The organism is Ruegeria sp. AM9 (genome assembly GCF_056540565.1).
Map to the genome: position 1 here is coordinate 1 of NZ_JBQFWY010000008.1, position 57,671 is coordinate 57,671.

General features: G+C 60.9%; 50 protein-coding genes and 1 pseudogene (1 of these 51 running past the window's edge). 30 read left to right on the forward strand and 21 right to left on the reverse strand.

Annotated elements, in window-relative coordinates; genetic code table 11:
• The first annotated feature begins 297 nt into the window (after window positions 1-297).
• Complete coding sequence (locus tag ACR0DO_RS13840) at window positions 298-558, forward strand: hypothetical protein (protein WP_170447508.1); 261 nt, start codon at window positions 298-300, stop codon at window positions 556-558.
• 60 nt (window positions 559-618) lie between these two features.
• On the opposite strand, the gene ACR0DO_RS13845 is transcribed toward ACR0DO_RS13840, so the two are convergent.
• Together ACR0DO_RS13845 and ACR0DO_RS13850 are read right to left on the reverse strand one after the other, a co-directional pair.
• A complete protein-coding gene (locus tag ACR0DO_RS13845; RefSeq protein ID WP_480559547.1) occupies window positions 619-2,754 on the reverse strand; it encodes a polysaccharide biosynthesis tyrosine autokinase in 2,136 nt (711 codons plus the stop codon).
• 96 nt (window positions 2,755-2,850) lie between these two features.
• Complete coding sequence (locus ACR0DO_RS13850) at window positions 2,851-3,537, reverse strand: sugar transferase (protein WP_480559549.1); 687 nt, start codon at window positions 3,535-3,537, stop codon at window positions 2,851-2,853.
• A gap of 417 nt (window positions 3,538-3,954) precedes the next feature.
• On the opposite strand from ACR0DO_RS13850, the gene ACR0DO_RS13855 reads away from it, so the two are divergent.
• From ACR0DO_RS13855 to ACR0DO_RS13885, 7 genes are all read left to right on the forward strand, one after another.
• A complete protein-coding gene (locus ACR0DO_RS13855; RefSeq protein WP_170447503.1) occupies window positions 3,955-4,944 on the forward strand; it encodes a BMP family protein in 990 nt (329 codons plus the stop codon).
• A 39-nt stretch (window positions 4,945-4,983) separates the two neighbouring features.
• Complete coding sequence (locus ACR0DO_RS13860) at window positions 4,984-6,495, forward strand: ABC transporter ATP-binding protein (RefSeq protein WP_480559551.1); 1,512 nt, start codon at window positions 4,984-4,986, stop codon at window positions 6,493-6,495.
• Window positions 6,495-7,565 carry an ABC transporter permease gene (locus tag ACR0DO_RS13865; protein WP_480559759.1) on the forward strand — a complete coding sequence of 357 codons (1,071 nt, stop codon included), beginning with the start codon at window positions 6,495-6,497 and terminating at the stop codon, window positions 7,563-7,565. The genes ACR0DO_RS13860 and ACR0DO_RS13865 overlap by 1 nt, the downstream gene beginning before the upstream one ends.
• A complete protein-coding gene (locus ACR0DO_RS13870; protein ID WP_480559761.1) occupies window positions 7,565-8,506 on the forward strand; it encodes an ABC transporter permease in 942 nt (313 codons plus the stop codon). Before ACR0DO_RS13865 ends, ACR0DO_RS13870 begins: the two co-directional genes overlap by 1 nt.
• An 8-nt stretch (window positions 8,507-8,514) precedes the next feature.
• Complete coding sequence (locus ACR0DO_RS13875; RefSeq protein ID WP_480559553.1) at window positions 8,515-9,789, forward strand: amidohydrolase family protein; 1,275 nt, start codon at window positions 8,515-8,517, stop codon at window positions 9,787-9,789.
• A gap of 156 nt (window positions 9,790-9,945) precedes the next feature.
• Complete coding sequence (locus tag ACR0DO_RS13880) at window positions 9,946-13,224, forward strand: adenylate/guanylate cyclase domain-containing protein (protein WP_480559555.1); 3,279 nt, start codon at window positions 9,946-9,948, stop codon at window positions 13,222-13,224.
• Window positions 13,225-14,388, forward strand: coding sequence for a hypothetical protein (locus tag ACR0DO_RS13885; RefSeq protein WP_480559557.1), 1,164 nt, complete (start codon window positions 13,225-13,227; stop codon window positions 14,386-14,388). It begins immediately after the preceding gene.
• Here the strand turns inward: ACR0DO_RS13885 and ACR0DO_RS13890 are convergent.
• Window positions 14,385-17,975, reverse strand: coding sequence for a flavoprotein (locus ACR0DO_RS13890; protein WP_480559558.1), 3,591 nt, complete (start codon window positions 17,973-17,975; stop codon window positions 14,385-14,387). The genes ACR0DO_RS13885 and ACR0DO_RS13890 overlap by 4 nt on opposite strands.
• Before the next feature lie 491 nt (window positions 17,976-18,466).
• Here ACR0DO_RS13890 and ACR0DO_RS13895 point away from each other — a divergent pair, with 491 nt between their 5' ends.
• A complete protein-coding gene (locus ACR0DO_RS13895; protein WP_480559560.1) occupies window positions 18,467-19,573 on the forward strand; it encodes a saccharopine dehydrogenase family protein in 1,107 nt (368 codons plus the stop codon).
• Window positions 19,574-19,576: 3 nt separating this feature from the next.
• Complete coding sequence (amaB, locus tag ACR0DO_RS13900; protein ID WP_480559562.1) at window positions 19,577-21,088, forward strand: L-piperidine-6-carboxylate dehydrogenase; 1,512 nt, start codon at window positions 19,577-19,579, stop codon at window positions 21,086-21,088.
• 35 nt (window positions 21,089-21,123) lie between these two features.
• On the opposite strand, the gene ACR0DO_RS13905 is transcribed toward amaB, so the two are convergent.
• A complete protein-coding gene (locus ACR0DO_RS13905) occupies window positions 21,124-22,701 on the reverse strand; it encodes a DUF5928 domain-containing protein (RefSeq protein ID WP_480559563.1) in 1,578 nt (525 codons plus the stop codon).
• A 141-nt stretch (window positions 22,702-22,842) separates the two neighbouring features.
• Between ACR0DO_RS13905 and ACR0DO_RS13910 the strand changes: the two genes are divergently transcribed.
• On the forward strand, window positions 22,843-23,661 hold the full coding sequence (locus ACR0DO_RS13910) for a sulfotransferase family protein (RefSeq protein ID WP_480559565.1): 819 nt from the start codon (window positions 22,843-22,845) through the stop codon (window positions 23,659-23,661).
• A gap of 198 nt (window positions 23,662-23,859) precedes the next feature.
• On the opposite strand, the gene ilvD is transcribed toward ACR0DO_RS13910, so the two are convergent.
• Window positions 23,860-25,692, reverse strand: a complete 1,833-nt coding sequence (gene ilvD / locus ACR0DO_RS13915) for a dihydroxy-acid dehydratase (protein ID WP_480559567.1) — start codon at window positions 25,690-25,692, stop codon at window positions 23,860-23,862.
• Between the two features lie 107 nt (window positions 25,693-25,799).
• Here ilvD and ACR0DO_RS13920 point away from each other — a divergent pair, with 107 nt between their 5' ends.
• The 4 genes from ACR0DO_RS13920 (at window position 25,800) to ACR0DO_RS13935 (ending at window position 28,782) form a co-directional block, all read left to right on the forward strand.
• Complete coding sequence (locus tag ACR0DO_RS13920) at window positions 25,800-26,363, forward strand: helix-turn-helix domain-containing protein (RefSeq protein ID WP_480559569.1); 564 nt, start codon at window positions 25,800-25,802, stop codon at window positions 26,361-26,363.
• A 29-nt stretch (window positions 26,364-26,392) separates the two neighbouring features.
• Window positions 26,393-26,662, forward strand: a complete 270-nt coding sequence (locus ACR0DO_RS13925; RefSeq protein WP_170327862.1) for a CBU_0592 family membrane protein — start codon at window positions 26,393-26,395, stop codon at window positions 26,660-26,662.
• Between the two features lie 81 nt (window positions 26,663-26,743).
• Window positions 26,744-27,598: a 3-mercaptopyruvate sulfurtransferase gene (gene sseA, locus ACR0DO_RS13930; RefSeq protein WP_480559571.1), complete on the forward strand. Its 855-nt coding sequence runs from the start codon at window positions 26,744-26,746 to the stop codon at window positions 27,596-27,598.
• Window positions 27,598-28,782, forward strand: a complete 1,185-nt coding sequence (locus ACR0DO_RS13935) for an amino acid aminotransferase (RefSeq protein ID WP_480559573.1) — start codon at window positions 27,598-27,600, stop codon at window positions 28,780-28,782. The genes sseA and ACR0DO_RS13935 overlap by 1 nt, the downstream gene beginning before the upstream one ends.
• A 69-nt stretch (window positions 28,783-28,851) precedes the next feature.
• On the opposite strand, the gene ACR0DO_RS13940 is transcribed toward ACR0DO_RS13935, so the two are convergent.
• Both ACR0DO_RS13940 and ACR0DO_RS13945 read right to left on the reverse strand, forming a co-directional pair.
• Window positions 28,852-30,177, reverse strand: coding sequence for an ammonium transporter (locus ACR0DO_RS13940; RefSeq protein ID WP_170447470.1), 1,326 nt, complete (start codon window positions 30,175-30,177; stop codon window positions 28,852-28,854).
• A gap of 34 nt (window positions 30,178-30,211) precedes the next feature.
• Entirely contained in the window at window positions 30,212-30,550 is a 339-nt protein-coding gene (locus ACR0DO_RS13945) for a P-II family nitrogen regulator (protein WP_039525370.1), read from the reverse strand.
• 258 nt (window positions 30,551-30,808) lie between these two features.
• Here ACR0DO_RS13945 and ACR0DO_RS13950 point away from each other — a divergent pair, with 258 nt between their 5' ends.
• Complete coding sequence (locus tag ACR0DO_RS13950; protein WP_480559575.1) at window positions 30,809-32,998, forward strand: transglycosylase domain-containing protein; 2,190 nt, start codon at window positions 30,809-30,811, stop codon at window positions 32,996-32,998.
• Window positions 32,999-33,056: 58 nt separating this feature from the next.
• Here ACR0DO_RS13950 and leuB read toward each other — a convergent pair whose 3' ends face one another.
• Window positions 33,057-34,160, reverse strand: coding sequence for a 3-isopropylmalate dehydrogenase (gene leuB / locus ACR0DO_RS13955; protein WP_170447466.1), 1,104 nt, complete (start codon window positions 34,158-34,160; stop codon window positions 33,057-33,059).
• Window positions 34,161-34,293: 133 nt separating this feature from the next.
• The gene (locus tag ACR0DO_RS13960) at window positions 34,294-35,187 is read right to left on the reverse strand and encodes a LysR family transcriptional regulator (protein WP_170447464.1); all 894 of its coding nucleotides are present in this window, start codon (window positions 35,185-35,187) and stop codon (window positions 34,294-34,296) included.
• 83 nt (window positions 35,188-35,270) lie between these two features.
• Here ACR0DO_RS13960 and ACR0DO_RS13965 point away from each other — a divergent pair, with 83 nt between their 5' ends.
• The gene (locus ACR0DO_RS13965) at window positions 35,271-36,161 is read left to right on the forward strand and encodes a Rossmann-fold NAD(P)-binding domain-containing protein (protein ID WP_480559578.1); all 891 of its coding nucleotides are present in this window, start codon (window positions 35,271-35,273) and stop codon (window positions 36,159-36,161) included.
• A gap of 6 nt (window positions 36,162-36,167) precedes the next feature.
• Here ACR0DO_RS13965 and ACR0DO_RS13970 read toward each other — a convergent pair whose 3' ends face one another.
• From ACR0DO_RS13970 to ACR0DO_RS13995, 6 genes are all read right to left on the reverse strand, one after another.
• Window positions 36,168-37,196, reverse strand: a complete 1,029-nt coding sequence (locus tag ACR0DO_RS13970) for an endonuclease/exonuclease/phosphatase family protein (RefSeq protein WP_480559580.1) — start codon at window positions 37,194-37,196, stop codon at window positions 36,168-36,170.
• On the reverse strand, window positions 37,193-38,023 hold the full coding sequence (locus ACR0DO_RS13975) for a hypothetical protein (protein WP_480559582.1): 831 nt from the start codon (window positions 38,021-38,023) through the stop codon (window positions 37,193-37,195). The genes ACR0DO_RS13970 and ACR0DO_RS13975 overlap by 4 nt, the downstream gene beginning before the upstream one ends.
• Window positions 38,024-38,381: 358 nt before the next feature.
• A complete protein-coding gene (gene leuD / locus ACR0DO_RS13980) occupies window positions 38,382-38,987 on the reverse strand; it encodes a 3-isopropylmalate dehydratase small subunit (RefSeq protein ID WP_170674438.1) in 606 nt (201 codons plus the stop codon).
• Window positions 38,988-39,029: 42 nt separating this feature from the next.
• Window positions 39,030-39,575 (reverse strand): DUF308 domain-containing protein, encoded by a 546-nt coding sequence (locus tag ACR0DO_RS13985; RefSeq protein ID WP_170447455.1) that lies wholly within the window; start codon window positions 39,573-39,575, stop codon window positions 39,030-39,032.
• Window positions 39,576-39,612: 37 nt separating this feature from the next.
• Window positions 39,613-41,016, reverse strand: coding sequence for a 3-isopropylmalate dehydratase large subunit (leuC, locus tag ACR0DO_RS13990; RefSeq protein ID WP_480559584.1), 1,404 nt, complete (start codon window positions 41,014-41,016; stop codon window positions 39,613-39,615).
• A 53-nt stretch (window positions 41,017-41,069) separates the two neighbouring features.
• Window positions 41,070-41,168, reverse strand: coding sequence for an isopropylmalate isomerase (locus ACR0DO_RS13995; protein WP_480559586.1), 99 nt, complete (start codon window positions 41,166-41,168; stop codon window positions 41,070-41,072).
• A gap of 91 nt (window positions 41,169-41,259) precedes the next feature.
• On the opposite strand from ACR0DO_RS13995, the gene ACR0DO_RS14000 reads away from it, so the two are divergent.
• The 4 genes from ACR0DO_RS14000 (at window position 41,260) to ACR0DO_RS14015 (ending at window position 44,138) form a co-directional block, all read left to right on the forward strand.
• Entirely contained in the window at window positions 41,260-42,612 is a 1,353-nt protein-coding gene (locus ACR0DO_RS14000) for a mechanosensitive ion channel family protein (RefSeq protein ID WP_480559587.1), read from the forward strand.
• A gap of 164 nt (window positions 42,613-42,776) precedes the next feature.
• Window positions 42,777-43,136, forward strand: coding sequence for a ribosome silencing factor (rsfS, locus tag ACR0DO_RS14005; protein ID WP_170327847.1), 360 nt, complete (start codon window positions 42,777-42,779; stop codon window positions 43,134-43,136).
• A 44-nt stretch (window positions 43,137-43,180) separates the two neighbouring features.
• Complete coding sequence (rlmH, locus tag ACR0DO_RS14010; RefSeq protein ID WP_480559590.1) at window positions 43,181-43,651, forward strand: 23S rRNA (pseudouridine(1915)-N(3))-methyltransferase RlmH; 471 nt, start codon at window positions 43,181-43,183, stop codon at window positions 43,649-43,651.
• A gap of 1 nt (window position 43,652) precedes the next feature.
• On the forward strand, window positions 43,653-44,138 hold the full coding sequence (locus tag ACR0DO_RS14015) for a flavodoxin family protein (RefSeq protein WP_480559592.1): 486 nt from the start codon (window positions 43,653-43,655) through the stop codon (window positions 44,136-44,138).
• A 3-nt stretch (window positions 44,139-44,141) separates the two neighbouring features.
• Here the strand turns inward: ACR0DO_RS14015 and ACR0DO_RS14020 are convergent, their stop codons facing one another.
• Both ACR0DO_RS14020 and ACR0DO_RS14025 read right to left on the reverse strand, forming a co-directional pair.
• Window positions 44,142-44,489 carry a hypothetical protein gene (locus ACR0DO_RS14020; protein ID WP_480559594.1) on the reverse strand — a complete coding sequence of 116 codons (348 nt, stop codon included), beginning with the start codon at window positions 44,487-44,489 and terminating at the stop codon, window positions 44,142-44,144.
• Window positions 44,490-44,524: 35 nt separating this feature from the next.
• Window positions 44,525-45,235 carry a DUF599 domain-containing protein gene (locus ACR0DO_RS14025; RefSeq protein ID WP_480559596.1) on the reverse strand — a complete coding sequence of 237 codons (711 nt, stop codon included), beginning with the start codon at window positions 45,233-45,235 and terminating at the stop codon, window positions 44,525-44,527.
• Window positions 45,236-45,316: 81 nt separating this feature from the next.
• Between ACR0DO_RS14025 and ACR0DO_RS14030 the strand changes: the two genes are divergently transcribed.
• From ACR0DO_RS14030 to ACR0DO_RS14055, 6 genes are all read left to right on the forward strand, one after another.
• A complete protein-coding gene (locus tag ACR0DO_RS14030) occupies window positions 45,317-46,756 on the forward strand; it encodes an FAD-linked oxidase C-terminal domain-containing protein (RefSeq protein ID WP_480559598.1) in 1,440 nt (479 codons plus the stop codon).
• Between the two features lie 64 nt (window positions 46,757-46,820).
• The gene (gene glcE / locus ACR0DO_RS14035) at window positions 46,821-47,921 is read left to right on the forward strand and encodes a glycolate oxidase subunit GlcE (protein WP_480559600.1); all 1,101 of its coding nucleotides are present in this window, start codon (window positions 46,821-46,823) and stop codon (window positions 47,919-47,921) included.
• A 4-nt stretch (window positions 47,922-47,925) separates the two neighbouring features.
• Complete coding sequence (glcF, locus tag ACR0DO_RS14040) at window positions 47,926-49,242, forward strand: glycolate oxidase subunit GlcF (RefSeq protein ID WP_480559602.1); 1,317 nt, start codon at window positions 47,926-47,928, stop codon at window positions 49,240-49,242.
• Window positions 49,243-49,360: 118 nt separating this feature from the next.
• Window positions 49,361-50,152, forward strand: coding sequence for a trypsin-like serine peptidase (locus ACR0DO_RS14045; protein WP_480559604.1), 792 nt, complete (start codon window positions 49,361-49,363; stop codon window positions 50,150-50,152).
• Complete coding sequence (locus tag ACR0DO_RS14050) at window positions 50,149-50,964, forward strand: trypsin-like serine peptidase (RefSeq protein ID WP_480559606.1); 816 nt, start codon at window positions 50,149-50,151, stop codon at window positions 50,962-50,964. Before ACR0DO_RS14045 ends, ACR0DO_RS14050 begins: the two co-directional genes overlap by 4 nt.
• 122 nt (window positions 50,965-51,086) lie before the next feature.
• A complete protein-coding gene (locus ACR0DO_RS14055) occupies window positions 51,087-51,554 on the forward strand; it encodes an Hsp20 family protein (protein WP_480559608.1) in 468 nt (155 codons plus the stop codon).
• Between the two features lie 158 nt (window positions 51,555-51,712).
• Here the strand turns inward: ACR0DO_RS14055 and ACR0DO_RS14060 are convergent, their stop codons facing one another.
• The 4 genes and pseudogenes from ACR0DO_RS14060 to ACR0DO_RS14075 all read right to left on the reverse strand — a co-directional run bounded on the left by ACR0DO_RS14060 (window position 51,713) and on the right by ACR0DO_RS14075 (window position 54,992).
• Window positions 51,713-52,183, reverse strand: coding sequence for a hypothetical protein (locus ACR0DO_RS14060; protein WP_480559610.1), 471 nt, complete (start codon window positions 52,181-52,183; stop codon window positions 51,713-51,715).
• 152 nt (window positions 52,184-52,335) lie between these two features.
• Window positions 52,336-54,519: an esterase-like activity of phytase family protein gene (locus ACR0DO_RS14065; protein ID WP_480559612.1), complete on the reverse strand. Its 2,184-nt coding sequence runs from the start codon at window positions 54,517-54,519 to the stop codon at window positions 52,336-52,338.
• Window positions 54,520-54,642: 123 nt separating this feature from the next.
• A pseudogene (locus tag ACR0DO_RS14070) lies at window positions 54,643-54,849 on the reverse strand (aldehyde dehydrogenase family protein); the annotation flags it as partial.
• Between the two features lie 11 nt (window positions 54,850-54,860).
• Complete coding sequence (locus ACR0DO_RS14075; RefSeq protein WP_480559775.1) at window positions 54,861-54,992, reverse strand: hypothetical protein; 132 nt, start codon at window positions 54,990-54,992, stop codon at window positions 54,861-54,863.
• A 271-nt stretch (window positions 54,993-55,263) separates the two neighbouring features.
• On the opposite strand from ACR0DO_RS14075, the gene ACR0DO_RS14080 reads away from it, so the two are divergent.
• The 3 genes in view from ACR0DO_RS14080 to ACR0DO_RS14090 are tightly spaced (each overlapping or abutting the next) and all read left to right on the forward strand, a layout consistent with a single transcriptional unit that may run on beyond the window.
• Entirely contained in the window at window positions 55,264-56,343 is a 1,080-nt protein-coding gene (locus ACR0DO_RS14080; protein ID WP_480559614.1) for a hypothetical protein, read from the forward strand.
• Window positions 56,333-56,749, forward strand: coding sequence for a hypothetical protein (locus tag ACR0DO_RS14085; protein ID WP_480559616.1), 417 nt, complete (start codon window positions 56,333-56,335; stop codon window positions 56,747-56,749). The genes ACR0DO_RS14080 and ACR0DO_RS14085 overlap by 11 nt, the downstream gene beginning before the upstream one ends.
• On the forward strand, window positions 56,746-57,671 hold the 5' portion of the coding sequence (locus ACR0DO_RS14090; RefSeq protein WP_480559618.1) for a hypothetical protein. It continues 193 nt past the right edge of the window; the window shows 926 of its 1,119 coding nt (coding positions 1-926); it begins with the start codon at window positions 56,746-56,748; its stop codon lies off the right edge, out of view. Before ACR0DO_RS14085 ends, ACR0DO_RS14090 begins: the two co-directional genes overlap by 4 nt.

Below are 57,671 nucleotides of genomic sequence, written 5' to 3' on the forward strand. Positions count from 1 at the left end.
CACGTCAGTTTATCGCTTTTTTACGGCGCCTGATTAGCGGGTTTTGCCGGTGGCGTCTTGTGGCAATTCGCGGATGCGGGCTTTCCCGGGTGTTTGTGGCTGCGCTGCAATTTAAACGGGAAACTGCGCAGAGGCCCGACACCGTATGGCCACGGCCGCAGCGGCGGTGAACCTTGCCGCAAGCCGCTGAAAAACCGGGCTTTCCCGGCAAATCCGCGCGTTTTTTGCGGATGCGGCATTCTCAGGCCCAGACGGTTGTGTTAGCCTGCGCCCAAGACCCGTTTTAGGAGACTAACGATGATCAGAACAACACTTCTGATTCTGGCGCTTTCGGCCACCGGCGCCTATGCGCAGGACGCCTCCGGCACGACCGGCACAGATCAGAGCGATGAGGCCCGCGCCGCGCGCGACGCCGCCGCCCAGGAGGGCGTGACCGGCTTTGTCCCGCTCGTCGCCCCCGCACTCGGCGTCGCCGCAGCCGCCGCAGGCCTCGCAGCCGCAGGCGGCGGCGGTTCCTCAAACAGCACAACTACAACCAGCACCGTCAGCACAAACTAAAATCACCTAGACACAACGATAAAAACACGCCCCTCACAAAACGGAAAACGGGCGCGTTTTTTAGTTGTTGTAATACGTCTCGGCGTAGCTGCCGTACGAATACCCGTAATGCCGCGCACCGCGCACATTGATTTGACCAAGAATAAGACCGGTCAGGCGCTGATTGTCGGTTTGGAACAGGCGCATCGCTTCGGTCAGGTCCTGTTCGGATGTGTCATTCCATTTGACGGTCAACAGCACCGCATCCGCGTTGCGCGCAATCAGGCGCGCGTCCGACACCAGCAGGGTCGGCGGCGTGTCGATCAGGATGACGTCATATTGCTGGCGCATGTCTTCGAGGAACTGCCGGAACCGTTCCGACGCAAACAGGTCTGCCGCATTGGCCGAGGTCTTCTCGCCAGCCAGAATGTCACAGCCTAGCAGCGGGTCCTGAAAAATGGCCTCCTGCGCCGTTGCGTCCCCGGCCAGAACTGAAACAATCCCGTTCTGGGGCGCACCCAGTAATTGTGCCGTCATGGTCAGGCGCCGAATATCTCCCTCGACCAGCAGGACCTTTTTGCCGATCCCGACAAAATTCTGCGCCAGCGCCAGCGCGTTTGTCGTCTTGCCTTCGCCCGGCAAAGAAGAGGTGATCACCACAACCTGCGGCGGGCGGTCCACATTGGACAACATCAGCGAGGTGCGCAGGTTGCGCACCGCCTCGGCCGTGGCGGATGAGGGCTTTTCGGCGAGATACTCCAGCACCTTGCGGCGTCCGCGGGCGGGAAAGACGGGAATCTGACCCAGAACGCTGTATCCGGTCTTGCGCTCCAGCTCCTGCGCCGAGCGATAGCCTTTGCGTCGGGCCTCGGCCAGCAACACGATACCAGCCCCTAGCATCAGGCCCAAAATGGCCGAAAGGGCAAGGATCAGGGACTTTTTTGGCTCGGAAGGCTCGCCGGGTATCACGGCGCGCGACAATTGCCGGCTGTCCGCTTTCTGGATGCCTTCTTGCGCCGACGTCTCTTTCAGCCGGGCCAGGAAATATTCGTAGAGTAGCCGAACGGCTTCGGCCTCGCGGACCAGCTGCTGCAGCGTGATCAAATCCGCATTTTGCTGCGCGATCTTCTGGCCCAGTTCTTCGGCTGACAGCGTCAGCGCCTGAACCTGTTGCGTCGCCCGTTGGGCTTCGAGCGCGGTTCGCGCAACCAAGCGCTGGAAAGCGGTGTCAAAGGCGGCCTCACCGGTGTCGGAGCTGTCGATCTGGCCAAGCAGACGTTGCAGTTGCGGGTCCTGGCTGACCTCGGCCCGGGCCGCGCGGCTGTCGGCGGCGATCAAGGCCGCATACCGGGTTTGTGCCGCGGCGCGGGTCGCCTCGGCCGAGATGCTGCGTTCGCGCAGATCCTTTAGCTGCACTTCCTGCAATTGCAGCGCTTCGGGAGAGATCAGCGCGGTTGTCGAATTGAAGTCGTTGACCTTCGCTTCGGCGGTTTCCAGATCGATCTGCAACTCGGCCACACGATCGGTCAGCCAGGCGGTCGCCTGTTCGGTGGCCTCGAATTTCACTTCGATCTGGTTCAGGACGTAAAGCTCGACAATGGTGTCCGCGATCAGGGCCGATTTGCGCGCCGATTCCGTCTCGGCGGTCACTTCGAACACCAGGCTTTGCGGCACGTTGCGCACCGATACATTTTCGAGCAGCGCGGTAATCACATCGTCTCGGGTCTGCTGCTTGGCCAGATCCTCGGGGACCAGCCCCGCGTCGGGATTGGCGCCAAACAGGGATTGGATAAACTGCTTGACCCCTTCCAGCGCCGAGACGGGCACGAGCTCTTCGTTGAACTCCGGGTCCGAGACGAGGTCCAGCTTGTCGACAACCTTGCCCATCAGGCCGCGGGACCGCAGCACTTCAAGCTCGGAATTGACCTCGACGGTGTCACCGGCCAGGCCGCCCACGACGCTTTGCAGGTCGATCACGCTGGCCTGCTCGGTTTCCAGCATGACCACGGCAGAGGATTTGTAGATCGGGACGGCAGCGACAAAGGCATAGAAGGCTCCGACCAGAATGGCGAGGGTGGTGGTCAGGCCAATGATCCACTTGCCGCGCCACAGCGTTGCCACCAAGGCGCTCAGGTCGATGACGTCATCTTGCGGCGCGTCATTTGCCTGGGACCGGTTCGTTTTGAACTGCGCGTCCTGTATCGGAGACTGCTTCATATCAAATATACGATCCCAAATGCCAGACACACGCCAAACGCGTGTGCCGCTGCTCTCTACACGGTCACAAAGCAAGAATAAAGGTCCGTCGCCCGGTTACCGCCCGGTTCTGAGAAACACCGCCGAAGCGGTCAGAAAGATGATCCTGACGTCGCTGAGAAAGCTGCAGCGGGTCAGGTAGGCGGCATCCAGCGACACCCGCTCGGCGTAGCTGATATCGTTGCGCCCCGAGATCTGCCAAAGCCCGGTGATCCCCGGTTTCTGCGCCAGATAGGCCGAAGCGGAACTGCCGTATTTGACCAGTTCGATGGCCACAACAGGGCGCGGGCCGACAAAGCTCATCTCGCCTTTCAGCACGTTCCAGACTTGCGGCAGCTCGTCCAGGCTGGTCTTACGCAGGATGTGCCCCAGCCGGTTGATGCGCGGATCGTCGGTCAGTTTATGGTCGCGTTCCCACTCGGCCGCGGCGTCGGGATTGGCGCCCAGATAGGCATGCAGGCGCGTTTCGGCATCCACCACCATGCTGCGAATCTTCCAGCATTTGAACGGCTTGGCATTTTTTCCCACGCGGGTATGACCGAAAAATCCCGGACCGCCGTCAAGGCGTACGATGCACCAAAGCAGCGCAATGACCGGCGCAACGACCGGTAGAAGCAGCAAGGCAAACATGATGTCAAAGACCCGCTTGCCCAGACCCGGGTACAGGCCTGATGGTGCCGCATCCGGAGCTGGCTGATCCGCAGGCCTGTTTTGTGAAGCCGTGGAAGAGGCAAAATCCAACATCGCAAAATTACCCTGAGATCTGAGCGCAGCTGTTACCGCTTAAACAAGCAATCAAACGGCGTCCCGGATAAACCCGCGATGTAAAAAACTTAAGATGGAAAATATATCCTTGGGTGGATTTATTCTGCATCTGCACAATTGTTGCCCGGGTGCCGCAGTTTTCCGGCAAAAGTAAAACTCGCACTCCACCGAAATACAATCATTGGTTGAGTGATGCAAACCTAATTTGGACTTTCCGGCCCGGTGCCCAATGGCAAGGCTGTGACACGCGATCCCACGCCGTTGACGGTCGCAGGACGGGAGTGTCCAAAAATCGGTCAAAGGTGCTGCGACGTGATCGAACTTCCTGTGGAAGCGCATGAAAAAATTGACTGAACAGTAAAAAAATGCTGCCATCCCGCCACACAGGAGAGAGATATGACCAAAAGAACATTAACGCGCAGAGTGCTGCTGGCCGCGGTCGCAGCGGCATCAACATTGTATTCCGCCGGGCTGGCGGCAGCAGAAACAGTCAAGGTGGCGGCGATTTACACGTTGCCGGTGGAACAGCAATGGATCAGCCGCATCCACAAGGCCCTGAATACGGCGGCCGAGCGGGGCGACATTGAATATGTGTTCTCGGAAAACGTGGCCAACACAGACTATGAGCGCGTGATGCGCGAATATGCCGAGCAGGGCGCGCAGCTGATCGTGGGCGAGGTGTTCGGTCTGGAACGCGCCGCCCGCAAGGTGGCGAAGGACTATCCCGATACGGCGTTTCTGATGGGATCGTCCTTTGGCCCGGTGGCGCCCAATTTCTCGGTTTTCGACAACTGGATTCATGAACCGTCCTACCTGACCGGCATGGTGGCCGGCGCCGCGACGGAATCAAACGTGATCGGCATGGTCGGCGGTTACGCCATCCCCGAGGTCAACCGGTTGATGAACGCCTTCATGGACGGCGCACGCGAGGTGAACCCGGACGTCACCTTCCTCGTGACCTTTATCGACAGCTGGTATGACCCGCCCAAGGCCAAGGAAAGCGCCATCGCGATGATGGATGCGGGGGCGGACATCATGTATGCGGAACGCTTTGGCGTATCGGATGCGGCGGTTGAACGCGGCGTCAAGGCTGTGGGCAACGTCATCGACACGTCGGGCGACTATCCCGGCACGATCATGGCCTCGGCCCTGTGGCATATGGAGCCGACCATCGACAAGGCGATCGCCAATGTCGCCGGTGGTTCGTTCGAGGCCGCAGATTACGGCCAGTACAGTTTTATGGGCTATGGCGGCGGCTCGATGGTTCTGGATGAGGAACTGGTTCCGGCTGATGTGCTCGAAGCGGTGAACGCGCGCCAGGCAGAGATTCTGGACGGTCTGTTCCGCGTGAATGTCAACGATGACCGGCCGGTCTCGGACAATTGATGGCACTCGGGCCGGTCCCTGCGCCGGCCCGCTTTCCCCATGACCACAGTTCTCAAGCTCAACGGGCTGAGCAAGCATTTCGGCCCGGTCATCGCCAATGACGATGTCAGCCTGACCCTGAACAAGGGTGAGGTCCTAGCATTACTGGGTGAAAACGGCGCGGGAAAGACCACGCTGATGAATATGCTGTTTGGGCACTATTTGCCCGATTCAGGGTCTATTGAAGTCGCTGACGAGACGGGTGTTTTGCGACCGCTGCCGCTGGGCCATCCGCAGGTGGCACTGGCCGCAGGGGTCGGCATGGTGCACCAGCATTTCACACTGGCCGAGAATATCTCGGCTTTGGACAATATCACCCTGGGGGCCGAACCCCTGTTCGCCCTGCGCCGCAACCGGCGTGCAGCGCGGCGCAAGGTTGAACAGATCATCGCCCAAAGCGGCCTGACTGCGCCGCTGGATGCGCCGGTCGGACGGCTGTCGGTGGGGGAACGGCAGCGGGTCGAGATCCTCAAGGCGCTCTATCGGCAGGCGCGGATACTGGTGTTGGACGAACCCACCGCTGTACTGACCCCGCAAGAGGCCGACACCTTGTTCGAAAATATCCGCATGATGACGGCCGAGGGGCTGTCGGTCATCTTCATCAGCCACAAGCTGCGCGAGGTTCTTGCCTTTTCCGACCGCATTGCTGTTCTGCGCCATGGCCGGAAAGTGGGTGAGATGGCGACCTCGGAGGCGGATGAGAAATCCATCGCCCGGATGATGGTCGGGGCGGATACGCCGGACCTGGCAGGTGCCGCGATGACGCCAGGTGCACCGGTGCTGGCCCTGTCGGGCGTGTCGGTCGCAGGCCGATCCAACCGCGACACGCTTAACGGGGTTGATCTGACGGTGCACGCGCATGAAATCCTCGGGATTGCCGGGGTGTCGGGTAACGGGCAGAGCGGTTTGGCCAATGTAATTTCGGGCCTGGTGCGGCCAACAAAGGGTCTAATACAGGTGAATGGCGTCGAAATCGGCACCCCCAGCCCTGCTGCGATGGTGCGAGCGGGCGTTGGCCGTATTCCCGAAGATCGCCACCACGAAGGTATCGTCGGCGCAATGAGTGTGGCCGAGAACATGATCGTCGAGCGGCTGGATAATGGCGACGTGCAATCGCGGGGCCTGCTGCGACGCGAGGCAATTTCCGAAAACGCCGAACGACTGGCCAAGGCTTACGATGTGCGCGGGCCGGGTGTTGAGGCCCCCGCGCGGCTGTTGTCCGGGGGCAATATCCAAAAGCTCATTCTCGCGCGCGTGTTTGACCAGTCACCTGACCTGATCCTGGCCAACCAACCAACCCGCGGTCTGGACATGGGGGCCGCGGCCGAGGTCGGGCGGCGTTTGCTGGAGGCCCGCGAACGGGGTGCGGGGGTGGTGTTGATTTCTGAAGACCTCGACGAAATTCTGGGCCTTGCCGACCGGATCGTGGTCATCCGCGACGGAGAGTTGCACGAGGCCCCCAGCCGCGACCGGGAACAGATCGGTCTGATGATGGCGGGAGAACCGGCATGATCCGTATTGAGCCTCGCCAAACCCAGTCGCGCGCCTTTACCCTGGGCGTACCAATCCTGTCCGCCGTAATTGCTCTGGGCTTTGCTGCCATTCCCCTGCTGGCCGCCGGGGCCAACCCGATTACAGCCTATGTCGAGATGTTTCGCGGCGTGTTTGGCTCTGTTTTTGCCTTTTCCGAAGTGCTCACCCGCGCCACGCCGCTGATCTTCACCGGCCTTGCAGCGGCTTTGGCCTTTCGCGCCAAGCTGTGGAATATCGGGGCCGAGGGGCAGTTGTATCTCGGCGCTATGGCCGCTGTGGCGATCGGGTCCGGCGTGCTGGATGTGTCCGGTGTCCTGCTGTTGCCGCTGATTGTTATGCTGGGCGCGGTGGCGGGGGCTGCGGGGATGGTTGCGCCGACCTATCTGAAAACGCGATTTGGCGCGGATGAGGTGGTGACCACGCTGCTGCTGAACTTCATCATTCTGATCTTTGTGCAGATGATGCTTGAAGGGCCGTTGCAGGACCCGATGAGCCTGGGCTGGCCGCAATCGGCGCCGGTCCTGGATCAGGGGATGCTGCCGCCGTTGATGGATCGGATGCGGGTGCATTCGGGGCTGATTGTGGCCCTGATACTGGCCGGATTGGCCCAATTCATGCTGGCGCGCTCGGTCTGGGGGTTCCGGTTGCGGGCGGTGGGAGAGAACGCCGCCGCCGCGCGTCATGCGGGGATCAACGTGAACCGCTCGTTGTTTGGCGTGGCCATCCTGTCGGGCGGGCTGGCCGGTCTGGCGGGGGTCAGCGAGGTTGCGGGGCTCAAGGGCTATCTGACCGCCGACCTGTCGCCCGGCTTCGGCTATACCGGCATTGTCGTGGCGATGCTCGCGGGGTTGTCACCGGCGGGCGTGGTCATTGCGGCACTGTTCATCGCGTCCGTGTTTGTGGGCGCCGACAGTATGAGCCGCGCCATGGGCGTATCCTCGTTTCTGGCTGATCTGGTGGTTTCCGTTTCCCTGCTCTGCGTGTTGGTCGGCGGTTTTTTTGCCCGCTATCGCATCGTCCGTGCCAGCACCTCGAGGGTGGCGTCATGATGGACATTCTCAACATTCTGGTCAGCGAAAGCTTTTGGGCGGCCTCCCTGCGTATCGCAACACCTTTGATCTTTGGCGTGCTGGGCGCGCTGATCTGCGAACGGGCAGGGGTGCTGAACCTCGGCATCGAGGGGATTTTCGTCGTCGGTGCCATGTGTGGCTGGATGGCGGTCTGGCTGGGTGCGGGTCTGTGGGGCGGAGTGCTGGTTGCCGCGCTTGCCGGGGCGTTCTTCGGCCTGCTGCACGCGATCCTGACGGTGCCGCTGGGGCTGTCGCAACATGTCTCAGGATTGGGGATCACGCTGTTTGCCACCTCGGTCAGTTACTACACCTATCGTACCGCGCTGCCGAACGTATCCTCGCCGCCCCGGATCGAACCTTTCCAGCCGTTGGACTTGCCGGTTCTGTCCGAGTTGCCTTTTTTAGGGTCTGTATTGTTCCAGCAAACCGCCCTGACATGGCTGGCGCTGCTTCTGGTCGCGGTGGTCTGGTATGTGATGAACCGCACCGCGCTGGGTGTGGCGATCAAGGCCGTGGGCGACAACCCGGACAGTGTCGATGCGCAAGGATTATCGGTCTATGGGTTGCGGATCGGAGCGATCGTTGCGGGCTCGGCCCTGATGGCACTGGGTGGAGCTTTCCTGACCATGAGCGCCTTTGACGCCTTTTTCTTTGGCATGGTCAACGGGCGCGGCTGGGTCTGCATCGCGCTGGTGATCTTTGCCAGCTGGCGCCCCGGCAAGGCGTTGCTGGGGGCGCTGCTGTTTGGCGCCTTCGATGCGCTGCAGGTGCGGTTGCAGACCGAGATGGGGGCGCTGGTTCCCGGACAGGTGTTCCTGATGGCGCCCTATATCCTGTCGATCATCGCGCTTGTCGTTGCGGCGCGGTCGGCGGATTATCCGCGCGCATTGCTTACCCCCTGGTTCAAAGGCCAACGATAGGAGCCGCCATGTTCGATCTGATCGTCAAGAATGCCACCCTGCCCGATGGCCAGACCGGCGTGGACATCGCCTGCGCAGATGGCAGGATCGCCGCCATCGAGCCCGGGATCACCGCCGCAGCGGGTGAGGTGATCGACGCCGAGGGGCAGTTGGTTTCCCCTCCTTTTGTCGACCCGCATTTTCATATGGATGCGACTCTATCACTGGGTAATCCGCGGATGAATGTCTCGGGCACCTTGCTGGAAGGGATTGCCCTGTGGGGTGAGCTGAAGCCGATCCAGACGGTCGAGGATATCGTCGCCCGCGCCCTTCGCTATTGCGAACTGGCGGTGGCCAAGGGCATCGGCGCGATCCGCAGCCATGTGGATACCTGCGATGATGAACTCAAGGGCGTACAGGCGCTGTTGCAGGTGCGCGAGCAGGTGAAGGAGTATCTGGACCTGCAACTGGTCGCCTTCCCGCAGGACGGCGTATTGCGCGACCCGACCGCGATGCAGAACACCCTCCGCGCGCTGGATATGGGTGTGGATGTGGTGGGCGGCATCCCGCATTTCGAACGCACCATGGCCGACGGGGCGGAATCCGTGCGCCTGCTGTGTGAAATCGCGGCCGAGCGTGGGCTGATGGTCGATATGCATTGCGACGAAAGCGATGATCCACTCAGCCGCCATATCGAGACTCTGGCCTATGAAACCCAACGTTTGGGTCTGAATGGCCGGGTTGCGGGGTCGCATCTGACCTCAATGCATTCGATGGACAATTATTATGTCTCGAAGCTGATCCCGCTGATGGTCGAGGCCGGGGTGCACGCGATCCCGAACCCGTTGATCAACATCATGCTGCAGGGCCGTCACGACACCTATCCCAAACGTCGCGGCCAGACCCGTGTGCGCGAGCTGCGCGATGCCGGGATCACGGTTGGGTTCGGCTCGGATTGCATGATGGATCCGTGGTATTCGCTGGGCAAGGCCGACATGCTGGACGTGGCTTTCATGGGGTTGCATGTGGGGCAGCTGTCCAGCCGCGCCGATATGGCGTGGTGTTTCGATGCGGTCACCGAAAACTCGGCCCGGATCATGGGCTTGCAGGGGTATGGCGTCGCCAAGGGCTGTGCCGCCAATTTCGTGTTGATGCAGGCCACCGACCGGATCGAGGCGATCCGGCTGCGCGCCCACCGGTTGGCCGTGGTGCGCAAAGGTCGTGTGATCGCGCGGTCCAACCCGATGAGTTACGAGCTGACCCTGTCCGGGGAACGAAGTGTTCTGGACGAGACACGCAAGTGAAGTTTTCGGGCGCTTAGCCCGAAGGCCAAAAGGTCGAGTGCCCCGATCTCAGGCATATGGGCGGACATAAACATTAATTTCGTTAACTATTGCAGACTCAAAGGGGTCTGCTGTGCTAGGTCTGACTCTGAAGTAAGGGGGCTTCAGAGGGGCGACATGTCTCAGGACCTTAGGGACTGGCTGGGCGCGCTTGGACTTTCTGAATACGCGCAAGCCTTTTTGGATAACAAAATTGATTTCGCAATTCTGCCCGACCTGACGGGTGAAGACCTGATCGAAATCGGAGTGACCGCTGTCGGAGACCGCCGCAGGCTGCTGCGCGCGATTGCCGAGCTTGAGGCGGTCGAAGCCGTGCAGCCCTATGAACCTGACACCCCGCCCGAGCCCGCCAGGCGGCAGGTCACGGTAATGTTTGCCGATCTCACCGGCTTTACCCGCCTGACCAGCGAGTTGGACGCCGAGGACATGCACGCGCTGCTGAACGCGTTTTTTGCCAAGGTGGATCACGTGGTCGAGAAATTTGGCGGTCGGATCGACAAGCATATCGGTGACGCGGTCATGGCGGTGTTCGGCGCGCCGATTTCCCACACCAACGACACCGAACGCGCGGCCCGCGCGGCGCTGGAGATTCACGCGGTTCTGCCTAGCCTGAACCCGCCGGTGTCGTGCCATATCGGCATCGCCTCGGGGCAGGTGATCGCCAGCACAACCGGCAGTCAGGCGCATACGGAATACACGGTGACCGGCGATGGTGTGAATCTGGCTTCGCGCATCACCGACATGGCTGTGCCCGGCGAGACCTTTGTCTCACATGACATTCAGCGCGCGTTAGGGCCGCTTTTTGTCGGTGAGAGCATGGGCAAGAAGGACATCAAGGGCCTGAATGAACCGGTCGAGCTGTGGCGGCTGGACCGATTGGCACGCAACATCCGGTCGCGCCGGCACCGCTTTGTCGGGCGCGAGCGCGAGTTGTCGCTGTTCTCGGCCACATTCGACCGCTGCCAGCAGCATGGCAAGGGCGAGGTCCATATCGTTCTGGGGGAACCGGGGATCGGCAAGACCCACCTGTCCGAACAAGTGGCCGAGATGGCCGGTGGACTGAATTACTCGATCCACAATGGCGTGGTGATGGATTTTGGTGCGCGTGAGGGGCACTCGGCCATTCAATCCGTTGCCCGCAGTATTCTGGGCCTTGAGGCCGCCGATGACGCGGCGACCTGTGCCGCGATGGCGCAGGAGGCGGTGGCCAAGGGCTGGGTTTCGCCGTCGAACGCCACTCATCTGAACGCGCTGCTGGAACTGGAGCAAGACCCCGGACTGGCCGAGGTCTATGCGGTGATGGACAATGCCACCCGTCAGCGCGGACGGCGGCAGGTGATTGATGAGCTGATCGCCGCGCGCAGCCGTGATGCGCCCATGTTGATCCAGATCGAGGATATCCACTGGGCCGCACCGGATATCCTGACCGCCTGCGCCCATATCGCTGCGACCACGCGCGATCTGCCCTGCGTGCTGCTGATGACCAGCCGGGTCGAGGGTGATCCGATCAACCGCGACTGGCAGATGAGCACGGATGGTGCGCTGATCTCGAAACTGGAACTGGCGCCAATGGGCGAGGATCAGGCCCTGCAACTGGTCGAGGAGTTTACCGGCATCGACCCCGAGCTTTTGGACGCCTGTGTGCAGCGCGCCGGGGGTAATCCGCTGTTTCTGGAACAGCTCTTGCGCAATATCGATGTACTGAAACGCGAGTCCGTTCCCGGCAGCATACAGGGTATCGTGCAGTCACGGCTGGATGCGCTGGACCGGTCCAGCCGGGCGGCGATTCAGGCGGCTTCGGTATTGGGCCAGCGGTTCTCGCCCGAGGTGTTGAACTTTATTCTGGGCGAGGGGCATCTGGATGTATCTACCCTGATCCGCTCGGCCCTGATCCGTGAGGCCGGGACCGATCTGATGTTTGCTCATGCGCTGATCCGCGACGGATCTTACGCGACGCTGGTCAAATCCGAACGCGCGCGGCTGCATCGTCAGGCCGCGAAATGGTTCGAGGATCGTGATGCCACCCTGCGGGCGCAGCATCTGGACCGGGCAGGCGCGACGAACGCCGCCCAAGCCTATCTGGACGCCGCCGAAAACCTGATCCAGGCCTTCCAATTCGACGATGCCAGCCCGTTGATCGAACGGGCGCTGGAACTGCCCGCCCCGTCCGGGGTGCGGTTCGATCTGTTCTGTGCGCGGGGCGAAACACATCGCCTGCAGGGGTTGTCGGACGATGCCCTGCGCGAGTTCAAAGAGGCTGCCGATCTGGCCGAGACCGATGAACAGGTCAGCCGGGCCCATATCGGGCTGGCGCAGGCGGCGCGGCAGGCCAGCTTGTACAAGGACGCGCTGCAAAGCCTCGACACCGCCGAGGTTGCGGCCGAGCGGTGCGGGTCCGAGCGCGACATTGCCCAGATCAACTATGTGCGCGGCAATGTCTATTTCCCGTTGGGCCGGGTCGAGGATGCGCTGCAAAGCAACGAAAAGGCTCTAACACTGGCCAGAAAGCTGGAATCGGCCCGGTTGGAGGTTGGGGCACTCAGCGGGTTTGGCGATGCCAATTTCATGAACGCGACGATGCAGACCGCCACCGGGTTCTATACGCAAGCGGTCGAGCGGGCGCGCGAAAAGGGGCTGGTGCGCGATCTGGCGGCGAACCTGCACAACCTCAGCGTGGCGCGCAGCTATACCGGTGATGTGGCGCAGGGAAAGCGCGACGCGCAGGAGGCGATCGAGGTTTCGCAGAAGTACTTTGCCTTTGTGCCGGAATGTGTGGCGCAGACCTGTCTGGGTGTGGCGCACACCTTTTTGGGCGAACTGGATCAGGCGCTGGAGACCTTCACCGTTTCCGCCGAGATCGCCAACCGCGTGGGCGCCAAGCGGCTGGAGGCGCAGGCGCTGGAGCATCTGGCCCGCACGCAGGTCTATGCAGGGCAGTTGGAACAGGCGCGTGCGACCGGTGAGCACGCTGTTGAGATTGCGTTGGAACACGGTCGCAATTTTGTGGGGCCAAAGGCGCTGTCGGCGCTGGCCATGGCCGAAACAGACCCTAACAAACAGGATCAGCACCTGAAACTGGGTGCTCAGATCATTGCCGAGGGCTGCGTGGGCCATAGCCATCTGCATTTCTATCCCGATGCCAGCGCCGTCATGCTGGCGCGGCAGGAATGGGACAGGGCCACGGAATACGCGGATGCGCTGGCCAAGTTCACCGCTGATGAACCCCTGCCGATGGTCGATCTGTCGATTCAGCACGCAAAGGTTCTGGCCGCGTGCGGCGGCTGGGGCATTCCCATGTCCGCGCATGAAGACTTTGACGCACTGGGCGCGCGGTTCGCCGAGATGGGCGTCACGCAGTCCCTCGTCGGCAGCTGGACCACGCATGAGAGGGGCTGAATGAGCATCGAAAAGAAGGTTTGGTGGATTTCCGGCGCCCTGACCTTTGGTCTGGCAGTGCTGCTCTTCAGGCTTCTGGTCGCGCTGAACCATTTCGAAGGTGACCCGACGCAGCTGCCGGATCAGGCTTCGGTCGATGAGTATCTGCAAAAGCTGGGAAATGTGCCGGAATACCGGGTGAAGACCGGCATTTTCATCAAATCCTTCAGCTTTGTCGGCGCCAGCGACGTGCATGTCAGCGGCTATATCTGGCAGCATTACGAAGATGGCATTCATGATGCCATCAAACCCGCCGAGGGCGAGGTGGGGTTCATCCTGCCCGAGGCCACCGATGCAGCGAATGGCCTGATCGAAGAGGTCTATCGCATGGACCAGGACGGGTCTGAGCTGATCGGCTGGTATTTCGAACAGACCCTGCGGCAGAGCTTTGACTACACCAGCTATCCGTTCGACCACAAAACCGTCTGGGTGCGGTTCTGGCCCGGTGAGTTTGACGTGAATGTGGCTCTAATACCGGACTTTTCGGCCTATCCCGCCACCGGCCCCGAGGATATCTTTGGCATTGACCCCCGTATCGTCATGGGCACATGGGAGCGCGAAAACACCTATTTCGACTATCGCCAGTCCGATCTGGATACCACGCTGGGCATCGGAGAAAACGAGTTCCAGACCAACCAACCGGAACTGCACTACAACTTCGTCATCAAGCGGAACTTCGGGAATGCCTTCATCGTCCACATGATCCCGCTGATCGTGGTGACGATGCTGCTGTTCGGTGCCGTGATGACCGTCACCCGCCGTCCCAATCTGGTCGAACGGCATGATTTCAGCACCTCCAGCGTGATCGGCACCTGCTCGGTCCTGTTCTTCGTGATCCTGCTGGCCCATGTGCAACTGCGTGAAGGCTTTGCCGGATCGCCGGTGATCTACATGGAGTCGTTCTTTTTCCTGATGTATTTCCTGCTGCTGGCGGTCTCGATCAACACCTATCTGTTCGCGTCCGAGGCGGTGCCCTCGCTGCGGTTCATCCATTACAAGGACAACCTGTACCCCAAGGCCGCGTTCTGGCCCTTTGTCCTGCTGTGCATGGTGGCGATCACGGCTTACAACCTCAGCCTCAAGGCCGGGTCCGAGGATGAGGTCGTGATCGAAATCCAGAACTAGGCCGGTGGCTGATAGCCCGGCTTGGGCGTACCCGTGGCCATGTCCAGCGTGTATTCGGCAAAGACGTCAGACGTGCCCTGCTCCCATTGATCCAGGTATTTGGTCGGATGCGCGATCACATAGGTATAGGCAGGCTTTTTCACGCCGTTGATCAGCACGTTGATCCGTTTGCGCACATAGACGTTATCGGGCGCGTTGGGGCCGTGATAACCTTCCAGCTTGTCCAACTCTTTCATCCCCGAGGACGAGACGCGATAGACCTCGCCTTTCACCGCCTTGCCGCGGCCTTTCTGGTCGACCAGCGTAGCCATACGGTGCAGGAAGCCGCAATTGGGGTTGTCGCAATGCGGCTCGTGCGGGACGATCAGGGGCATTCGCTGGCGGGTTATGGCCTCGCCCACGAAATCGTCCAGCACCTCGGTATGGGCATCATGGTTGGGGAACCCTTTCTTGAGTGAGCCGTAGGTGAAATAGAGATAGGTTTTTTCCCGATCCTCGATCAGATCGCTTTCGTCCTCTTCCGCCAGCTCGGTCAGGGTGTGGGTGTTGGCCCAGTCGTCCAGCATCCCGACGATCTCTTCCGAGAGCTTGTGATCCCTGGTGTTGTTCGGGTTCTGCAGGAAGTGAATGCAGGAACTGGCGTCGATCCCGGCGGCCCCAAGCAGGATTTCCACCATCTCGACCGAGTTGTTCATCACCGCCACATGCAGGCTGGTAAAGCCGTGATCGTTGGTGGCGTTGACGTTGATGCCCCGGTCGATCAGCGCCTGCGCGGCCTCAAGGTCGGGCTTGCCCAGATCCATCCCATCGTCGTTCATCTCGCCTTCGCCACCGGCCGCGTAGTGCAGCAGCGTGTCGCCATTGCTGTCATCGACGATGTCGATCCCGGCCATGCCGGTGTCGATGGCCTGAAACACCCGGCCCCATTGCGCGATATCATCCGAGGCGGCGGCCTCTTGCGCCCATCTGCAGATATTGTGCTCCTGATCGGCCAGTTCTTCGAAGGCTTCGTCCAGCACCTCCATGATCTGGTCCGGGGTCGCCATCATGCCGATTCCCATCATGCCGTTCGACAGCCGCCCCTTGCGCGGGCCGACCAGATCGATGCCCAGATCACGCAGCTTTTCCACATTCCGCTGAGTGGTGACGTTGTTCCACATGTTGGTGTTGCAGGCGGGGCAGAGGATCGCCGGTTTGTTCCGGTATTGCCACGCCACAAAGACCGAGGTCAGCAGGTTGTCGGCAATCCCGTTGGCGATCTTGCCCATCGAGTTGCACGTCACCGGCGCCACGATCACGCAATCGGCCCAGTCGCACAGCGCCAGATGCGAGGCGCGCAGGGGCATTCCGAATTCGATATAGCGGAAGTTCCATTCGTCATCGTCACGGTAATAGTCATTGTGGGTGATGCATTTCTCGATCCGCTCGGTGCCGAAATCACGAAAGAATTTCTCGGCCGAAACCGAGGGGATCAGTTTCACGTTGTGACCGGCCGCGGTGATCCGCTCCACCAGTTCCGGCACCTTGTCCGCTGCCGAGGATCCGCAGGCACACAGCAGCACGTTGCGCTTTTCGGTGGGCGCATCGGTCAGCCCGCCCTTGGGATAGCCAAAGATGTTCTTGTCCAGGCTGGGGGATTCATGGCGCAGCAGAACCGGCAGCCCGGCCTCGCGCACGCGTTCCTGCAGATGCCCTTTCAGGATCATGTCGACAATATCGGTGCGTCGGCCCAGACATTCACCCTGAAAGAACAGGTAGGGTGCCTTTTCCTTGCCCGTCAGCACGTTCAGCTGCCGCCGCATCTTCATCACATTGGCGCCGTGGCCTTCGATGTCGATCAGCTTGACGCTGGTGATGCCGATATTGGCCAGAATACTGCGCAGCATGTAGGACCACGGGTCCTCATCCGCATAGAACATGACAATCGGGTGGCGCGCCACGATGCGGGCAACGTCGGTCGGGTCTTCGGGTGGCTCGTGTTCCTCGATCACCAGCATCGCCGGGTTCTTGAGGTCGCGCAGGCCGCGGAAGATATGCCCGCGCGGCGCCTGCCAGACCTGCGAGGTGGCGGGGCTCATATCCACCACCGTCACCAGATCATTTTCCTCGTCATAGGCGATGCAAAGGCACCAGAACTCTTCCAGCAGGGCGGTCTCGCGATACACGTTCTCGGGCGGGCGGATGACCTCGAACCCCAGAACCCTGTTGAAGTCGATATTGATCATCAGGTGCCGGTCCTGATCTTCGTTCAGGCTGCGCAGCTTGTCGCGGAACCAATCCTCGGGCGCTTTGTCCTCGGCGCCCCTGCGGGTGGAATAGCCGTGGAAGGTGCTGCCCAGATGCACGTCGGGCGACTGGCTGAGATAGCGCTGCGCCAGCGCGTGCATCTCTTTTGCGGTGGACACCCGGCTGAGCGCGTCGGTGAAATTGGTTTGCGTCGCAATCAGCAGCTTGTCTTCATCGACCTGCGCATCGCCCAGAATCGCAAGGCTTTCGGCCAGCACCCCCAGCGAGTTCATATTCGGGCTGGCCCGCCGGAACAGGTTGCGCCGTTTCTTGGGGTCCTTGGCCAAGTACTGCGTGCTGTCGACATAGTTGCAGTCCTGCTGCAGCGTCTGCAGGTTGGTCTTCACCGCCTCGCGCGCCGAGAACCGCAGGATACCCCGCGACCGCATCGAGGTTCCGTCGCGGTCCGACATCCCGGCCCAGATACGATCCACCGTAGTCACCCACAGCTTGCCGTATTTCTCGGGGTGCACATCCATCATATGCACCAGCCCGGTGCTGGGATTGCATTTGGCGATGATGGCGAAATGCCCTCCCGGCATATTCGGTTTGCCATGAGCCACGCCGACCTGGAAATTCGCCACCAGAATGTCGTTGTCGCCGCCCAGACGGTTGGATTCGTCAATCGCTTCCAACAGCAGCTCGACCGAGGTGGTGGCCTCATCCATGAAATAGGCCTGAACCTGTACCCGGTCGCGCAGACCCTGCGATTGGATAAAGGTACAGGCAACATCGTACAGCTCGCCCAGCGAAATACCGTCGTTGACGACAAATGAGGTCGGCAAGGCGCATTCGCGGAAGATGTCGTTCACCTCGCAACTGAACCCCAGCGCCGACATGCTCAGCGCCGCTGCCGTGACGCTGCAGCAATTGATCGGTTGCTGGAAGTTCTGCAGATGCACGCTGACCAGATCGCCGAACAGGGTGGCATAACAGGCCTCACGCACCTTGGTCGGAATTTCGAACCAGTGGTTGGAGGACAGATAAGCCAGTTTGGTGCCGGGCGTGGCCAGCGCCTCGAGGCTGACGGGGATGTCAAAAATCTCCAGATGTTCTTCATAGAAATAATCGCCGGTATCGGCAGTGGCCAGAACCGCACCGTCCTGCCGCAGCTGAACCTCGCCGCCTAGCACAACATACATGCCCTGCGAGGGCAGAACCGTTTCCTCGGCCACTTCGAAACATTCGAAATGCGGCCGGATGGCGGCCGGATCATCCGCAGGCAGGATGTCCTGTATCAACGCCCATTCGGGTTCGGTTGGAGTAAAGGAAATGGTGTTTTCAATCGGGTCCTTAGGCACGTCTGTTCCCCCCTGAACTTAGCCGTGAAACGCTTGAAAGAACCAACGCTGTGTCTTGTGCCCAAGTCAGGCCGCAGCGGTCACACGGAATTTCATGACCGGCCCGACGGGGCGTTCTGCGCTGGCCGGGCCGCGCGGACGCAGGAAATTGTGCGAACAAATAGGCCCAATTGGCTGTACCGTAGCTTATTTGGACACAAAAATCACGGATGTTGTTGATTTGACTATGCGAGTTTCCAAGGGTCTGGCCGTAAGCCAAACCACATGTCATGTCCTCCTTTCCCCGCCCCGAAGTCGCTGAGCCTTACGTGCTGGTTCCAGCGCCGCGTCGGCTCTGAGATGGCCGTATCTGGCATGGCGCGGATCGCCTGAGTCATTATGACGAAAGTATCGTCATAATGACGTAACTTTCGACGTTTTCGTCAAGATGCCCCCTGCGGATCGAACAACCCGCGCCCCATACTTTCAATAGACGAAAGAGGAGGCGCGTTTTGAGCTGGAATATTTGTGTCATAGGGGCAGGCAAGATCGGTCAAATGATTGCCAGCCTGCTGCAATCATCCCCCAATTACTCGGTCACCGTGGCGGACCGCGATCTGGCCGCATTGTCGGTGCTCAACAAGCAGGGCATTGCGACCCGGCAGATTGATGTGGGGGATGAGGCGCAGCTGGCGCAGGGGCTGGCCGGGTTCGATGCCGTCATCTCGGCGGCGCCGTTCTTTCTAACACCCAAAATAGCCAAAGCCGCCAAGACAGCGGGCGCGCATTACTTTGACCTGACCGAAGACGTCGCCGCCACCAACGCGGTGCGTGAGCTGGCCGAGGACAGCAAAACCGCCTTCATGCCGCAATGCGGTCTGGCGCCGGGTTTTGTTGGCATCGCCGGGGCGGCGCTGGCCTCGGAATTCGACGAGTTGGACAGCCTGCATATGCGCGTCGGCGCTCTGCCGCTCTATCCGACCAACGCACTGAAATACAATCTGACATGGTCCACCGACGGGTTGATCAACGAATACTGCAACCCGTGCGATGCCATCGTGAACGGCGAGCGCGTCAAGACCGCGCCGCTGGAAGATTATGAGGTGCTGGGCCATGACGGGGTGGAGTACGAATGCTTCAATACCTCGGGCGGGTTGGGCACGTTGCCGGAAACGCTTGAGGGCAAGGCACGGGCGGTCTCCTATCGCTCGATCCGTTATCCCGGCCATTGCGATATCCTGAAGCTGCTGCTCAAGGATCTGGGGCTGGAACGCCGCCGCGATCTGCTCAAGGACATTTTCGAGACCGCTCTGCCGCGCACCGATCAGGATGTGGTGCTGGTCTATTGCACTGCCAAGGGTATGATCGACGGTTCCCTGCGTGAGAAATCGCTGATCAACAAGAGCTTTGCCCGCACCATCAACGGCCAGGTCTGGAGCGCCATTCAGGTCACCACCGCCGCGGGCGTTCTGGGCGTGGTCGATCTGATGCGCACGGGATCTCTGCCCAGCACAGGGTTTGTCCGGCAGGAGCAGGTGGACCTGTCCGATTTCCTCAACACAGAATTTGGTCGGCTCTATCGCGCCGGTGACGTCACCCAACAGAACAAGGCGGCCTGAGATATGAAAGACATCGTTATGACTGCGCAAACCACACTGGCAAATCTGGACCTGACCGAGGCTGAGCTGACCGGCGGCACTCTGGCCGTGCGGTCCCCCATTGACGGCAGCCTGCTGGCCGAGGTGCACGAAACGCCTGCCGATGACATGGATGCGATCTTTGCCCGTTCCAAAGCGGCGTTCAAGGCATGGCGTACGGTCCCGGCCCCGCGCCGGGGTGAGTTGATCCGCCTGCTGGGCGAAGAACTGCGCGCCGCCAAGGACGATCTGGGCGCGCTGGTCAGCTGGGAGGCGGGCAAGATCACGTCCGAAGGTCTGGGCGAAGTGCAGGAGATGATCGATATCTGCGACTTTGCCGTGGGTCTGTCACGCCAGCTTTATGGTCTGACCATCGCCTCGGAACGCCCCGGTCACCGGATGATGGAGACTTGGCACCCTGCCGGTCCGGTGGGCGTAATCTCGGCCTTCAACTTCCCGGTTGCGGTCTGGTCGTGGAACGCTGCACTGGCGCTGGTCTGTGGCGACACGGTGATCTGGAAACCGTCCGAGAAAACCCCGCTGACCGCGATGGCCTGTCAGAAGATTTTCGAACGTGCGCTGGCCCGGTTTGGTGATGCGCCTGACCACCTGCTGCAAACCCTGATCGGCGGTGCCGCGCTGGGCGAGGCGCTGGTGGCCAGCGAGGACGTTCCGGTGATCTCGGCCACGGGCTCGACCCGCATGGGCCGCGCGGTGGCACCCATCGTGGCGCAGCGGTTCGGCAAGTGCATTCTTGAGCTGGGCGGCAACAATGCGATGATCGTTGGCCCCTCGGCCGATCTGGAAATGGCGGTGCGGGCGATTGTGTTCTCGGCCGTGGGCACCGCCGGTCAGCGCTGCACCACGCTGCGCCGTCTGATCGTGCACAAATCGATCCGCGCGGAACTGGTGAGCCGTCTGAAGAAAGCCTATGCCGGTCTGCCCATCGGCAACCCGCTGGTTGAGGGTACGTTGATCGGCCCGCTGGTGGACGAAGCCTCGGGTGCGGCCATGACGGCAGCGTTGAAAGCGGCGGAAGCTGAAGGTGGCACCGTATTTGGCGGCGACCGGGTGACTGAAGGCGTGCCCGAGGGTGTTTACATGCAGCCCGCCATCGTCGAGATGCCCAGCCAGACCGCCACTGTGAAGACCGAGACCTTTGCCCCGATCCTCTACGTGATGGAGTACGGTGATTTCGACGAGGCGATCGAGATTCAGAATGATGTGCCTCAGGGCTTGTCGTCCTGCGTGTTCACCCTGAATATGCGCGAGGCCGAGCAGTTCCTGACCGCAGCCGGGTCCGATTGTGGCATCGCAAACGTCAATATCGGCCCCTCGGGCGCTGAAATCGGTGGCGCTTTTGGCGGTGAAAAAGAAACCGGCGGCGGGCGAGAAAGCGGCTCGGACGCATGGAAGGCGTATATGCGGCGCCAGACCAACACCGTGAACTATTCACCCGAACTGCCGCTGGCACAAGGCGTCAAGTTCGATATCTGATCATACGGCCCGGCGGCAGCTACAGCGCCGCCGGGTCAGTCCGCAAACAGGTAGTCCAGCCGCATCACGGCTTGTGCGGTGTCTTTTGATACGCCCAGAAACTCGGCCACGGCAGCCTCGTTTTCGGCGCGCGGGCTAGTTTCCCGGATACGTAAATACCCGTCAAACCCGGCCGCCCGGATCAGCTCGGATTCATAGGCCATAGAATTTCGCAGCGTCGGCACCAGACGCGCGACCGTTTCGGTGGGGCTGTTTTCTCCGGCCAGACCCACCCGGCGGGCGTGACCGATCAGGTAGTCGTCGGAATATTCGCACTCGATCTCCAGAACATGGGTCCTGGCCTGATCGGCACAGAAATCCTCAATGATATCCAGATTGGCCGGATCGACGCAGATCACCAGCTTGTCAGTGCCGAAATGGTCGAACAACATCCGCACCACCGCGCGCCGGTGACGGGACCGTTTCAGCAGCGTCGTCTCGATCCCGCCGAGATCGGGCAGGGGAGTTTCTTCTTCGTTGAACAGGTATTCGACGCAGGGGATATCCGTCTCGGATATGATCTGATCGACCAACCGTTTGGCCACGTGCCATTTCTTGCAGGCGATCAGAAAAATCTCGCGCTCGGGGCCCAGCGTGTTGCCCGCCTCCCAGAACCGCTGCCCGAACCGGCGGCCAACGCGGCCCCGCCCGGTCAGGAAACCATAAAGGTTGCGGCCCTCATCCGAGATTTTGAATTCGACCCCTTCGCTGGCGTAAAGCGCACCCAGCCGCTCTTTCAGCTCATGCGCCTCGGGGCTGATCTTGCGGGCGAACAGGTAATCCTGCCCCAGCAGCATGTCATAGTGGTCGTTGTAGAAGGTCACCGGCATCCCGTAATCCGAGAACATCAGGAAGGTCGGGGTGCGGTTTTCGATCTCTTCCTTCGGGATCAGGTGGCGGACGAGGGTTTGGAAAAAGGTCTCATCCGGAATCCAGGTGGTCGCAAAAAAGCGCCTCACATCGGGGCGCTGTTGCAGAAAATCGAGGATCATCTCGACCGTGCGGCGGCGCAGGCACCACCACTGGCTGCCGATCATGACCTGAATATCCGCCGGGATGTCGCGGGTCAGGCCAAAGCGTTTCTGCAGATCATATGAGGTATAGAATCGTTTGCTCTGGGTGCGTTCGTTGAAGAAATGGCGATAGATCAGCCGGTCTTCCTTCATGCCGGTCTTGATCCAGTTGCTGGCAAAGAAATCGTGGCTTTCGACGAAATCCTTGTCGTTCTCGTCCAGAAACCAATGAGCGTATTCAGCAGTTTTGATCGCCATGCAATCGCCGGACAGCATGTAGAAATGCGTGGCGCGGGGAAAGGCATCGACGGCGGCCTGCAGCGCATTCAGCGTTGCCTGCACCAAAGACCATTCGCCCCAGCCGCATTTGATGCGCTTGGCGGCGAAAGCAACATTCGGATTGTCCTTCAGCGCGGTGCGAATGCGATCATAGGCCGCCGCACTGGCGCGCGCGTCAAAGTGAATGGCCATGCAATCGCCGGCGGCGGTCAGCTGCCCAGCCTGGGCAATGATCGCTTCGGGGTCTTTGTGGCACAAGAGAATATAGGCAATCCTTGCCATATCGTATCAGTGATGTCCGTTTTAGCCTGTTTGATCCGTGATACTGAGGATGAGCGATTGAATAAACAGAATATTTTTGATTGTTTGAGAACCAAAGCGGGCGCGTAGGGCAAATCTTGACCCGTTGAGGAGGCACTGCAGATGGGTTTTCCCGGTACATGGATGACCGAAAGTGAAAGCATGGTTTACCGTGTTGTGCCGAAATGTGCCTGCTCGACCATTGGGCAGATCATGTATTACTCGGATCACGGCCGGTTCTTTGATGGCGATATCCACGACGCAAAGGACGGGATGCACAAATGGGCGTTTGACCATAGCCAGGATCGCATCACCGGTAATATCCGCAGCCATGCCTCCTATTCCTTTACCTGCGTGCGCAATCCCTACACGCGGATTCTAAGCTCGTTCTTCGACAAGATCTGCGGCATTCAGCGGAATGGCAAACGCTATCGCGGCAATCTGGTTCCGACGCTGATCTACAATTACGGGATCGAGGTGGGCGGCGATGACGGCAAGGGTGAGTTCGACCAGATCGCCAGCTTCCGCCGCTTTCTTCTGTTCGCACGGGATACGATCCGCTGGCGCAGGCCAATGGATCCCGACATCCACTGGTCGGCAATGTCCGGTCATGTGTCGACCTTCATCGCAAATGGTGGACGGTATGACAGGGTTTTCTGGACCGAGAAGTTCAACGACGGGATGCAGGGTGTTCTGGACAATCTCGAAACACCGCACGCGGTAAATCTGGCAGACATCCCCCGGTTCAACGAATCCGAAGGTCACGGCCCCAAACGGGCATATCCGGTCGAGGATTATTTCGACGACCTGTCGATGCATCTGGTCTATGAAATCTACAAACAGGATTTCGAGCTGTTCAAATACGATTTCGAGAATCCGGCGAACAAGATGCCAATCGGGGAAATTGATCTGAATGAGGTTCACGCCAAACTCGGCGACTGACCGTGCTTCAGAACGCTCCCGCCCATCGTCAATGTCTCTGACGAGACATCTCCTCTGGTTGGGCCCGGCGCCGCGCTTTGCGCGGCGCCGGGCCCAAGACCGAACGTGGCATCGGCGCAGCCGATGGTGCGTTTCGGGCGCGGGAGCCTTTTGAGGTTGGAAGGAATCGGTTCCCGTTCAGGAACCGATTCTTATCGATCAGACCTGACGCACAGCACCTTTGGCGGCGCTGGTGGTCAGCTTGGCATAGGCCTTGAGCGCCGTGGACACCTTGCGTTTGCGCGGCTCAGCAGGTTCCCAGCCTATTTCGTCCTGTTCTTCCCGGCGCGCGGCCAGTTCTTCGTCAGACACGGCCAGATGGATCGTGCGGCTGGGGATATCGATCTCGATCTTGTCGCCTTGGCGCACCAGGCCGATCTCGCCGCCTTCCGCAGCCTCTGGCGAAACGTGGCCGATCGACAGGCCCGAGGTGCCGCCTGAGAAGCGACCGTCGGTCAGCAGCGCACACGCTTTGCCCAGACCTTTGGATTTCAGATACGAGGTCGGGTACAGCATCTCTTGCATCCCCGGACCGCCGCGCGGCCCTTCATAGCGGATCACCACCACGTCGCCTGCGGTCACCTTGCCGGTCAGGATGTCGTTGACCGCCTGATCCTGGCTTTCGCAGACATAGGCCGTGCCGGTGAAGGTCAGGCTGGCCGGATCGACGCCTGCGGTTTTCACGATACAGCCGTCGCGGGCGATATTGCCGAACAGAACCGCCAGACCGCCATCCTGGCTGAAAGCGTGTTCCTTGTTGCGGATCACGCCGTTTTCACGGTCGGTATCCAGCTCTTTATAGCGGTTCGACTGGCTGAACGCCTGTGTCGTACGAACACCGCCCGGCGCGGCCTTGAACAACTCCTGCGCCTTTGGGTTGTTGGCGACCTTAATGTCCCAATTGGCAATCGCCTCGCCCATGGTGCCGGAATGAACCGTGCTGCAATCTTCGTGCAGCAGGCCTGCACGACCAAGCTCGCCGAGGATCGAGAAGATGCCACCGGCGCGGTGGACGTCTTCCATGTGGACGTTCTCAGTGTTGGGCGCGACCTTGCACAGGCAGGGCACCTTGCGGCTGAGGCGATCCATGTCGGACATGGTGAAGTGCACCTCGCCCTCATGCGCGATGGCCAGCAGGTGCAGGACGGTGTTGGTCGATCCACCCATGGCGATATCCAGGCTCATGGCGTTTTCGAAGGCCTCGAACGTGGCAATCTCGCGCGGCAGGAAGCCTTTTTCGTTCAGGTCATAGTGGCGCTTGGTGATCTCGACGATACGGCGGCCGGCTTCAAGGAACAGCTCTTTGCGGTCGGCGTGGGTGGCCAGGGTCGAACCGTTGCCCGGCAGTGCCAGACCCAGCGCCTCGGCCAGACAGTTCATCGAGTTTGCCGTGAACATGCCCGAGCACGACCCGCAGGTGGGGCAGGCATTTTCCTCGATGTGCTTTACCTGCTCATCGGTGTAGTGATCATCGGCGGCGGCAACCATCGCGTCGACGAGGTCGATTTTCTTGACGTCCAGATCCTCGATGTCGATCTTGCCGGCCTCCATCGGACCACCCGAGACAAAAATCGCCGGGATGTTCAGGCGCATGGCGGCCATCAGCATGCCCGGAGTGATCTTGTCACAGTTCGAGATGCAGACCATCGCATCCGCACAGTGCGCGTTGACCATGTATTCCACCGAATCCGCGATCACTTCGCGCGAGGGCAGCGAATAAAGCATCCCGTCATGGCCCATGGCGATGCCGTCATCCACCGCGATGGTGTTGAATTCCTTGGCCACACCGCCTGCGGCCTCAACTTCGCGGGCAACCATCTGGCCCAGGTCCTTCAGGTGGACGTGGCCAGGAACGAACTGTGTGAACGAGTTGACGATGGCGATGATCGGCTTGCCGAAATCGCTCTCGGTCATGCCGGTGGCGCGCCACAGGCCACGGGCACCGGCCATGTTGCGGCCATGGGTGGAGGTTCTGGATCGGTACATTGGCATGATGCTGTTTCCCTTTTGCCCCGGTTGCGATATGCGGGATATGTGCGTTATAGCGCACGTACCACATGTGCGCTATAACGCACAAGGGGATTCGAAAGACGATTGATATGGCACCGGAAGACATAACGCTGAAACTACGGGATGTACGGGCGGCCTCGGGGCTGAGCCTGTCCAAGGTGGCCGAGATGACCGGCGTCAGCAAAGCCATGCTGGGCCAGATCGAGCGCGGCGAATCCAGCCCGACCATCGCGACGCTGTGGAAGATCGCCAAAGGGTTCCAGCTGCCCCTCAGTGCATTGATCGGACCGGCGGCGCTGCGCGACACGGCTACGCCGGACGTGTTCCGCACCGTGACGTTCCCCGGCAGTATCGAGGTCAAGATCGTCTTTCCCTTTGACCCGGCCCTGCGGGCCGAGACCTTTCATGTCGATCTTGCGCCGAACCAGAGCCACGAATCCGCTGCCCATGCTACCGGCGTGACCGAAGAGGTCTTTGTTCTGAACGGCTCGCTCGAGATTCTGCGCGATGGCGAATGGGTGCCGCTGCAGGCCGGACAGGGGCTGCGGTTTGCGGCGGACCTGCCGCATGGCTACCGCGCCGGTGATCAAGGGGCCGCTTTTTTGAACATGCACCATTATGCACAACTGGATGCGCTGGCCGCGATCGGCTGAACGCGAAACCAATACGCCCGAGGAACGACATGGCCGCTTTTCTTGAAACTCTGACGCTGGCGGATGCTGTTGGCTCGTTCGGTGCGCTGGTTGTTGTGGCTGCGTATTTCGCCACCCAGATGCGAATGATGAATTCGGACGATCTGGCGTTTCCGGTGCTGAACTTGGCGGGGTCCATCCTGATCGTCTATTCATTGCTTCAGAATTTCAATCTGGCCTCGATGTTGATCGAATCCTTCTGGATTCTGATCAGCATGATCGGGATTGTTCAGTTTTTCCGCCTCAGGCGCGCGCGTTAGGCGGACAACGCCCCATCCAGCCTTGAACCCTAATGCGAGCACGTATAGGGACAAAACAAGCTCGCTTTTGGGGAGGCTTTGATGCAGGAAGATCCGAAAACCCTCGTTTCAACCGAATGGCTTGCAGCCCACATCAAGGACCCGGATCTGCGGATTCTGGACGGGTCTTGGTATTTGCCGCAGCAAGGGCGGAACGCCAAGGCGGAATACGACGAGGCGCATATTCCCGGCGCGCGGTTCTTCGACATTGATGAGATTTCCGACCGGCGGTCGGACCTGCCGCACATGGCGCCCCCGGTCGAAAAGTTCATGTCGCGCCTGCGGGCGATGGGTGTGGGCGATGGCCATCAGGTTGTGGTTTATGACGGTGCCGGTCTGATGTCGGCCGCGCGGGTCTGGTGGCTGTTCCGCCTGATGGGGCAGGAAAACGTCGCCGTTCTGGACGGGGGTTTCCCGAAATGGCAGGCCGAGGGCCGCGAGATCGAGGATCTGCCCCCGGTGATCCGCGACCGACACATGACCGTGCGCGTGCAGAACCATCTGGTGCGCGACGTGACACAGGTGTCGGCGGCAACCAAACTGGCCGATCATGAGATCATCGATGCCCGCTCGGCCGCTCGCTTCGCCGGAGCCGAAGCAGAACCGCGCGAAGGATTGCGTTCGGGCCATATTCCGGGGTCGCGCAACGTACCTTTTGGCAACCTTCTGAACAAGAACGGCACCATGAAGTCGCCCGACGAATGCCGCGCCGTGTTCGAGGCCGCAGGCGTGGACCTGTCGAAACCGGCCATCACCTCTTGTGGGTCGGGCGTGACCGCCGCGATCCTCAGCCTCGCGCTCGAGCGCCTGGGCAAGAAAGATCACTCGCTTTATGACGGCTCCTGGGCTGAATGGGGTGCCTTCCCGACCCTGCCCGTCGCAACCGGAGAGACCTGATGTTCGAAAACCTCAAACCGCAGCCCGCCGACAAGATTCTGGCGCTGATGCAGATGTACCGCGAAGACCCGCGCGATCAGAAGATCGACCTGGGTGTGGGTGTCTACAAGAATGCCGAGGGCGTGACGCCCGTGATGCGCGCGGTCAAGGCGGCCGAAAAACGCATTCTCGAAGAGCAGGAAAGCAAGGCCTATACCGGTCTGGCTGGTGATCCGGCCTATGCCGATGCGATGATCGGTCTGATCCTCGGCAGCGCGGTCCCGCGCGGCAATATCGCGGCCGTGGCGACGCCGGGCGGCACCGGCGCGTGCCGGCAAGCGTTCGAGATGATCCGCATGGCCAACCCCTCGGCGCGCGTGTTCGTGTCGAACCCGACCTGGCCGAACCACCTGTCGATCCTCAGCTATCTGGGCATGGAGACGGTCCAGTACCGCTATTTTGACGGCGAAACCCGTGGCGTCGATTTCGACGGCATGGTCGAAGACCTGAAAACCACCAAAGCGGGCGACGTGGTGTTGCTGCACGGCTGCTGCCACAACCCCACCGGCGCCAACCTGAACATGGTGCAGTGGCAAGAGGTCGTGAACATCATCAACGAGCTTGGTCTCGTGGCGATGATCGACATTGCCTATCAGGGCTTTGGCGACGGTCTGGAAGAAGACGCGCAGGCGACCCGTCTGGTGGCCTCGTCGGTCAAGCGCTGCCTGATCGCGGCGTCGTGTTCCAAGAACTTCGGCGTTTACCGCGAACGTACCGGCCTGTTGATGGCGATCAGCGATGACGCGGCGCAGACGGCTCTGAATCAGGCCACTCTGGCCTTTCTGAACCGCCAGAACTACTCCTTCCCGCCGGACCACGGTGCGCGGGTTGTGACCACGATCCTGAACGACGACGCCCTGCGCGCCGACTGGGCGGCTGAGCTGGAAGAGGTCCGCCTGTCCATGCTGGGTCTGCGTCAGCAGCTGTCGGACGAGTTGCAGCGCCTGAGCGGGTCTGACCGTTTCGGGTTCATCGCCCAGCACCGCGGCATGTTCTCGCGTCTGGGTGCGGCACCGGAGCTGGTCGAAACGCTGCGCGCCGATCACGGCATCTATATGGTCGGCGACAGCCGCCTGAACATCGCCGGGCTGAATGCCGATACGGTGCCGATCCTGGCCAAGGCGATTGTAGACGTGGGCGTCTGACATATCGCTAAACCCAAAAAAGAAACCCGGGCGCAACCGCCCGGGTTTTTTGCTTTTATGCCCTTGGGCTTAGCCTTTGGAGAACTCGGGATACGCTTCCATACCCAGTTCGCCCATATCCAGGCCGTTGATCTCTTCTTCCTCACCAACCCGCAGGCCAACGGTGGCCTTGAGGATCGAGAACAGGATGAAGCTGACCACGAAGACGAAGATACCGATGGCAGCGAAGCCGATGATCTGAGTCACGAAGTTCGCGTCACCATTGGTCCAGGCCACGATGAAGGTGCCCCAGAAGCCTGCGATCAGGTGAACCGGGATGGCGCCGACCACGTCGTCGATCTTCATGCGGTCCAGCATCGGAACGGTCAGGACAACGATCACGCCACCAACTGCACCGATGATCAGCGCCTGGAACAGCGACGGGGCCAGCGGTTCGGCGGTGATCGAGACCAGACCGGCCAGCGCGCCGTTCAGCACCATGGTCAGGTCGACCTTGCCATACATCACCTGCGTCAGGATCAGCGCGGCAACGGCACCGGCAGCAGCGGCCATGTTGGTGTTGGCGAAGATGCGGCTGATGTCTGCGATGTCACCAATGGTGCCCATGGCCAGCTGCGAACCGCCGTTGAAGCCGAACCAACCCAGCCACAGGATGAAGGTACCCAAGGTTGCCAGCGCCAGGTTTGAGCCGGGGATCGGAACCACTTTGCCGTCTTTGTTGTATTTGCCGATACGCGGGCCCAGCACGATGGCACCGGCCAGTGCTGCGAAACCACCAGCGGCGTGCACCAGGGTCGAGCCGGCGAAGTCGCTGAAGCCCATCTCGGACAGCCAACCGCCGCCCCACTGCCAGGACGCTTCGATCGGGTAGATGATGCCGGTCAGGACGATCACGAAGGCGAAGAACGGCCACAGCTTGATCCGCTCGGCCACGGTGCCCGACACGATCGAGGCGGTGGTGGCGCAGAACATCAGCTGGAAGAAGAAGTCCGAGCCGACAGTTGCATAGGACAGATCGGCATTCACGCCGTCCAGACCCACTGCCTCAAGCGATGCAGGGGCGATTGCGCCCAGCACACCGGGGATCATCCAGCCATCGCCGGGATACATCAGGCCATAGCCGACCAGCCAGTACATGATGGCGGCGAACGAAAACAGGCCCATGTTCTTGACCAGCTGCATGGCGACGTTCTTGGAACGCACCAGGCCGGCTTCGAGCATGGCAAAGCCCGCGGCCATCCAGAACACCAGGAAACCGCCAACCAGGAACAGCAGCGAGGTCAGGATAAATTGCGTGTGCTGCGCGGTCTCGCCACTGGCGGCCTCTTGCGCAAGACCCATCTGCGGCAGCGCGACGATCGCGGCGGCAGGGATGAGAGATTTCATCAGGTTCATTGTCAGTCCTCGAATGTTTGTGAATGGAGGCGCCTTACAGCGCCTCTTCGTTCGTTTCCCCGGTCCGCACGCGCAGGGCCTGCTCGACATCGAGGACAAAAATCTTGCCGTCACCGATCTTGCCGGTCTTGGCGGTGTTGGTGATGGTTTCGACGATCTGGTCGGCCATCGTGGCGGGCACCACGATCTCGAGCTTGATCTTGGGTACGAAATTCACGGCGTATTCGGCGCCGCGATAAATCTCCGTGTGACCGGATTGCGAGCCGAAGCCCTTGATTTCGGTCACCATCATGCCGCGCACGCCCGCCTCGGTCAGTGCCTCGCGCACCTCCTCGAGCTTGAACGGCTTGATTGTCGCAATGATCAGTTTCACGTTCTTCCCCTCTGCTTCCCCGGTCTGTCCGGCTTGTTTGCACTTGCAGAAAAAAGCGCGCCTATGCCGTGTAAGGAACGGTTTGAGTGGCGAAAGGTTGGGGAAAACAGGGGTGAGGTGCACAATTTTTGCACAAATATCATCAAGTGATTAAAAATTGGGCACCCTGATGAGGGCCGCTTCCGGAAATTCAGACCTCTACTTCAACGGTCTGTCAGGGTATGGTGCCTCAAAATGATAACCGGGCAGAGTTTGAGCATGACTGAGTCCAGGCGCCGAAAGGCACCGCTTGTCGCGGACAAGAGATACCCGTCGAAAGGGCGCAAGCCCACGGCGACCAAGCGGGCTGCGAAGCCCGCGGGAAAGAAGGCGACCGCGCGCAAGACGACGACCCGCAAGACCGCTCGGAAGACGACACGCCGGAAATCCGGTGGCGGCGGAGGCGGTGGGTTTTTCCGTCGGCTGTTCCGCTGGATTTGGCGGTTGATCTGGGGGGTTACGTGGCGCGTGGGCGCCGTGGCCGCGTTGCTGCTGGCGCTGGCGGTGGGGGTTGTCTACACCTCGTTGCCCGATGTGGATGCGCTGCTGGATGGCCGGGCGCGGGGCTCGGTCACGTTGCTGGACCGCGATGGCAAGGTTTTTGCCTGGCGTGGCGATCAGTTCGGCGGGGTGATCACCGCCGATACCGTCTCATCGCATCTGAAGAACGCCGTGGTCGCCACCGAGGACAAGCGATTCTATCGCCATTTCGGCGTCAGTCCCCGGGGCGTCGCCAGTGCGGTCCGTATCAACCTCAGCGAAGGGCGCGGGCCGCTTTCGGGCCATGGCGGGTCGACCATTACGCAACAAACCGCCAAGCTGCTGTGCCTGGGCGTGCCGTATGTGCCCAGCGAGTGGGACTCCGAGGCCGCCTATGAGGCGGATTGCCGTCAGGGCTCGCTGTGGCGCAAGGCCAAGGAAGCGGTCTATTCGATGGCGATGGAGGTGAAATACTCCAAGGACGAAATCCTCACCATCTATCTGAACCGCGCCTTTCTGGGCGCAGGTGCCCGTGGGTTCGAGGCCGCAAGCCAGCGTTACTTTGGCATCTCTGCCGCCGAGGTGAACCCGGCGCAAGCGGCAATGCTGGCCGGTCTGCTGGTGGCGCCCACACGTTATGCGCCCACGAACAACCTGCAGCGCTCGCAGGATCGGGCGCAACTGGTGATCGGGTTGATGGAGGCGCAGGGCTATCTGACCACCGCACAGGCCAGCAGCGCCCGCAGCAACCCGGCGCAACTGTCCGAGGCCGCGGCGGCGCGGGCGGGCGGCTATTTTGCCGATTGGGTGATCACCGAGCTGCCCAGCTATTTCGGCACTGACACCACGGATGATGTGGTGATCCGCACCACGTTGGATCAAAGGCTGCAGAAATCGGCGGAAGAGGCGCTGAAATACATCTTCCAGGAAAAGGTGCGCGAAGGCTCCAAGGCACAGGCCGCGATTGTGGTGATGTCGGCGGATGGGGCTGTGCGGGCCATGGTCGGCGGGCGCAAGACACGGGTGTCGGGGGCGTTCAACCGCGCCACACAGGCGTTGCGCCAGACCGGATCGTCCTTCAAGCCCTTCGTCTATGCCACCGCGCTGGAGCTGGGTCATTCGCCGCTAGATACGGTGGTGGATGAACCCTATTGCGTCAACATCCCCGGGTCGGGTCAGTGGTGTCCCAAGAATTATACCCACAAGTTCTATGGCCGGGTGACGCTGGCGGATGCGCTGAAGAACTCGTTGAACATCCCGGCGGTGAAAGTGGCCGAATTTGTCGGGCTGGACAATGTGCGCACGGTGGCCAGTGAGTTCGGCATCGAAAGCAATCTGGCCGAAGGCCCGGCGCTGGCGCTGGGTGCATCGGAAAGCACGCTGATCGAGATGACCGGGGCCTATGCGGGTATCCTGAACGGTGGTTCGGCTGTGGAACCTTATGGCCTGTCCGAACTGAAACTGCTGGGTGACAACACGCCCCTGATCCAGACCAGCACGGGCATTGGTGAGCGTGTGATCAACGACAAGGCCGCCAAGCAGCTGACATGGATGATGGAACGCGTGGTGTCCGAAGGCACCGGCGGGCGCGCCAAGCTGCCCGGGTGGCAGGTGGCGGGCAAGACCGGCACCACGCAGGCCGCGCGGGATGCGTGGTTCATCGGCTTCACCGCCGATTACGTCGCGGGTGTCTGGATGGGCTATGACGACAACACGCCGCTGTCCGGCGTGACCGGCGGCGGCCTGCCTGCGGAGATCTGGAAAGAGACCATGCTGCGCGTGACCGAGGGGATGACGCCCACGCCGTTGCCGATGCTGGCCCCCGATCCGCCGGTGCAGACCGCGCAGCCGCGGCAACAGCGCAGCAGACAACAGACCGGTCTGGACAGGGCCATCAACAACCTGCTGAATAATATCTTCGGCAACTGAACCCACAAAAAAAGGCGGTGCACGGGCACCGCCTTTCCTTTTGGAATGTCGAGCCCGATCAGAGGCTTTCGTCCAGAGCTGCCAGAATTGCGTCGCCCATTTCGGTGGTCGAGACCGGCTCAACGCCTTCTTCGGCCAGCAGATCGCCGGTGCGGACGCCATCAGCCAGAACCTTCTCGATCGCGGCTTCCAGACGGTCGGCCTCAGCCCCCTGATCAAAGCTGTAGCGCAGCGCCATGGCAAAGCTGAGGATACAGGCAATCGGGTTGGCCTTGCCTTCGCCGGCGATGTCCGGGGCCGATCCGTGGACCGGTTCGTACATCGCCTTGGGGCGGCCATTGGCCATCGGGGCACCAAGGGACGCCGATGGCAGCATCCCCAGCGAGCCGGTCAGCATCGCGGCACAGTCAGACAGGATGTCGCCGAACAGGTTGTCGGTGACGATGACGTCGAACTGCTTGGGCGCGCGCACCAGCTGCATCGCGCCGTTGTCGGCATACATATGGGTCACTTCGACCTCGGGGTAGTCCTGCGCGACGCGATCCACGACCTCGCGCCAGAGGATACCGGCCTCCATCACGTTGGCCTTTTCCATCGAGCACAGTTTCTTGTTCCGGCGCATCGCCAGTTCAAAGGCCGAGCGCGCGGCGCGTTCGATCTCGGACTCGGTGTAACGCTGGGTGTTGACGCCCACGCGCTCGTTGCCTTCCTCAAAGATGCCGCGCGGCTCGCCGAAATAGACGCCCGAGGTCAGCTCACGCACGATCATGATGTCCAGACCGGCAACGATGTCTTTTTTCAGGGACGAGAAATCGGCCAGCGCGTCAAAGCACTGCGCCGGGCGCAGGTTCGAATACAGGTCCATTTCCTTGCGCAGGCGCAGCAAGCCGCGCTCGGGCTTTACGCTGAAATCCAGATCGTCGTATTTCGGGCCGCCCACGGCGCCCAGCAGAACCGCGTCGACCTCTAGCGCCTTGGCCATGGTTTCGTCCGACAGCGGCTTGCCATGCGCGTCATAGGCGGCACCGCCGACTAGATCCTCGCTCACGTCGAATTCCAGGCCACGGTTCGCACCGAACCAGTCGATCACGCGGCGCACTTCGGCCATGACTTCGGGGCCAATTCCGTCTCCGGGCAGGATGAGGAGCGAGGGGTTGGACATGAAGGATCTCCTTGCGTTTCGTCGCAATGGCCCTAGCGTCTGCGCCGCATCGGGTCAATGAGACGAACCGGCCTTTATGGGCCGGAAATCCGGTTTCCGGGCCGAAACCACCGCCCGGCCTGCGTTTTTCCGGTCAAAGACTGGCTTTCAACCCCTCGGCCAGCAGGTCCCAGACACGCCGGATTCGGGGTGTCTGGCGCATCGCCTGCGGCGCAGCCAGCCAGACCGGAAGCGGCGCAATCTCGATATTCAGGTCCAGCACTTCGACATCCGGGTCGGCCTCGGCCACCTGAACCTGTGAAAAGCCGATCCCGCACCCGGCCCGGACCAACTGCCAATAGGCGCTTTGCAGATCGCATCTGGTGCCAAAGCTGTCCTTGCTGACCGGCCAGCCGCGATCCCGCATCCGGGTGATGATATATTCGTTGGCATCAAAGCCGACCAGTTCATGGTCGAACAGATCCTCGGGGCGTTGCGGGTGCCCGGCGCGGTCCAGATAGGACCGGGCGGCACAGAGACACAGCTGCACGTCGCCCAGATAGCGCGAGATGATGTCCATCTGCTCGGGGCGGTACATGCGCACTGCGATATCGGCCTCGCGATACAGCAGGTTCTCGATGGCGTCCGTGGCGACCAGTTCCAGTTGAATGGCCGGTTCCTGTTGCCGGATCTGCGCCAGAATCGGGGGCAGCAGGTGGTGCGACGCAAAGACCGAAGCGGTAATGCGCACCGACCCTTCCAACTGCTGCGACTGCCCCGCCGCCGCCAAGCTGAACGATGTCATCGCCTTGTGCATCTGCTGCGCCATCGGCAACAACTGCGTGCCCACCTCGCTGAGTTTCAGGCCGCGCGCGTGGCGGTCGAACAGGGACACGCCCAGCTCATCCTCAAGCGCGTGGATCTGGCGGCCCAGCGTGGGCTGGCTGCGGTCCAGCTGCCGCGCCGCCGCCGACAACGAGCCGGTTTCGGCCACCGCCAGAAAGCTTTGAATCAGGGACCAGTCGGCGTGGGTGAGTGATTTATCCATTCATAAATGAATACACGTTCTGCATTTCCCGGCAATTGCTCGATTGATTTGAATTGGTAGTTTCGATTTGAAAGGAGTTTCCCATGACCCAATCCGTTCTCATCCTGGGTGCAACTGGCCGATTTGGACGAAACGCCATGGCTGCGTTTCGAAACGCGGGCTGGACCGTTCGCATCTTTGACCGCAGTACCGACAGCTTGGCGCAGGCTGCGCGGGGCGCGGATGTGATCGTCAACGCCTGGAATCCGCTTTATCCGGATTGGCAGGCACAGGTGCCGGAACTGAACCGGCGGGTCATTTCGGTCGCGCTGGACACCGGGGCAACGGTCCTCCTTCCGGGCAATGTCTATGTCTTCGGGGCCGACCTGCCGGGTCCGTGGTCTGCGGCTACGCCACATCTGGCCCAGAACCCTCTGGGTCGAGTTCGGGTCGAGATGGAGGAAGCTTACCGCGCCTCATCCGTGCGCACGATCATCCTGCGGGCCGGAGATTTTCTTGACACATGCGCGTCGGGGAACTGGTTTGACCGGGTGATGATCAAACCGCTGGCGCGGGGGCGTTTCGTCTATCCAGGCAATCCCGACATCGCCCATGCCTGGGCCTATTTGCCCGACCTTGCCCGCGCGGCGGTGGTCCTTGCCGAGATGCGCGAGAGGTTGCCCCGTTTTTGCGACGTGCCTTACGAGGGGTACACAGTGACCGGCGCTGAAATGGCGCAGGCGCTGTCGCGGGTCACCGGTCGGCACGTGTCTGTTCACCGGATGAACTGGCTGCCGATTCAGCTGGCTCGTCCCGTCTGGCGGTTGGCGCCTCATCTGCTTGAGATGCGGTACCTGTGGAATACGCCGCACAGTCTCGAAGATACGTTTTTCCAAGAACTGGTCGGGGATTTCAAGCGAACTGATCTGGACACCGCGCTGAAACGGGCGATCCCCGGTGCACTGCGACCGGATGGGGTTCTGGCCCCGGCCTGATCGCCGCTAGGGCGCGGTCACGTCCACCCAGACCAGCCGGTGCCTGCTGGCCTGTTCGGCGGCAGCGCGCAGGGGGGATTCCGATGCGGGCCAGAACACGCCCGCGTCTGTCACCCGCAGATCGGTTGACGGCAGCACGTAATCCACCCGCATCTCTCCCACCGCTTTCCATTCCACGGTAGTCAGCGCGCCCGACATGTCGGCGGGGTGCGGGTCTTGCAGACGGGGGTCCGCCAACAGTGCCCGGATCGCTTCCCGGCGCCCGTCGCCCCGTTCGGGGTCCTGATTGGCGTCCCCGGCGATCACAAACGGGCCTTCGGGCCTGCGCCCCAACTGGCCGTCCAGAACCGCGGACCAGAGGCGGATTTCATCGCGGTTGCGCAGCCCGTTGCGGTCTTCGGGGCCGTCAAACACCGGCGGGGCGGCGTGAAAGGTCAACAGATCCAGCGCTCCGATGGGGGTGTCCAGCGGCACGATCCAATGGGCCACGGCGGACAGGCGCTGGATGTTCTGCGCCTCTTCCGAGGGGAAACGGCCATCGTCCGTGACCGGCATCTGCGCACCGGGCAGATCGCGCCACAGCAGATCGGTAAACGCCTGCACGCCATCTACGTGGATCGGATAGCGCGACAACACCGCGAGCCCGCCCTGGCCGGTGAACCGGCCCCAGCCCTGCGCGTCCGCCGGGCCATGTGTCCGCCCATCTCCGTTCAGGTCCAAAGACGTTTCCAGCCCGGCATTGGGCCGTGCGGCGAAGTGGTGGGGATAGTCCAACCCCGCGGCGCGCAGCTGTTCCAGCAGTGCGGTCAGGGCCTCGGCGTTCAGATCCCAGTCGATGCCTTGCAAGGCGAGGATGTCCGGCTGCGTGGCCACCAACACCTCGACCACCGCCTGCACCTGTGAATCACCGCGCCGTATGTCACGCAGCAGCAGGCCCGGCCCGTCGCGGCTGAGTTCCGTGTTGTATGAGGCGATGCGGACTGTCTGCGCCTGAGCCATCACCGGCAACAGCAGCAACAGAAGGATGCGGATCATGCAGCCTGCGTGGACTCGGCGGTGGAGTAGGCGCGGCGCTTTTCGACGATCAGATTGGCGATGCGCAAGGTCGCCATGCCGCGCATGATCATGCTGGCGGGCAGGAAGGCCCAGGCGCTCATGGTCCAGATCAGGGTCTGAGGGTTGCTCAGCGAGATCGGGCTGGCATAGTCGGTCATCATCTTGATCAGAGCCGGGATCAGAAACGGCAGCAGCACCCCGATCGAGATGTTCAGCCGTCCGTCCCGTTGCAGGCGGGTGACAACGTCTCCGCCCTTGGTCGGGTCGAACAGGGGCAGGTTGGTCCAGACATTGAAGGCGCCGTTGCCCGTGGGCCAGCCGCGCAGCTTCACCACGTAGGCAAAGCTGGCAATGGTCACCAGCGCTGCGACATAGGCCACACTGGCGGCGATGCGCACCAGTTCGATCAGCGGTGCACTGGCATCTGGGGGCAGCATCAGCACCACCAGCCGGACCGGAGAATACGGGAAGTCGACCACATTGGCGACGCCCAGACCCATCGCATAGAAAATCGTGGTCAAACTGCTGGGCGCATAGGCGTTCTTGCAGATCAGTGTCAGGAACATGATCATCGACATCAGCCCGACAAAGCGCAAGCGGTTCATCGGCGGCGCGTCGCGGAATTCGATAAAGCTGGGAAAGGCCGAATTGTATTCGGCAAAGGTCAGAAAGAATGCGAGAATGGCGAGAAAGACGACAATCTCGGTCCCATTCGTTGACGATACGGGCAGGTACAACGCGGGGGTCAACACCATCAGTGCAACCAATAGTCCCCGAATCGCCGCCCCAGTTGTGCGCGCAATCACTATCCGAACCCTTTCAAACTGGATTAGTCGGTTCTTCGCCGACTTCACTTCCAACTTGTGCCCACCACTTGAAGTTGTGGCGGATGTCATAAGTCACCAATGTTCTTTTGGTGGGTGCCTGTCCCCGCCACATTGGCGATAAGCGACATTTCGCTCAAGCCAAGGCGCAGAAAACACGTGATTTCGGGCAAAATGATGGCGCAACTGGTGCGGGATTGCATCATTTTTGACGCAAATCCGACGTGTGTATCAACTTGATACCTAGATGTTGTGGTTTCCTGAATTTCAACCCCAAGAATGCGAACGGGGCCGCCTTGGCGACCCCGTTAGGTTGAGTATCCACAGATTCGTTACAGAATCATACCCAGGGGCGGGCCTGGCTTGCGTGATCCTCGAACTTGTCGATGTGATGGTCTTTTTCCATCGTCAGGCCGATATCGTCCAGACCGTTCAGCAGGCAGTGCTTGCGGTGCGGGTCAATGTCGAATTCGATCACGACACCATCCGAAGTGGTGATCTGCTGATCTTCCAGATGCACGGTCATGCGGGCGTTTTCGCCCTTATGCGCGTCCTCCATCAGGATCGCGTGATGCTCTTCTTCGACCACGATGGGCAGGATGCCGTTCTTGAAGCAGTTGTTGAAGAAGATGTCGGCAAAGCTGGTCGAGATCACCACCTTGATGCCGAAATCCTTGATCGCCCAAGGCGCGTGTTCGCGCGATGAACCGCAACCGAAATTGTCGCCCGCGACCAGAATCTCGGTCTGGCGATAGGCGGGTTTGTTCAGAACGAAATCCTCGTTCTCACCGCCATGGTCGTGATAGCGCATCTCGTCAAACAGCACGACACCAAGGCCGGACCGTTTGATGGTTTTCAGGTGCACTTTCGGAATGATCATATCGGTATCGATATTGATCAGCGGCATCGGGGCGGCCACCCCGTGGACTTTTTCGAACTTTTCCATCTCTACACTCCTGCGGGAGAGGGCCGCGCCCGTGCCCCGCGTTTAAGCTTCTTTCGTTTCGCCTTTGGGTGCGTTCTTGACGAAGAACGCCATGAAGATCAGGCCGAACCCGTTGAACAGCATCTCGATGCCCAGCAGGATACCCAGCAGGCTCAGCAAAGCTGCCGGTTCTGCCGCCGCATATGACCAGATGATACCGGCCAGCACGATCGACAGGATGCCCGAAATCAGCGTGGGCCAGAAAAACTGCGTTCCTTTCATCTGGAACGACAGAAAGACCCGCGCGATGCCGCCCGCCATGAACAGGATCAGCATCACGGTCGCCAGCGTCAGCGTGCCCTGCAGCGGGTGATCCAGAAAGGACCAGCCCAGAAACAGCATGACCGCACCCATGATGAGCGACAGGATCTTGTTGCCGGTGCCTTCAACGGTGAAGCCACCCACAAGCTGCAACGCGCCCGAGATCAGCAGCAACACTCCGGTTACCACCGTCACGGCGACAGACGCCACAACCGGCGCGCCCAGTACGAAGATACCGAACGCGATGGACAGAAGCCCCAGCAGGAGCCATTTGACCCAGTCACTCATGTTTTCAATCCCTCAAATATCTAGATATGAGGGGACCTTACATCAATTCACGGACGTCTGTCAGCCGTCCTGTGATTGCCGCTGCGGCAGCCATTGCCGGGCTCAGCAGGTGGGTGCGTCCACCCCGCCCCTGACGGCCTTCGAAGTTGCGGTTCGAGGTCGCGGCACAGCGTTCCCCCGGTTGCAACTGGTCGGGGTTCATCGCCAGACACATCGAGCATCCCGCCAGACGCCATTCGAAACCGGCCTCTTTGAAGATGTCGGCCAGACCTTCCTCTTCGGCCTGAGCCCGCACCAGACCCGAGCCCGGCACGACCATGGCGCGCAGACCGTCCTTGATCTTTTTGCCCTTCAGAATCTCAGCCGCGGCGCGCAGGTCTTCGATGCGGCCATTGGTGCAGGACCCGATAAAGACGGTGTCGATTTCCACATCGCTCAGCTTTTGGCCTGCCTCCAGACCCATGTATTCGATCGAGCGGCGGGCCGCGTCGACCTTGCCGCCTTCGAAATCCGAAGGATGCGGCACGGTTGCGGTGATCGGCAGAACGTCCTCGGGGCTGGTGCCCCATGTGACGACCGGCGCGATGTCTTCGCCGCGCAGGGTGATGACCTTGTCGAAATGCGCGTCTTCGTCAGTAAACAGCGTTTTCCACCACGCCAGAGCCGCTTCCCACTGGGCACCTTTCGGCGCGTGCGGGCGGCCTTTGACATAGTCATAGGTGGTTTCGTCCGGCGCGATCAGGCCCGCGCGGGCGCCGCCTTCGATGGCCATGTTGCAGACGGTCATGCGGCCTTCCATCGACAGATCGCGGATCGCTTCACCGCAATATTCGATGACGTAGCCGGTGCCGCCGGCGGTGCCGGTCTCACCGATCACGGCCAGAGTGATATCCTTGGCGGTCACGCCCGGCTGCAGTTTGCCGGTGATTTCCACCTTCATGTTCTTGGATTTCTTCTGGATCAGGGTCTGGGTGGCCAGAACGTGCTCGACCTCGGACGTGCCGATGCCGTGCGCCAAAGCGCCAAACGCGCCGTGGGTGGCGGTGTGGCTGTCGCCGCAGACAACGGTCATGCCGGGCAGGGTCCAGCCCTGTTCGGGGCCAACGATGTGCACGATGCCCTGACGAACGTCATGCACAGGATAGTAGTGAATGCCGAAATCCTTGGCGTTCTTGTCCAGTGCTTCGACCTGAATGCGCGATTCCGGGTTTTCGATCCCGTTCACGCGGTCCGGCGTGGTGGGCACGTTGTGATCCGGTACCGCAATGGTTTTTTCCGGTGCGCGCACTTTGCGGCCCGCCATGCGCAGGCCTTCGAACGCCTGCGGGCTGGTGACTTCGTGCACCAGATGGCGGTCGATATACAGCAGGCAGGTGCCATCATCGGCCTCGTGGGCGACATGGGCATCCCAGATCTTGTCATAGAGTGTTTTGGGGGACATCGGTCCTCTCCCGTTTTTAAATGAGAAATAGCTGGCGAGTGGCTGGGCGCCGCTTATAGGCGGGCCAGAACCGTGCGGGCGGCCCCAAAGAACCGTTCACGCAGGCGCGTGCGGTCTTGCAGGTTTGGTGCTGGGGCCAGGGTGAGTCTCATGCGGACCAGATATATCGCGTCTGGCCGTCAATCAAGGTTCAATCCCCCCGACAGGCTTGCATCGTGCGGAAACGCTGTCCAAGCTGGGGTCATGAATCAGGACCTGATCCCCAGCTCGCTGTCGGACCTCTATGAAAACATGGTCGCGGGCTTTTCCGTGCAATTCGAAAACCTTGTCGAGCTGGTCGTCACGCCCGGCTGGCGTCAGCACCAGCTGGTCATCATTCTGGGCCTGTGGGCGCTGTCCTATATTCTGAAACTTGCGACACAAGGCCGATGGGAGGCCTGGGCCCGCGCCCGCGAAGGGTGGCCGAAATGGCGTTTGCGGGTTCTGATCCAGCTGATGCAGCGCCTGACGCTGGTTTATTTCGTGCTGCTGTCCTGGGTGCTGTACCTGTTGATGCAGCAGATCACATGGCCCTCGCGCAGTTACATCATCGGGGTTGTGGCAACCTTGGCGCTGGCATGGCTGGCAATTGCGCTGGTGGCGCGGCTGGTGCGCAACCGGACCCTGCGGCGCATCTTCAAATGGGCAATGTGGGTCTATGCAACGCTTGTGGCCCTGAATCTGACCGATGACGTGGCCGAGTTTCTGGACGGCGTGGCGATTTCCATCGGCGATCTGCACATCTCGGCGCTGGGTATTCTCAAGGCGACGTTGCTGATCGGTATCCTGCTGACGCTGGCCCGCGTCGGCACCCGCGCCGCCGAGCGGGGGCTGATGAGCAATGACGACATCACCCCGTCGATGCAGGTGCTGCTGGCCAAGGGCATTCAGGTGCTGTTGTATGGCGCGGTCTTTTTGGCCGCCATCCGCACGCTGGGGTTCGATCTGACCGGTATTGCGCTGCTGTCAGGTGCAATCGGTGTGGGGATCGGTTTCGGGCTGCAAAAGGTGGTGTCGAACCTGATTTCGGGGATCATCATCCTGATGGACCGGTCGATCAAACCGGGCGATGTGATCTCGTTGGGGGATACGTTCGGGTGGATCAACGCGCTGGGCGCGCGCTATGTCTCGGTGGTTACGCGGGACGGGCGGGAATACCTGATCCCGAACGAGGATCTGATTACCAATCAGGTGGTGAACTGGTCGCATTCCGACAAGTTCGTACGGTTGGATCTGGAATTTGGCACCAGCTATGACGACGACCCGCATCTTGTCCGCGCAACGGCCATAAAAGCGGTCAAAACCGTGACGCGGGTGCTGAGCGGCGGGTCCCATGAGCCGGTCTGCCATATCACCGGATTCGGCGACAGCAGTGTCGATTACGTCCTGCGGTTCTGGATCAGCGATCCGACCAAGGGGCTGACCAACATTCGCGGCAATGTTTACCTTGCCCTGTGGGATGCCTTTAAGGCCGAAAACATCTCGATCCCCTTCCCGCAGCGCGAGGTTCGGCTGTTGCCCGACAGCGCAGACGCGCAACAGGTCGCCAAAGAGTGACCGCCCGTGCGCCCCGCCCGGCGGCCTTTCATTGAAATGTTGCATTCCCCTTGTTACCTTATTAGTACCCCTGCGCCGGGGTTTGGCGGCGCGCAGCAAAGGAGGACTATGTCCTGTCTCTACATACCCAGGCGGGTTTGCCCGCCGATGACGGAGCCGGTGTAATGGCTCACTCTCAGTCAATCAGCGACAAGCTGCTTGAACGCATCCTTTCCTCACTTTCCGATGACAAGGCCGAAGACGTCGTGCAGATCAACCTGCAAGGTAAGTCTTCTGTTGCGGATCACATGGTGATTGCCTCGGGTCGGTCGACCCGTCAGGTCGCTGCCATGGCGGAAAAGCTGACGGATCGCATCAAGCAGGAATTCGGTTTCACCTCGAAGGTCGAAGGCAAGGATGCCGGTGACTGGGTGCTGATCGATACGGGCGACGTGATCGTCCATATCTTCCGCCCCGAAGTGCGTGAATTCTACCAGCTGGAAAAGATGTGGCTGCCTCAGGGCGGCAGCGCCTCAGCCAACTGAGGCGCCATCCCGACCTGTATTGAGAGGTCGGAGGCGAGAGAAATATGCGTATCAGCATAGTTGCGGTCGGGCGATTGCGTGCCGGACCGGAGAAAACCCTGCTTGACGATTACATGACCCGTTTCGACCGGACCGGCCGCGCGCTGGGCCTTGGTCCTGCACGGGTGATCGAGGTCGAAGACAAGAAAAACGCCGGCATGGGCGCAGAAGCTGCGCTGCTGCGCAAGGCCCTGCCCAAGGGCGCTGTGATTTGCACATTGGACGAGCGCGGACGGGTGATGTCGTCGCCGGATTTTGCCAAGAAGCTGGGCGGCTGGCGCGATGCCGGACGTCAGGATCTGGCGCTGATCATTGGCGGGGCTGACGGAATAGACCCTGATCTGCGCGCCGAGGCCGATTTTTCCATCTCATTCGGGTCGATGGTCTGGCCCCATATGCTGGTCCGTGTGATGCTGTCCGAGCAACTTTACCGGGCCGCAACCATCCTGTCGGGCGGCCCCTATCACCGGGTCTGACATGGCGCAGCTTCTGATCGTTTACCATTCCCGCACCGGCGGAGCCCGGCAGATGGCCGAAACAGCGGCTGAGGCCGCACGCGATGAAGCCGAGACTATTCTGAAACCCGCCGATCAGGCCGGGCCGGACGATCTGCTGCGCGCTGACGGCTATATCTTCTGCGCGCCCGAGAATCTGGCTGCAATTTCGGGTCTGATGAAGGAGTTTTTTGACCGCAGCTACTATCCGGTGCTGGGTCAGATCGAAGGGCGCCCCTATGCGCAGATGGTCTGCGCCGGGTCAGACGGTGAAAACGCAGCCCGCCAGATGGCCCGGATTGCCACCGGCTGGCGCCTGAAAGAGGTGCAGCCACCGCTGATCATCTGCACCAACGCGCAGACGCCCGAGGCGATCTTGGCAGAAAAGACCATCCCCGACGATCAGCTGGAAAAATGCCGCGAAATCGGCGCCGCCCTAGCTGCAGGTCTGAGCCTGGGCGTGTTCTGAGCCTCAGTTCAGATCGACTACCGTGGTGCCGTCGTTCCAGCCATCCACATTGCACCGCGCCTGAACCTGCACTTGCGTAGCACCCTCGGGGATCACGACACCACTGAGTGAGCGGGTAAAGGGCTGCTCGGTCTCATGCGGATGGTGCAGCACGCGCATCCCCAGCTCATTGCCGTCCATGTCCAATACGCGCCACCCGTCGGCGTAATGATCCCAGCCGGTATCCGGATGGCGGATCGTTACGTCGAATCGCCATGTATCGCCGCTCTGACGGGCCGAGACAGTCTCGATCACGGCGGGATCGGCAAAGGCGGGTGCGGCCAGAACGGCGCTGAGAATCAGATGTCGCATTAGGTGACCATACGGGGCGATGCGCGGCGGCGTCATCACGACTCTGTGTTGGGTGGCAGGGTCAACAGCACCGACCGGGAATGGGATGCGAATTCGCGCCGGTACAAAACGCCCAGAGTGATGACCGTGCCGAGTATCAGGGCGAGCGGGCCCAAAATCCACGCCAACGAAGCCAGCGCAAAATAGGTGACACGCAGGCCGCGATTGAAACTGCGCGCAGCGGTGACGCAAATCTCGGCCGCTTGCGCGGCACGGGGATAGGCTCGCGGGTCTTCGGGGTCGTTCGGGACTGCAGCCATCAGCACCGCGCAATAACCAAACAGCCGATGCGCCCAGACATATTTCAGGAACGCGTTGGCCAGAAACAGGATCACCACGAGAATCTTGATCTCCCACACCAGCGCCGGGGCGCTGCCGATGGCGAGATCGCTGGCGACCCCGGCCAGCCGTTCGGTATTTCCCAACAGCGCCAGCCCACCCCCGATGGCGATCATCGTGGTTGACGCAAAGAAAGTGCTGCCCTGCCGCATCGCCGCCACGACCTGCGCGTCAAACATCCGGGGCTGCCGCGTGACCATCTCGTGCATCCAGCTGCGCCGGAAGTCGTCCATCATCATCGCGACCGATTGCCGGTTTGGCGCGGGATGCTCGATCCGCCAGCCGATCCATTGCCACGTGCCCAGCAAGAGCAGCACGGCGGCATAATCCAGTGTTGAGAACAAAAGGGCGCGGTCGATCCAGGTCATGGCGGCGACAGTAGGGCCAGAGATCGGAACTTGCCAGACGAGTAAATTGGTAATATTATTTTACCAAACGGAGGATCAGCGATGGAAATGCCCCGGCCAAACCCCGAAATCCTGGCGCGCAAGCAGGCGGTGCTGTCGCGGCTGTTGCAGGTGCTGCCTGCGGACGCGGTGATTCATGACCCGGCTGAGACCCGCGCCTATGAATGTGACGCGCTGACCGCCTATCGCTGCCCGCCGATGCTGGCGGTGTTGCCGTCGACTACGCAAGAGGTCTCGGACGTGCTGCGCATCTGCCATGACGAGGGCGTGCCGGTGGTGCCGCGCGGCTCGGGCACATCGTTGGCGGGCGGGGCGCTGCCCACCGCGGATTGTGTCATTCTGGGCGTTGCCCGCATGAATGAGGTGCTGGAGACCGACTATGACAACCGCTTTATCCGCGTTCAGACCGGCCGCACCAACCTGAGCGTGACCGGCGCGGTGGAAGAAGGGGATTTTTTCTACGCGCCCGACCCGTCCTCGCAACTGGCCTGCGCGATTGCAGGGAATATCGCGATGAACTCGGGTGGGGCGCATTGCCTGAAATACGGCGTGACCACCAACAACCTGCTGGGCGTGAAAATGGTGATGATGGACGGTAGCGTGGTCGAGATCGGCGGCGCATATCTGGACGCGAGCGGGCTGGACCTGCTGGGCGTCATCTGTGGGTCCGAAGGGCAGTTGGGTGTGGTGACCGAGGCGACGCTGCGCATCCTGCGCAAGCCCGAGGGGGCGCGGCCGGTGCTGATGGGCTTCGATGACAACGAGGTCGCGGGGCAATGCGTGTCCGACATCATCAAGTCCGGCATCCTGCCGGTTGCGATTGAGTTCATGGACACGCTCTGCATTAGGGCTTGCGAGAACTTTGCCCATGCGGGCTATCCGGATTGCCACGCGCTGTTGATTGTCGAAGTCGAAGGGTCGGAAGCCGAGATCGACGATCAACTGTCGAAAATCATCGAGATCGCCAGGCGCCATAATCCGGTGGAGTTGCGCGAAAGCCAGTCGGCCGAGGAAAGCGCTAAGATCTGGCTGGGGCGCAAATCGGCGTTTGGTGCGATGGGTCAGATGAATGATTACATGTGCCTGGACGGAACGATCCCGGTGTCTTCGCTGCCTGAAGTCCTGCGTCGAATTGGAGAGTTGAGCGCGGAATACGGCCTGCCCGTAGGTAACGTATTCCATGCCGGCGACGGTAATATGCACCCGCTGATCCTGTTCGATGCGAACAAACCCGGCGATCTGGAGAAATGCGAGGCGTTTGGCGCCGATATCTTGAAGCTCTGTGTCGATGTGGGCGGTTGCCTGACCGGTGAGCACGGCGTGGGCATCGAAAAACGGGACCTGATGTCCCATCAATATGCGCCTGCGGACCTTGAGGCGCAGATGGCCGTCAAGGATGTGTTCGATCCCAAATGGCTGCTGAACCCCGCCAAGGTGTTTCCGCTGGAGGTATCCGATGCGCGGCGGATGGCTGCGGAGTGAGGGGCGCTGCCCCCGACGCGCGCTGCGCGTCTCCCCCGGAGTATTTTTAAAAAGATGAAGAGATATGAGAGCTGAGACAGAGGCCGAACTGGCCGAGATGGTGGCCGGGCTGACGGAACCGGTGCGAATTGTCGGCGGTGGCACGCGTGGGGTTGGTGGGCCGGAGGCCACGCTTGAGACCTCGGGGCTGAGCGGGATTACCCTCTATGAGCCGGGTGCGCTGACCCTTGTGGCCAAGGCAGGCACGCCCGTGGCCGAGATTGAGGCCGCCCTAGAGGCGGAAGGGCAGCAGCTGGCGTTTGAGCCGATGGATCATCGCGGGCTGCTGGACACCAATGGGGCGCCGACCATTGGCGGTGTGGTGGCCGCCAATATCTCGGGTCCGCGCCGCATTCAGGCCGGGGCCTGCCGCGATTTCCTGTTGGGCGTCCGCTATGTCGATGGCATGGGGCAGGTGATCAAGAATGGCGGTCGGGTGATGAAGAACGTGACCGGCTACGATCTGGTCAAGCTGATGGCAGGGTCGTGGGGCACGCTTGGGATTCTGACTGAGGTGTCGCTGAAGGTGCTGCCCAAGCCCGAGGCCGTTGCGACCCTTGCCGTGCATGTCGCGAATGCCGGCGATGCGGTTCAGGTCCTGTCTGCGGCGTTGAAATCCCCGTTCGAGGTCAGTGGGGCCGCCTACGACCCGCAAGACGGACAGGCGCTGTTGCGGGTTGAGGGGTTTTCGGATTCGGTGACCTACCGGACAGAACGCTTGAATTCCACGCTGTCGGTATTCGGTGAGATCACCGAGGCCTCGGACGCTGCCGATCTATGGCGAAATCTGCGCGATGTCGGGCCGTTTCACGGGCGCGAGGGCGACGTCTGGCGGATGTCGGTCAAACCAACCGATGCGCCCGATATCGTGACTCGGCTTGAGGCGGATCAAACCCTGCTGGATTGGGGCGGAGGCCTGATCTGGGCGCGTGCGCCCAAAGGCAGTGACCTGCGCGCACGGCTGGGCGGGTTCAGCGGCCATGCGACGCTGGTGCGCGCAGATGCCGAGACCGCTGGCGCGCTGGGCCAGTTTCAGCCTGAACCTGCTGATATTCAGGCTCTAACACAGGGTTTGAGGGCGCGTTTTGATCCACGCGGTGTCTTTAATCCGGGGCTGATGGGGTAGGCGGATGCAGACGACGTTCACCGAAAAACAACTGCAAGATCCCGCGATCCAGCGCTCGAACGAGATCCTGCGCAGCTGCGTGCATTGCGGGTTCTGCACGGCCACCTGTCCGACCTATCAGGTGCTGGGGGATGAGCTCGACAGCCCGCGCGGGCGCATCTACCTGATCAAGGACATGCTGGAAAACCAGCGTGTGCCGGACGAAAAGACCGTCAAGCACATCGACCGCTGCTTGTCCTGTCTGGCCTGCATGACGACCTGCCCTTCGGGTGTGCACTACATGCATCTGGTCGACCACGCACGGGAATATATCGAGGCCAATTACAAACGCCCTTTCACCGATCGCGCGCTGCGCTGGGTGCTGGCGCAGATTCTGCCCTATCCGATGCGGTTCCGCTGGGCGCTGATCGGGGCCAAGCTGGGCCGGCCGTTCCGGTTCCTGATGCCCGACGCCCGGCTGCGGGCGATGCTGGACATGGCGCCGAAACACATCCCTCCGGTCAGTCGCAATGACGACCCGCAGAGTTTTGCGCCCAAGGGGCCGCGTATCAAACGGGTGGCGCTGATGACGGGATGCGCGCAAAAGGCGCTGAACACCGATATCAACGACGCAACGATCCGCCTGCTGACGCGGTTGGGGTGTGAGGTCGTGGTGGCCGAAGGTGCCGGGTGCTGTGGTGCGCTGACTCATCACATGGGCAAGGTGCAGGATAGCCATAAAGCGGCGGAGGCCAATATCAGAGCTTGGACAACCGAGATGAATGGCGAAGGTCTGGACGCCATCGTCATCAACACCTCGGGCTGTGGCACCACCGTCAAGGATTACGGCCACATGTTCCGTAACGATCCACTGGCCGAAGATGCGGCGCGGGTGTCGGGCATTGCGATGGATATCAGCGAGCTGCTGGTGCAATTGGACCTGCCCGAAGGCACCGACAAGGGCTTGATCGTCGCCTACCACGCGGCCTGTTCCCTGCAGCACGGGCAAAAGATCAAATCCCACCCCAAGAACCTGCTGAAACGGGCAGGTTTCGTCGTGTTAGAGCCTGTTGACAGCCATCTGTGCTGTGGCAGCGCGGGAACGTATAACCTGATGCAGCCTGAAATCTCGGGCCAGTTGAAACAGCGCAAGGTCAGAACGCTTGAGGCGAAGAACCCCGATGTGATCGCTGCGGGCAATATCGGCTGCATGATGCAGATCGGATCAGGCACGGATGTGCCCGTTCTGCACACGGTCGAACTGTTGGACTGGGCGACCGGCGGTCCCAAGCCAAGGGGCCTGCAAACCGGTCAGACGCCCGAGGTTCCGATCCTCAGATAAGCGCGGATGATGCAGCGGTGCATCAGGTTCCGGGGGAAAGCGTATGCGACGCAACTGCCCTATTTTCGCCCCACCAGGGCCGTAGGAAGGTAAGCCAACAGCAACGCCGGAGAACCGCTTGCGAAACTGGATCAGGGCATTCGCGCTGGCATTGATGCCGATGGCCGCCATGGCGCAGGACAGCGGGCTGAAAAGCCTGGACACCACCGATGCCGGGCGGGCGTGGATGGCTGTGGGCCGTCTGGACATCAACGGTGCGGGGTTCTGTACCGGCACGCTGATCTCGCCGACTTTGGTCCTGACCGCCGCCCATTGCCTGTTCGACAAGGCGACGGGCCGGCGGATCGATCTGTCCGAGGTCGAGTTTCTGGCCGCGTGGCGTCTGGGCCGGGCCTCGGCTTACCGGGCGGCGCGGCAGGCGGTGATTCACCCGGACTACCGCTATAGCCGTGAAACCCCGACGGCGCGGCTGGCCAATGACATCGCCCTGATCGAGCTGTGGCAACCCATCCGCAATACCACCGTGATTCCCTTTGAAACCGGCGACCGGCCGCACCGGGGCGCCGAGGTGGGCGTGGTGTCCTATGCGCGGGACCGGGCCGAGGCACCCTCGCTGCAAGAGGTCTGCTCGGTCATGACCCGCCGGTCCGATGTGCTGGTGATGTCCTGCGATGTCGAGTTCGGATCGTCCGGCGCGCCGGTGTTTTCCTTTGACGGCGACCGCCCGCGCATCGTGTCGGTGGTGGCCGCCAAGGCGGAATTCAACGGTCAGCGGGTCTCGGTCGGCACAGCGGTCGAGGGGTCATTGCCTCTGTTGCAGGCCGAACTGTCGGCCGGTCGCGGATTTCTGGCCGATACACCCAATGGAGCGCGCAACAGGAATATTGGCGCGAGGTTCATCAAACCGTGACACGATTTCTTCTGAGCGCCCTGCTGGGCTTGTCGGTCCTAGCCACCGCGTCCCATGCCCAAAGCAGCAAGCGCGAGCTGACCGACCGCGAGGACCTGTTCGGCTGGGAAGCCATTGGCCGTCTGGACTTTGGCACGCGCGGATTTTGCACGGGTACGCTGATTGCGCAGGATCTGGTTCTGACCGCTGCCCATTGCGCGATCGACAAGAAGACGGGCAAGACCTATACCCCGGGCGAGGTGACGTTCCGGGCCGGTCTGAGCTATGGTAAGTCGCTGGCCGACCGCGACGTTGTTCAGATCGCGGTGCATCCGGATTACCTTAACCACCCCGAGCTTTCGGCCGCGTCCGTGCGGGCAGATGTTGCCCTGATGCGGCTGGAACAGCCCATTCCCTATTCCGTGGCCGATCCCTTTGTGCTGTTCAACGGCGGCGTGGCGGGAAAAGAGGTCAGTCTGGCCTCATACGGGCGCGGCCGGTCCGAGGCGATCACCCGCGAACGGTCTTGCAACATTCTGCAAAGACGGCAGGGGCTGATCACCTTCAACTGTGACATCACCTTTGGGTCGTCCGGGTCGGCGCTGCTGGCCCGGAACGGCCCCCGCTGGCAGATTCTGTCGGTTGTTTCCGCGGTCGGAACCGACGGGCGGCAAAAGGTCGGTTTCGGGATGGAACTGGCTGGAATCATTTCGGAACTCAAGTCCGATCTGCGCCGCGATGCACCCAAACCCAAGGCCGCGATCCGGCGGTTGCAGGTGGGGTCGGGTAAGTCAAATTCCGGTGCTAAATTCATCTCGTCCGGCGGGTCTTGAACTCGGTCAAAATGCTCCCCATGTGATTTGTACCGGGTCGCCGCAAACGGGGCCCGGCAGACTGAACCGCCCGTCCGAACGGAGGGCAAAACACAGATCGCTCAGACATGAGGATATGACATATGCGTACTTTTGATTTTGCACCGCTGCACCGCGCCACCATTGGGTTCGACCAGATCGCCGACATGATGGATCGCGTCCTGACCAATGACGTGGCTCAGCCCAGCTATCCGCCTTACAACATAGAAAAAACCGATGTCGATACCTATCGCATCTCGGTCGCTGTCGCCGGTTTTTCCGAACAGGACCTGTCGGTCGAAGTGAAGGAAAACGCGCTGATCGTTGCCGGCAAGAAAGCCGCCGAGGACAAAGATCGCAGCTACCTGCACCGTGGCATCGCCACCCGCGCGTTCGAGCGCCGTTTTGCCCTGGCCGATCACGTGCGCGTCACCGGCGCGAGCCATGAAAACGGCATGCTGAACATCGACCTGAAGCGCGAAGTGCCCGAGGCCCTGAAACCGCGCCGGATCGAGATTTCTTCGGCCAAGGCCATCGAAAAGGACGTGGTCGACGCCAAAGCCGTGAACTGAGGCCGTTGACCCCAAAGCGACAGTCCCGCCTCTCTGGACTGTCGCAGACTGCACGCCCCGCGCACCTCCAGGCGCGGGGCGTTGTTTTTATTTAGATGTATGTTCGCTTTGGGTAACAAAGCTCAAATTTCAAATTTAGTAGAGAAATTCACCTGACCTTATGGCTCAGGCGCGCGACCTACTCGAATTACACCTTCATCTACGTCGCGAACAAAGTACTGCACCAGATTTCCGCTTGGGCCAAACAGCAACGCCTTGCTTCCAAAAAGACCCGACCCGCCAAATCGGGCGGTGACGGTTTTTGTTTCAGGTCCGGGAATATCATTTGCCTCGGTGCGCTGCCCGCCTGCTTCGCAGCTGACATATGTGATCAGAGCCCGACCGGACGAGTCGACGGGGATATCCACCTTTGCCGGTGTCGCAAAGGATCTGTCAAAATCGGACCCGCGCACCGTACAGTTTGCTGTGATCTGTACTCCGGTGTCCTCTGCGCTGAAGGCAATCGCCCGTGTTTTGACGGCGGCTGGCGGTGAAGCGGCATCTACTGGTTTTGGTTCAGGAGAAGTCGGAGCGGATGTGGTGTTGCATGCGGCCAGTGCAAGGCAGCCAAAAAGAAAAAGAGAACGCATTATTTTACCCCGTTTCCAATGCTTTAGAGATGACTAAAAACGTTGTAGTCCCAGAGTTCAAGGTCGATTTTTGCCCGAACCGGAAACCGTTTTGCAACCAACAAAACCCCGCGTAGTTCGTACGCGGGGTTTTTCGCTCAAAGGACCGAAATTCAATTCCCGGCCGTCACCGACCCGATCGACCAGAACATCGTCTCGCCCGAGGCATCGTCGACGCCGTCATTGTCGGTCATCACGAACGCCTCGCCCGAGGGCAGGATGGCCAGACCTTCGATCTTGTCCAGGACATAGCCTCCGGTCGTGGTCAGGTCGGGCAGTAGGTCGCGGACCTCTTGCTTGCTGACCACGGGCAGCGGACCACCCAGTGCGGCTGGAGTCATCTCGGACAGCGGGATGCGGTAGATCTTCTTGGTCACCGCACGGTGGTCATGCTGGTTGTCGCGTTCGATGACGTAGACATGATCGCCGAAGGCCACGATTTCCGACAGGCCGACCCAACCGGTTTCCGGGTCCGCCTTGGGATAGTGCACGGCACCCCATTCCTTGGTGTCCAGATTATAGGCCACCAGTTTCACGTGGTTTTCCGGGTCGTCCTTCCATTCGCGCTGCACCGCCATCCACAGGGTGTCGCCCACCTTGGTGACGCCCTCAAAGCCAAAGCGTTTTTCGACCGCCATCAGTTCCGGCGGCAGGCCGATTTCTCCCTTGCGGTCTTTGATCAGACCATCGGCTGAGACATGGTAGATCGCGTGCGGGATGACGCGGTCGGTGCGGCCTTCGGAGGCGACATAAAAACCGCCGTTGCCGTCCAGCGTGATGCCCTCAAGATCCAGCTTCTGCGCCGGGTTGCCGTCTTGACGGTGAATGCGGATCACATCCACGATGCGGGCAGGCTGCTGGCTGGGGTCGATCTTGAAGATCGAGGGCTGGAAGCCGTAGAAGCTGTCGTTGACCGCGTAGATCATGCCGTCCTCACCTGCGACCAGACCGGACAGAGCGCCCCAGCCGATCAGTTCATCCGCGCCCTCCGAGGTCAGATGCGGGTAAGCGGCGGGGGCGTCCTGATACTCGAAGACTGAAACATGCGCGCGCGGGCCGCCATCTTCGATCAGGTCTTTTTCATTGGCCGAGATCAGCAGGTTACGTTCCGGGATCGCAACGTAACCTTCCGGGCCAACGCCCGAGGGCAGCAGCTGTTTCAGAACCGGGTTAGCCGGATCGGTGGCGTCATAGACCCCCACGACCGAGGCGCGCTCGGCGCCCACAAAAATCATCGGTGTGCCGCCAAAGGTCGCTGCGGTCACGCTTTCGGGCTCAACCCCTTTGCTGTCCGAGCGTTTGTCCGGATAGTGGCCGATCTGGATGATGGCTTTCTCGAACTCCGTGCCGTTTTCGTAAACAACCGTCCCGTCCTTGTGGAAGATCGTCCAACCGCGCGAACCGCCCTGGTAGTCGCCTTCGTTGGCTGTGGCGAAGTGATTGTCGTCGATCCATTTCACCGCATCAGGCTCGCGCAGGCGGCCCGGCTGGCTTTCGGTGAAGATCAGCGCGCCGCGCTCATCGGTGGCGTCGATGCCTTCCAGATCAACGCTTCCGGCCGAGAAATGGCTGATCACGGTGCCGTTCTTATCGACAACGGCGATGTGGTTGTTTTCCTGCAAGGTGACGACGGTTTCGCCCAGGCCGTTGATGTCCACAAATTCCGGTTCAGGATCGGTCGGCGCAACCTTGGCCAGACCGGTCAGCGCAGCCATCTTCATGCCCGCACAATCCAGCGCGCCGTCTTTCAGCGGTACCAGCGCTAGCGACCCGGCAGGCAGCTGCGGGATCACGCCGTCATTCAGGTCTTCGTCGCGTTCGTTTTCGATCGCGACGGCGACAAAGCTACCATCGGGGGCGATGGCGACGCTGTCGGGCTGACCGCCCAGATCGCAAGCACCGGTTTCCGCCTTGCCCGCAATATCGACCGAGATCAGCTTGCCCGACGGGGCGGTGTAACTATCGGAGGTGTTCACACCGACAAAAGCCGTCGCGCCGACAATCCCCACGGAGGTCGGCTCTCCGCCTACGGCCATTGCACCCAAGGGCGCCGGGTTTGCAGGGTTGGTGATGTCGATCATCCCGATCGCGCCCAGCGGGCTGTCGGTGTAAACCAGCGTCATGCCATCTGCGGTGGCCGCGATGATCTCGGGCGAGGTTTCGCGGTTTGTATCCGCCCCCTCGGCCATGTTCTTGACGACAGGAAAAGACGCAATTCGGTTGAAATTCATCTCTGCCACGGCCTGACCGGCGGTCAGGGCAAGGGCAGATGTCAGGCAGACAGCGCGCGACGACATCGGTGGATTTCCTCTCTCAGTTGGATGTGAGGGGGGATGGACCGGGATCGTTGCGGTGTCGTGACAGTTTGGCTTCAGTTTTGTGACAAACGCGGTCTCCGCCGGAATGGTGGCCGGTTGCGATCAGACCGACATGCAGATGTATTTCATCTCTAGGTAATCCTCCATGCCGTGATGGCTGCCTTCGCGGCCCAGACTGGATTGCTTGACGCCGGTGACGATGGTGGGCTGAAAGAAGGTGCCGTCCAGATCATGCGGCAGACCGCCGGTCAGAACGACGGCGCTTTTTTCGGTGGCATCGGAGATATGATTCTGCACTTTGGCCACGGCCTAATCACTGATCAGCGGGCAGGGTTGGTCACGGCAAAGGTGCCGTTGTCGCCATCCACCCTTTGGCCGCCGACATAGGCTTTGGTCACCAGCAGATCGGGGTTTTTCAGGATCGATTTCAGGTCGGTTGTTGCGTCCAGCATGGCTCGGCCTCCGGCAGGAATAGGGGTCACGGACACCTAATCAGGTGGGGCTGGAGTGCCTATGTCCACTGTGTCCTGCGGGTCATTCCAGAATTGACAAAAAAACCCGGCTTTGCGGATGTCCAACAGATCGCAATCGGCGGCATCATGGCGCTATCTTTTTTGTGATGAGTTTGCCAAAGTCTGGATGAATTTTGGACCCAGGGGGATGTAAATCATCGTAACATTCCCTATCTTATGGGTAATTAAAGAAAAAAAGGGGATAGCAGAGATGTCGAACCAGCAATTCGAAGCGTTGATTCAGGAAACGCAGACCAAAGTGCGGGAAAGCCAGTCGCAGATCGAGGGGCTGACGAGCCGGATCGAAGCCGCACGCGCCAAAATCGGCACGGCCGAGGCGGATATCGACATCGAAAACGCCACGCTTGAGGATGTGCACGCCCATACCGAGGTGATGAACGCCAACATCGCCGAGCTGATCATGGGGCTGGACGATGTCACCAACGCATTTTCCAAGGATTTCGACGAGATGCGCTCGAAAACCGGGTGGGAGTCGTTTGTCGGCATCTTCTCACGCGGCAAATCGGAATCGATGCGGCAGGAACGCATGCGCACCGCCAATATCGACGACAAGCTGCAGGACCTGATCGCCAAATCCGATGTGATCGTGAAACTGCTGGAAGGGCAGCTGTCGGTGCTGGAAGAACAGCGCGTGAAGGTCGAAGACAACCTGAGCGGCACGCTGGACGACCGCGAGGCCACCGTGGCCGAGCTGGAGGCGCTGCGCACTGAGATTCAAGGCATGGACCCGGCGATCATCACGCTGGAGAACAAGATCAGCGTCGAACAGGACGCCGCCGCACGGACCCAGCTGGAGACCGAACTGGCCGAGTTGAACAAGCAATACAACGCCAAGGTTCAGGAAGAGCAGGTCAAGCTGGCCAAGTCGCAAACACTTGAGCGCTATATCGAAAAGGGCAAGACCTGGGTCGATTCGCTACAGAACCAGGCGGCGACGCAGATGGTGCTGATCAACAAGCTGCAGACAGACACGCAGCAGCGCGTGGTGCTGTATGACGCCCTGACCAAATCGCTGAAAACCGCGCAGCAGCAGGACGTCGCCCACCGCATCAACGAGATCGGCGTACAGACGGATCAAGAGGCGCAAACCGCGATGGCCGCCATCGGCACCGCGACCAATCAGAAGATGGCCGACATGCTCGAGGCGCATGAGGACCACATGGTCTTTGCCCGCGACGTGCTGGAGAAAAAGGCCAAGGCGGATGAACGCTTTGCCCGCCGCTTTGCCTCGATTGTCGAGAAGCATGATAAGAACCTGTATGGGGGTTGAGAGCGTGCGTTACTCCGCACGAGACATCTCTCTAGCCGTGTTGGCAATTCTAACAGTGGCCCTCGCAGTTGCATTTGGTGTTGGACTGATTGCGGATATTCCAACGTTAAGTGTAATTGCGATTTGGACCCTGCTACCGAGCAAGCTTTTGATCTCGATTTTCGCGGCGCCAGCCGAAGAACTAGACCGGCATATTAGCTTTGGAGAAGCAGTTCTCACAAAAAAATTGTGGCAAAAGTACAGAAGAGAATGGGCTCTGCCCTTCGCAGGTATGTTCCTGGGAATTCCGTTGTTTTTGCAATGGGGGCTGCCTGCGAGCGGTATCGTTGGGCTCTATCTGTTTATTTTTGTAGCTCAACTTGAAGATTGCAGGACAAAAAATTTGTCGCTCACATATGCCCAATGACTGACCCCACCCAAGACCATGTTGGCCTGACCGACACCTTCGCCTCGCGCCGCTATTTCCGCAAATTCGAGGTGATCACCGTCCACCTCCTGCGCGTGGCCGCGACGATGGAGGCGGAGGGCGCGATCAGCAAACAAGAGGTGCGGATCGTGTCGCGCTACCTCTCGGGGCTGCTCTACACTTTCCGCGCGCTTTCGATGAAATACCTTCTGGTCGGGCGCGACACGGGGCGGTTCTTTGGCAGCCTCGCGATGGATAAGCGCGACAGCGGGTTTCCGGTGGCGGCTGAATTGCTAACCATGGCCAATGACGCGCAGCAGGCGCAGGTGCATCTGGCGAATATGCCCTCGGAAGATGATCTGAAAACCGACATGGTGCGGACGATCATTGGCGACCGGGACATCCCCACCAAGCTGCAATTCGCGCTGTCTCAAAGGCTCTATTACGAGGAGTTGCTGAAAGGTCAGCTGTTCTGGACCCGCAATGATCCTGAATGTCATTGGGTCGGGAATGAGGGCGACCGGCGCAAGTTCCTGATCCATTGGGCGGTTTATGACAGCCAGATCAACCTGCCGGTCATCTACCTGATGCAGCTGGAGGATAGCGGCAAAACGGCCTTGCCCAAGGACCAACGGCGATGGCCCGAGGTGCAGGCGCATCTCATGGCGCAATCTCTGGGCGGGCTGAAACTGGTGACCATCGCCAAGGGGTTCGATCAGGATTTCGACGACCTGCACCCAAAGCATCTGCGCCGCATCCACGTGGGGCCGATGTATTCCTCTGCCTATACCGAGCAATCCGGTCCGCTGCGGCAGGTGCTGGAGGACGCGCAGGCTCCGCAGGGGCAGGATTGGGCTTTGGCCTGGACCACCGAGGAGTTGGAAAGCGAAGAGGTGATCGAAGAACGCGCCGGGTGGTTCTC

Coding starts and splice junctions, on each gene's coding strand:
- ACR0DO_RS13925 (WP_170327862.1), top strand. CDS start 26,393: ATGGCCGCTTTTCTTGAAACTCTGACGCTGGCGGATGCTGTTGGCTCG.
- glcF (WP_480559602.1), top strand. CDS start 47,926: ATGCAGACGACGTTCACCGAAAAACAACTGCAAGATCCCGCGATCCAG.
- ACR0DO_RS14080 (WP_480559614.1), top strand. CDS start 55,264: ATGTCGAACCAGCAATTCGAAGCGTTGATTCAGGAAACGCAGACCAAA.
- ACR0DO_RS14060 (WP_480559610.1), bottom strand. CDS start 52,183: ATGCGTTCTCTTTTTCTTTTTGGCTGCCTTGCACTGGCCGCATGCAAC.
- ACR0DO_RS13845 (WP_480559547.1), bottom strand. CDS start 2,754: ATGAAGCAGTCTCCGATACAGGACGCGCAGTTCAAAACGAACCGGTCC.
- ACR0DO_RS13920 (WP_480559569.1), top strand. CDS start 25,800: ATGGCACCGGAAGACATAACGCTGAAACTACGGGATGTACGGGCGGCC.
- ACR0DO_RS14000 (WP_480559587.1), top strand. CDS start 41,260: ATGAATCAGGACCTGATCCCCAGCTCGCTGTCGGACCTCTATGAAAAC.
- ACR0DO_RS13950 (WP_480559575.1), top strand. CDS start 30,809: ATGACTGAGTCCAGGCGCCGAAAGGCACCGCTTGTCGCGGACAAGAGA.
- ACR0DO_RS13880 (WP_480559555.1), top strand. CDS start 9,946: ATGTCTCAGGACCTTAGGGACTGGCTGGGCGCGCTTGGACTTTCTGAA.
- ACR0DO_RS14030 (WP_480559598.1), top strand. CDS start 45,317: ATGGAAATGCCCCGGCCAAACCCCGAAATCCTGGCGCGCAAGCAGGCG.
- ACR0DO_RS13905 (WP_480559563.1), bottom strand. CDS start 22,701: ATGGCAAGGATTGCCTATATTCTCTTGTGCCACAAAGACCCCGAAGCG.
- ACR0DO_RS14065 (WP_480559612.1), bottom strand. CDS start 54,519: ATGTCGTCGCGCGCTGTCTGCCTGACATCTGCCCTTGCCCTGACCGCC.
- ACR0DO_RS13840 (WP_170447508.1), top strand. CDS start 298: ATGATCAGAACAACACTTCTGATTCTGGCGCTTTCGGCCACCGGCGCC.
- ACR0DO_RS14085 (WP_480559616.1), top strand. CDS start 56,333: ATGGGGGTTGAGAGCGTGCGTTACTCCGCACGAGACATCTCTCTAGCC.
- ACR0DO_RS13860 (WP_480559551.1), top strand. CDS start 4,984: ATGACCACAGTTCTCAAGCTCAACGGGCTGAGCAAGCATTTCGGCCCG.
- ACR0DO_RS13960 (WP_170447464.1), bottom strand. CDS start 35,187: ATGGATAAATCACTCACCCACGCCGACTGGTCCCTGATTCAAAGCTTT.
- ACR0DO_RS13985 (WP_170447455.1), bottom strand. CDS start 39,575: ATGAGTGACTGGGTCAAATGGCTCCTGCTGGGGCTTCTGTCCATCGCG.
- ACR0DO_RS14075 (WP_480559775.1), bottom strand. CDS start 54,992: ATGCTGGACGCAACAACCGACCTGAAATCGATCCTGAAAAACCCCGAT.
- ACR0DO_RS13940 (WP_170447470.1), bottom strand. CDS start 30,177: ATGAACCTGATGAAATCTCTCATCCCTGCCGCCGCGATCGTCGCGCTG.
- leuC (WP_480559584.1), bottom strand. CDS start 41,016: ATGTCCCCCAAAACACTCTATGACAAGATCTGGGATGCCCATGTCGCC.
- leuD (WP_170674438.1), bottom strand. CDS start 38,987: ATGGAAAAGTTCGAAAAAGTCCACGGGGTGGCCGCCCCGATGCCGCTG.
- ACR0DO_RS14020 (WP_480559594.1), bottom strand. CDS start 44,489: ATGCGACATCTGATTCTCAGCGCCGTTCTGGCCGCACCCGCCTTTGCC.
- sseA (WP_480559571.1), top strand. CDS start 26,744: ATGCAGGAAGATCCGAAAACCCTCGTTTCAACCGAATGGCTTGCAGCC.
- ACR0DO_RS13870 (WP_480559761.1), top strand. CDS start 7,565: ATGGACATTCTCAACATTCTGGTCAGCGAAAGCTTTTGGGCGGCCTCC.
- ACR0DO_RS13935 (WP_480559573.1), top strand. CDS start 27,598: ATGTTCGAAAACCTCAAACCGCAGCCCGCCGACAAGATTCTGGCGCTG.
- ilvD (WP_480559567.1), bottom strand. CDS start 25,692: ATGCCAATGTACCGATCCAGAACCTCCACCCATGGCCGCAACATGGCC.
- ACR0DO_RS14055 (WP_480559608.1), top strand. CDS start 51,087: ATGCGTACTTTTGATTTTGCACCGCTGCACCGCGCCACCATTGGGTTC.
- ACR0DO_RS13875 (WP_480559553.1), top strand. CDS start 8,515: ATGTTCGATCTGATCGTCAAGAATGCCACCCTGCCCGATGGCCAGACC.
- rsfS (WP_170327847.1), top strand. CDS start 42,777: ATGGCTCACTCTCAGTCAATCAGCGACAAGCTGCTTGAACGCATCCTT.
- amaB (WP_480559562.1), top strand. CDS start 19,577: ATGAAAGACATCGTTATGACTGCGCAAACCACACTGGCAAATCTGGAC.
- ACR0DO_RS13910 (WP_480559565.1), top strand. CDS start 22,843: ATGGGTTTTCCCGGTACATGGATGACCGAAAGTGAAAGCATGGTTTAC.
- ACR0DO_RS14015 (WP_480559592.1), top strand. CDS start 43,653: ATGGCGCAGCTTCTGATCGTTTACCATTCCCGCACCGGCGGAGCCCGG.
- leuB (WP_170447466.1), bottom strand. CDS start 34,160: ATGTCCAACCCCTCGCTCCTCATCCTGCCCGGAGACGGAATTGGCCCC.
- rlmH (WP_480559590.1), top strand. CDS start 43,181: ATGCGTATCAGCATAGTTGCGGTCGGGCGATTGCGTGCCGGACCGGAG.
- ACR0DO_RS13965 (WP_480559578.1), top strand. CDS start 35,271: ATGACCCAATCCGTTCTCATCCTGGGTGCAACTGGCCGATTTGGACGA.
- ACR0DO_RS13885 (WP_480559557.1), top strand. CDS start 13,225: ATGAGCATCGAAAAGAAGGTTTGGTGGATTTCCGGCGCCCTGACCTTT.
- ACR0DO_RS13850 (WP_480559549.1), bottom strand. CDS start 3,537: ATGTTGGATTTTGCCTCTTCCACGGCTTCACAAAACAGGCCTGCGGAT.
- ACR0DO_RS13970 (WP_480559580.1), bottom strand. CDS start 37,196: ATGATCCGCATCCTTCTGTTGCTGCTGTTGCCGGTGATGGCTCAGGCG.
- glcE (WP_480559600.1), top strand. CDS start 46,821: ATGAGAGCTGAGACAGAGGCCGAACTGGCCGAGATGGTGGCCGGGCTG.
- ACR0DO_RS14025 (WP_480559596.1), bottom strand. CDS start 45,235: ATGACCTGGATCGACCGCGCCCTTTTGTTCTCAACACTGGATTATGCC.
- ACR0DO_RS13995 (WP_480559586.1), bottom strand. CDS start 41,168: ATGAGACTCACCCTGGCCCCAGCACCAAACCTGCAAGACCGCACGCGC.
- ACR0DO_RS13855 (WP_170447503.1), top strand. CDS start 3,955: ATGACCAAAAGAACATTAACGCGCAGAGTGCTGCTGGCCGCGGTCGCA.